Origin of the sequence: Prescottella equi, assembly GCF_020171745.1 — a bacterium.
GTDB classification, from domain to species: Bacteria; Actinomycetota; Actinomycetes; order Mycobacteriales; family Mycobacteriaceae; genus Prescottella; species Prescottella equi_A.
The window spans coordinates 229,921-275,320 of the sequence record NZ_JAIVAH010000022.1; the positions used below are offsets into that span (position 1 = coordinate 229,921).

General features: G+C 69.2%; 40 protein-coding genes (1 of these 40 cut by a window edge). 23 read left to right on the forward strand and 17 right to left on the reverse strand.

Going from position 1 to position 45,400, the window contains the following annotated elements; translation table 11 throughout:
- On the reverse strand, positions 1-663 hold the 5' portion of the coding sequence (locus LCL87_RS19130; protein WP_225022563.1) for a GNAT family N-acetyltransferase. Its footprint begins 615 nt before the window's first position; only the first 663 of its 1,278 coding nucleotides appear in the window; its start codon is at positions 661-663; the stop codon falls past the left edge of the window.
- A gap of 220 nt (positions 664-883) precedes the next feature.
- Between LCL87_RS19130 and LCL87_RS19135 the strand changes: the two genes are divergently transcribed.
- Positions 884-1,450, forward strand: coding sequence for a nucleoside deaminase (locus LCL87_RS19135; protein WP_510850806.1), 567 nt, complete (start codon positions 884-886; stop codon positions 1,448-1,450).
- Between the two features lies 1 nt (position 1,451).
- The gene (locus LCL87_RS19140) at positions 1,452-2,417 is read left to right on the forward strand and encodes an antibiotic biosynthesis monooxygenase (protein ID WP_225022572.1); all 966 of its coding nucleotides are present in this window, start codon (positions 1,452-1,454) and stop codon (positions 2,415-2,417) included.
- 16 nt (positions 2,418-2,433) lie between these two features.
- Here the strand turns inward: LCL87_RS19140 and LCL87_RS19145 are convergent, their stop codons facing one another.
- The 9 genes from LCL87_RS19145 to LCL87_RS19185 form a co-directional block, all read right to left on the reverse strand.
- Complete coding sequence (locus LCL87_RS19145) at positions 2,434-3,690, reverse strand: Nramp family divalent metal transporter (protein ID WP_225022574.1); 1,257 nt, start codon at positions 3,688-3,690, stop codon at positions 2,434-2,436.
- Positions 3,691-3,875: 185 nt separating this feature from the next.
- Positions 3,876-4,712 (reverse strand): glycoside hydrolase family 19 protein, encoded by an 837-nt coding sequence (locus LCL87_RS19150; protein ID WP_225022576.1) that lies wholly within the window; start codon positions 4,710-4,712, stop codon positions 3,876-3,878.
- Positions 4,713-5,149: 437 nt separating this feature from the next.
- A complete protein-coding gene (locus LCL87_RS19155) occupies positions 5,150-5,584 on the reverse strand; it encodes a hypothetical protein (RefSeq protein WP_225022578.1) in 435 nt (144 codons plus the stop codon).
- 11 nt (positions 5,585-5,595) lie between these two features.
- Complete coding sequence (locus LCL87_RS19160; RefSeq protein ID WP_225022580.1) at positions 5,596-9,768, reverse strand: TIGR02680 family protein; 4,173 nt, start codon at positions 9,766-9,768, stop codon at positions 5,596-5,598.
- A 21-nt stretch (positions 9,769-9,789) separates the two neighbouring features.
- The gene (locus LCL87_RS19165; RefSeq protein ID WP_225022582.1) at positions 9,790-11,187 is read right to left on the reverse strand and encodes a TIGR02678 family protein; all 1,398 of its coding nucleotides are present in this window, start codon (positions 11,185-11,187) and stop codon (positions 9,790-9,792) included.
- Positions 11,184-12,632 carry a TIGR02677 family protein gene (locus tag LCL87_RS19170; RefSeq protein ID WP_237692475.1) on the reverse strand — a complete coding sequence of 483 codons (1,449 nt, stop codon included), beginning with the start codon at positions 12,630-12,632 and terminating at the stop codon, positions 11,184-11,186. The genes LCL87_RS19165 and LCL87_RS19170 overlap by 4 nt, the downstream gene beginning before the upstream one ends.
- Before the next feature lie 115 nt (positions 12,633-12,747).
- Positions 12,748-13,818: a hypothetical protein gene (locus LCL87_RS19175; protein WP_225022591.1), complete on the reverse strand. Its 1,071-nt coding sequence runs from the start codon at positions 13,816-13,818 to the stop codon at positions 12,748-12,750.
- A 177-nt stretch (positions 13,819-13,995) separates the two neighbouring features.
- On the reverse strand, positions 13,996-15,147 hold the full coding sequence (locus LCL87_RS19180; protein ID WP_225022593.1) for an MFS transporter: 1,152 nt from the start codon (positions 15,145-15,147) through the stop codon (positions 13,996-13,998).
- Positions 15,144-16,052 (reverse strand): PAC2 family protein, encoded by a 909-nt coding sequence (locus LCL87_RS19185; RefSeq protein ID WP_225022595.1) that lies wholly within the window; start codon positions 16,050-16,052, stop codon positions 15,144-15,146. Before LCL87_RS19185 ends, LCL87_RS19180 begins: the two co-directional genes overlap by 4 nt.
- Positions 16,053-16,103: 51 nt before the next feature.
- Here LCL87_RS19185 and metH point away from each other — a divergent pair, with 51 nt between their 5' ends.
- The 6 genes from metH to hisG all read left to right on the forward strand — a co-directional run bounded on the left by metH (position 16,104) and on the right by hisG (position 23,331).
- Entirely contained in the window at positions 16,104-19,673 is a 3,570-nt protein-coding gene (gene metH, locus LCL87_RS19190) for a methionine synthase (RefSeq protein WP_225022597.1), read from the forward strand.
- Positions 19,666-20,361 carry an HAD family hydrolase gene (locus LCL87_RS19195; RefSeq protein WP_225022598.1) on the forward strand — a complete coding sequence of 232 codons (696 nt, stop codon included), beginning with the start codon at positions 19,666-19,668 and terminating at the stop codon, positions 20,359-20,361. Before metH ends, LCL87_RS19195 begins: the two co-directional genes overlap by 8 nt.
- Before the next feature lies 1 nt (position 20,362).
- Positions 20,363-21,214, forward strand: a complete 852-nt coding sequence (trhO, locus tag LCL87_RS19200; RefSeq protein ID WP_225022600.1) for an oxygen-dependent tRNA uridine(34) hydroxylase TrhO — start codon at positions 20,363-20,365, stop codon at positions 21,212-21,214.
- Between the two features lie 10 nt (positions 21,215-21,224).
- On the forward strand, positions 21,225-22,112 hold the full coding sequence (locus tag LCL87_RS19205; RefSeq protein ID WP_225022602.1) for a pseudouridine synthase: 888 nt from the start codon (positions 21,225-21,227) through the stop codon (positions 22,110-22,112).
- Between the two features lie 21 nt (positions 22,113-22,133).
- Positions 22,134-22,415 carry a phosphoribosyl-ATP diphosphatase gene (locus tag LCL87_RS19210; protein WP_172504527.1) on the forward strand — a complete coding sequence of 94 codons (282 nt, stop codon included), beginning with the start codon at positions 22,134-22,136 and terminating at the stop codon, positions 22,413-22,415.
- Positions 22,416-22,479: 64 nt separating this feature from the next.
- Positions 22,480-23,331, forward strand: coding sequence for an ATP phosphoribosyltransferase (hisG, locus tag LCL87_RS19215; protein ID WP_225022604.1), 852 nt, complete (start codon positions 22,480-22,482; stop codon positions 23,329-23,331).
- A 70-nt stretch (positions 23,332-23,401) separates the two neighbouring features.
- Here the strand turns inward: hisG and LCL87_RS19220 are convergent, their stop codons facing one another.
- Together LCL87_RS19220 and LCL87_RS19225 are read right to left on the reverse strand one after the other, a co-directional pair.
- A complete protein-coding gene (locus tag LCL87_RS19220; protein WP_225022606.1) occupies positions 23,402-24,211 on the reverse strand; it encodes a thioesterase family protein in 810 nt (269 codons plus the stop codon).
- Positions 24,208-25,107 carry a RecB family exonuclease gene (locus tag LCL87_RS19225; protein WP_225022675.1) on the reverse strand — a complete coding sequence of 300 codons (900 nt, stop codon included), beginning with the start codon at positions 25,105-25,107 and terminating at the stop codon, positions 24,208-24,210. Before LCL87_RS19225 ends, LCL87_RS19220 begins: the two co-directional genes overlap by 4 nt.
- Before the next feature lie 73 nt (positions 25,108-25,180).
- On the opposite strand from LCL87_RS19225, the gene LCL87_RS19230 reads away from it, so the two are divergent.
- The gene (locus LCL87_RS19230; protein ID WP_510850807.1) at positions 25,181-26,032 is read left to right on the forward strand and encodes a tRNA (adenine-N1)-methyltransferase; all 852 of its coding nucleotides are present in this window, start codon (positions 25,181-25,183) and stop codon (positions 26,030-26,032) included.
- Between the two features lie 74 nt (positions 26,033-26,106).
- On the opposite strand, the gene LCL87_RS19235 is transcribed toward LCL87_RS19230, so the two are convergent.
- Positions 26,107-26,586 carry a WKL family lipoprotein gene (locus tag LCL87_RS19235; protein WP_225022608.1) on the reverse strand — a complete coding sequence of 160 codons (480 nt, stop codon included), beginning with the start codon at positions 26,584-26,586 and terminating at the stop codon, positions 26,107-26,109.
- 197 nt (positions 26,587-26,783) lie between these two features.
- On the opposite strand from LCL87_RS19235, the gene arc reads away from it, so the two are divergent.
- Positions 26,784-28,547, forward strand: a complete 1,764-nt coding sequence (arc, locus tag LCL87_RS19240) for a proteasome ATPase (RefSeq protein ID WP_225022610.1) — start codon at positions 26,784-26,786, stop codon at positions 28,545-28,547.
- Here the strand turns inward: arc and LCL87_RS19245 are convergent.
- Genes LCL87_RS19245 through LCL87_RS19255 form a run of 3 tightly spaced genes read right to left on the reverse strand, consistent with a single transcriptional unit; the run spans position 28,544 to position 30,791 of the window.
- A complete protein-coding gene (locus LCL87_RS19245) occupies positions 28,544-29,062 on the reverse strand; it encodes an NUDIX domain-containing protein (protein WP_225022611.1) in 519 nt (172 codons plus the stop codon). The two genes, arc and LCL87_RS19245, sit on opposite strands and share 4 nt — an antisense overlap.
- Positions 29,063-29,096: 34 nt before the next feature.
- A complete protein-coding gene (locus LCL87_RS19250) occupies positions 29,097-30,119 on the reverse strand; it encodes a HEAT repeat domain-containing protein (RefSeq protein WP_225022613.1) in 1,023 nt (340 codons plus the stop codon).
- Between the two features lie 15 nt (positions 30,120-30,134).
- Positions 30,135-30,791 (reverse strand): HEAT repeat domain-containing protein, encoded by a 657-nt coding sequence (locus LCL87_RS19255; protein WP_225022615.1) that lies wholly within the window; start codon positions 30,789-30,791, stop codon positions 30,135-30,137.
- Positions 30,792-30,910: 119 nt separating this feature from the next.
- Here LCL87_RS19255 and LCL87_RS19260 point away from each other — a divergent pair, with 119 nt between their 5' ends.
- From LCL87_RS19260 to prcA, 5 genes are all read left to right on the forward strand, one after another.
- A complete protein-coding gene (locus LCL87_RS19260; RefSeq protein ID WP_225022617.1) occupies positions 30,911-31,297 on the forward strand; it encodes a nitroreductase family deazaflavin-dependent oxidoreductase in 387 nt (128 codons plus the stop codon).
- A 56-nt stretch (positions 31,298-31,353) separates the two neighbouring features.
- Positions 31,354-32,853 carry a depupylase/deamidase Dop gene (gene dop, locus LCL87_RS19265; protein ID WP_225022619.1) on the forward strand — a complete coding sequence of 500 codons (1,500 nt, stop codon included), beginning with the start codon at positions 31,354-31,356 and terminating at the stop codon, positions 32,851-32,853.
- Between the two features lie 132 nt (positions 32,854-32,985).
- Positions 32,986-33,180, forward strand: a complete 195-nt coding sequence (locus LCL87_RS19270; protein ID WP_005513229.1) for a ubiquitin-like protein Pup — start codon at positions 32,986-32,988, stop codon at positions 33,178-33,180.
- Positions 33,181-33,296: 116 nt separating this feature from the next.
- A complete protein-coding gene (gene prcB, locus LCL87_RS19275; protein ID WP_225022679.1) occupies positions 33,297-34,052 on the forward strand; it encodes a proteasome subunit beta in 756 nt (251 codons plus the stop codon).
- Positions 34,049-34,846 carry a proteasome subunit alpha gene (prcA, locus tag LCL87_RS19280; RefSeq protein WP_225022623.1) on the forward strand — a complete coding sequence of 266 codons (798 nt, stop codon included), beginning with the start codon at positions 34,049-34,051 and terminating at the stop codon, positions 34,844-34,846. The genes prcB and prcA overlap by 4 nt, the downstream gene beginning before the upstream one ends.
- Here the strand turns inward: prcA and LCL87_RS19285 are convergent.
- Complete coding sequence (locus tag LCL87_RS19285) at positions 34,843-36,261, reverse strand: bifunctional phosphatase PAP2/diacylglycerol kinase family protein (RefSeq protein WP_225022681.1); 1,419 nt, start codon at positions 36,259-36,261, stop codon at positions 34,843-34,845. The two genes, prcA and LCL87_RS19285, sit on opposite strands and share 4 nt — an antisense overlap.
- A gap of 117 nt (positions 36,262-36,378) precedes the next feature.
- Between LCL87_RS19285 and pafA the strand changes: the two genes are divergently transcribed.
- The 8 genes from pafA to LCL87_RS19325 all read left to right on the forward strand — a co-directional run bounded on the left by pafA (position 36,379) and on the right by LCL87_RS19325 (position 45,337).
- Entirely contained in the window at positions 36,379-37,737 is a 1,359-nt protein-coding gene (pafA, locus tag LCL87_RS19290; RefSeq protein WP_225022626.1) for a Pup--protein ligase, read from the forward strand.
- A gap of 91 nt (positions 37,738-37,828) precedes the next feature.
- Positions 37,829-38,842, forward strand: coding sequence for a WYL domain-containing protein (locus LCL87_RS19295; protein ID WP_225022628.1), 1,014 nt, complete (start codon positions 37,829-37,831; stop codon positions 38,840-38,842).
- Positions 38,839-39,822, forward strand: coding sequence for a helix-turn-helix transcriptional regulator (locus LCL87_RS19300; RefSeq protein ID WP_225022630.1), 984 nt, complete (start codon positions 38,839-38,841; stop codon positions 39,820-39,822). The genes LCL87_RS19295 and LCL87_RS19300 overlap by 4 nt, the downstream gene beginning before the upstream one ends.
- Before the next feature lie 226 nt (positions 39,823-40,048).
- Positions 40,049-40,321 (forward strand): Sec-independent protein translocase subunit TatA, encoded by a 273-nt coding sequence (gene tatA / locus LCL87_RS19305; RefSeq protein WP_225022639.1) that lies wholly within the window; start codon positions 40,049-40,051, stop codon positions 40,319-40,321.
- 69 nt (positions 40,322-40,390) lie between these two features.
- Entirely contained in the window at positions 40,391-41,344 is a 954-nt protein-coding gene (gene tatC / locus LCL87_RS19310) for a twin-arginine translocase subunit TatC (RefSeq protein ID WP_225022641.1), read from the forward strand.
- Positions 41,341-44,037 carry a DEAD/DEAH box helicase gene (locus tag LCL87_RS19315; RefSeq protein WP_225022643.1) on the forward strand — a complete coding sequence of 899 codons (2,697 nt, stop codon included), beginning with the start codon at positions 41,341-41,343 and terminating at the stop codon, positions 44,035-44,037. The genes tatC and LCL87_RS19315 overlap by 4 nt, the downstream gene beginning before the upstream one ends.
- 118 nt (positions 44,038-44,155) lie before the next feature.
- A complete protein-coding gene (locus LCL87_RS19320) occupies positions 44,156-44,419 on the forward strand; it encodes a DUF1876 domain-containing protein (RefSeq protein ID WP_225022645.1) in 264 nt (87 codons plus the stop codon).
- A gap of 195 nt (positions 44,420-44,614) precedes the next feature.
- On the forward strand, positions 44,615-45,337 hold the full coding sequence (locus tag LCL87_RS19325) for a DUF4333 domain-containing protein (RefSeq protein ID WP_225022647.1): 723 nt from the start codon (positions 44,615-44,617) through the stop codon (positions 45,335-45,337).
- Positions 45,338-45,400: the final 63 nt, after the last annotated feature.

The window sequence follows — 45,400 nt, forward strand, 5'->3', positions numbered from 1 at the left end:
GTCGAGTCGGGAGGCGATGGCCTTGGCGAAGCTGGTCTTGCCGGTTCCGGGTGGGCCGAACAGGATCACCGCCTTGGGCGGCTGCACGCCGTAGCGGTCGGCGAGATCGGGGTTCTCGAGCGGCGAGACGATGCGGCGCTCGATGACCTCCTTGACGCCCTCCATGCCGGACATGGTGTGCCAGAGGCCGTCCGGCATGACCCGGCCACCGAGTTCGCTGAGCAGTGTCTTGTCCGGGCCCAGCGGTTCGAGCATTTCGTAGTAGACGAGGCCGTCGCGGCGGTGGTAGCCGGAGTGCTCGAACGCCGCCGATCCGGTGGCGGCATCCGGGAGCACTGCCGAGATGCGGTGCGCGCCGGCGCTCCGCAGCCGCCGCTCGAGGTTGGCGAGCAGTGCGCTCCCGATACCGCGGTTGCGCCAGCGTGCTCCGAGCGCGACGAGCAGTATCCACGCGCGTTCACCGTGGACCTGCGCGACGGCCATGCCCACCAGTTCGTCACCGACGGTCGCCACCACCGCGGGCTGCCCGGCCCGCGCAGCGGCCATCACCTCCGCGAGCGTGAACACCGGTTCCGGGGAGCCAGGCACCCGGCTCTGATCCCAGATCTGGATGGCCTGGTCCAGATCGTCGTTCTGGAAGTCGCGCAATCGCCACACCGGCATCTGTGTTCACCTCGATCCGATCGGGTCTTTCACATCGTCGGGTCTCTCAAGTAGACACCGCGGCTTCGGCGCTGTCAGCCCGTATCGCCGACCTCGACGGCCACGGGATCTGGGCAAATCGGCTGGTCAACGACCTGTTCGCGGGCAATCCGCTGTGGTGCGCCTCACCCGGTCGTTAGATTGTGGGTGGGTCTACTGCGACGCGTGGAGGCGATCGGCCATGACACCGGACGAACTCATGAACGAGGCGTGCCGGCTCGCGATCGAGTCGGTCGAGAACAACTGGGGTGGTCCGTTCGGGGCGGTGATCGCCCGCGACGGGGAGATTGTCGCGCGGGGACAGAACCGGGTGCTGCTGACCGGTGACGTCACCGCGCACGGCGAGGTCGAGGCCATCCGCAAGGCGATCCAGGTGCTCAACGCCGAGGCGCCCAGCATCTCGCGTGCGTACGTCGACGAGTCCACGCTGAAACTGGTGCCGCGGCCGGAGGGATCGCCGGATCGGGTGCCGGAGCGGGCGCGCATGCTGATGGGGATGGAGATCTTCACCTGCGGCGCGCCGTGCCCGATGTGCATGAGTGCGATCTACTGGTCCCGGCTCGACGCGGTCTATTTCGCGAGCGATCTGCCGGCCACCAGCCGCATCGGTTTCGACGACGCATTCCAGTACGAGGACTTCACCCGGCCGCTCGCGGACCGCTCCATCAAGATCGAGCAACTTCGGGCCGACCTCGGCGCCGCGGCCTACGAGACGTGGGCCGAGAAGCCCGACAAGCACCCGTACTGACATGGCGGCGCCGGATCCGCGCGCACGGACTCCGCGGCCCGCGACGGTCGTCGTCACGCATCGGTTGCGCCCCGGGATGGACGCCGACTTCCGACGCTGGCAGAACGAAGTCGACTCTGCGGCAGCATCGTTCACCGGCTTTCTCGGCACGGAGGGCACGCCTCCGGTGAATGGTGGGTCCGAGTGGTCGGTGGTGTACCGCTTCGACTCGCTGGACCACCTGCGGGACTGGCTCGACAGCGACCGGCGGCGGGATCTGGTCGACGGCGCCGGCGCGCTGTTCGTCGCGCCGCCCACCCAGAACGTGTTGCTCGAGAACGGTTCGGATGCGGTGACCGTCGTGGTGTCGCACCCGCCGGTGCCCGGCCGGGAGTCCGAGTTCCTGGCATGGCAGCACCGAATCACCGACGCGGAGAGGAAGTTCCCCGGCTTCCGGGGATCCGAGTGGCACCCGCCGATTCCGGGGGTGCAGGACGACTGGACGATCCTGTTCACGTTCGACTCGCAGGAGCATCTCGACCGGTGGCTGGATTCACCCGAACGCGCGTCGCTGCTCGCCGAGGGATCGGCGTTCAAGGACTTCACCGTGCGGCCCATCCCGAGCCCGTACGGATCCTGGTTCCCCGCGACCGGGGCCGGGGACGCGCCGGTGCCGTCGTGGAAGACCGCGCTGTCGGTACTGGTGGGGCTGTACCCGCTGGTCGTGGTGCTCACGATCACCATCGACGAGTTGTGGCCGGGCGCGCCGCTGTGGGCGAGCCTGCTGATCGGCAACATCGCGTCGGTGTGCCTGCTGACCTGGGTGGTGATGCCGGTGGTGACCCGCGCCCTGCGGTTCTGGCTCGAGCCCGGCGATGCGGGGGATCGGCGCATCGACACGATCGGGCTGATGGTCTCGGTCGGCTTCCTGGCGGTCGCCGCGATCGTGTTCTGGCTCGCCACGACGGTGGTGTGGTCGTTGCCCTGACGGCCCGGTTCGCCGGCTAACCCGATCCGGTGACCGTGAGCCACAGCAGTGCGATGTTGAGCGCGATGATGAGGCCGACGCACAGCCAGGCGGCCGCGGTGGTGGCCGTGGCGTTGCGTTCGGGACCCATCAGGTCCGGGTCCGACGTCATCCGCACGAGCGGCACGAGGGCGAACGGGATGCACAGGCTCAGCACGACCTGACTGATCACGAGTGCGTACGTCGGATCGACGCCGATCCCGAGCACGATCAGCGCGGGAATGAGCGTGACGATCCGCCGGGTGAGCACCGGAATCCGCATGTTCAGCAGTCCGTGCATGATCTCGGATCCGGCGGCACACCCCACCGATGTCGACGCCAGACCGGACGCGAGCAGGCCCACGGCGAACACCACCGCGACGCCCGGGCCGAGCGACGCCTGGATGGCTGCGTGCGCGCCCTCGATGCTGTCGGTGTCCGGTACGCCGCGCAGCGCCGACGCGGCGAGCAGCAGCATGCCGATGTTCACGCCGCCCGCGACGATCAACGCCGAGGAGACGTCCCAACGCGTGACGCGCAGCAGTCGATGGAGGCGTGGGCCGTGCCCCGCCGCGCCGTGCCGATCGCGGGCGAGCGCGGAGTGCAGGTAGATCGCGTGCGGCATGACCGTGGCGCCCAGCATGCTGGCCGCGAGCAGCACGGTCTCGCTGCCCTCGAATCGGGGAACCAGTCCGGCGACGGCGTCGCCCGCCGAGACGTCGGTGAAGAGCAGTCCGGTGAGGAATCCGATCGTGATGATCGCCAGCAGTCCCATCACCACGAACTCGAAGGTCCGCTGTCCGCGTCGCGACTGGATCGACAGGATGATCATCGAGACGACGCCGGTGATGAGCCCGCCGACGAACAGTGGCAGACCGAACAGCAGGTGCAGGGCGATGGCGCCGCCGATGACCTCCGCGAGGTCGGTCGCGGCGGCCATCGCCTCCGCCTGCAACCAGAACGCACGGCGGTTGCCCGTGCGCAGGCGTCGGCCCAGCATCTCCGGCAGGGACCGTCCGGTGACCAGGCCCAGCTTCGCGGACAGGTACTGGATCAGCACCGCCATCGCGTTCGCGAGCACGAGCACCCAGATGAGCAGATAGCCGTACTTGGCGCCCGCGGTGAGATTGGCCGCCACGTTGCCGGGGTCGACGTACGCGATGGCGGCGACGAACGCGGGACCCATCAGGGCAGCGGAGCGCAGGCCGGCGCCTCGACGTCGTGGCGCCGAGGGGGCGTCGATCTCGGTGCTCACTGGACTCCGCTCGCTGAACTCTCCGGGGACGGGCAGCGAGTACCGCCCGAGCGGTGATTCGCTAGTACGGACTATAGAGTTCGGGTCGCCGAACTTTCAAGCCTGTGCCCTGACCACGTGAATCGCCCCCTGCCGGACGTGCTGTCCGGCAGGGGGCGATCGGGTCGTGCGTCAGAAGTCGGGCGTCAGTGGAAGACGGCGAGTGCGCGCTGGAAGCTGTCGATCCGCTGGACCAGGCCGTGCGTGCCGCCGTTGACGATGCGGGACACCGACTCGATGCTGCCGGAGTCCGACACGGCATTGAGGTTGCGGGACTGCCAGTACCACGCGGCGGTCTCGAAGGCGTTCTCCGGCGTCGCCATCAGCTCGGGGTTCGCGATGAAGTCGATGCCGAGGTACTGGCTGACGCTCTCGTAGTTGTGGCGTCCGGTCACCTGGATGGCGCCGCGGCCCTTGAAGCGCTCGCCGTCGCCGGGTGCGAAGTTGCCCAGATCCGAGCGCCCCTCGTAGGCGCGACCGGACGCGTACTCCTCGAACGTGCGGAACGAGTCGGACTCGACCACCAGCTGCGCGATGAACGCGGCCTTCCGCAGCGGGGTGTCGATGGCGGCCTTCGCCAGCGCCTCGTTCAGCGGCGCGACGTACTGCGCCAGGCGGTCGGGAGCCACCTGCGGGACGATGTTCACGAGCTCGTCGAGCGTGACCGACGCGGGAGCCGGCGGGGGCGGGGGTGCGGGCAGGGTCGGTTCCGGCATGACCCGCGCCTGCGGGACGGGCGCCGGTGCCGTGGAGGACAGGGGAAGGTCGAGTGCCTTCAGCAGTCCGGCGGTGTCGAGGAACTGCGCGGGAGCGGCGGGTAACGCCGGTGCGACGCTCGCGTTGGCGACCGGGCCGGTCGCAAGGTTGCCGGCACACAGCCCGGCGACGGTGGCGGTGGCGAGGACGGCGACACGGGCTCGCGACAGGAGTCCGCGCTGGGTGCCGCTCTTGCGATCGGTCGTGCAGTCAGGGGTGTTGTGCAAGGCTCATGCTCCGGCTTTGGGCTGCGGGGGCAGCCATGTCGGGCGTGAACACCGGTATCATCGGAAGCGGTCGTCGTGATCGAGACCGTTTGATCACCGGGTGGTCACGGCAATGTCACAACCAGATAACAGGCCGTTACCGAAGATCTTCAAGTCATCGAGACGAGTGCCACTCTGGGCATTTAAAGTGACTCAGATCACATATTCGACGGCGCGTCGTTACAGGGTTTGTTACCTCAGCCCTGGTAATTGGGTCTTTCCTGGGTGTTCGGACGGGGTCGTGAAACAGCCTGTCGTGACCTTTCAGCAGCCGGATCGGCTCCGACATCGAGGCGGATCAATCTCCCGATCGTCTCTAGGTGCGCGACGTGCATCCGTTCGTGACATTCGTTCGTGACCTCACCGACCCACACCGATACGTGTCCGCGACCGTGGACTCAATCCCAGAAATCGGCCTTGGTGTACTCGGAGAGCGGCGAGAACCCCATACCTCTCAGTTCCGCCGACTCGCACGTGTGCCCGAACTCGTCGGTGCAGACGAGTGATCGGCCGACGTCGGTGCAGACGAAGGCAGCCGCCTCGGGAACGCGTGACTCAGCGATCTCGAATCGGGCGACGGACTCGAGAACCGGCGCGTCCGGGAGGTTGCGATTGCGGGACGGCTGACCGCTGTGAGGGTCGAGCTCGAGCTCGACGTCGGAGGCTGCCAAGTCGATCACCGAGGCCCACTCGCCCCAGCGCAGGTAGTTGTACCGCTTCGCGGCAGGATCGGGATCGAACGGGTCCCAATCCCACGGCCGATCGAGCGTCCCCCTTCGATACGGGCGGGCAGCCCGGCTCCCCGACGACGTACTCGAGAACCAGAGCGTCACGCGGCGGTGTCCTAGGCGTCCGCGAACTCGAGTCCGCCGGTGGCCGTCGCCGGGACACGCCGACGCAGTGGCGAGCCGAGGGCGCGCGCGAGGTCGCTGCCGTCGTGCTCGGCCAGCAGGTCGCCACCGGACCACACGAGCAGCGCCGCGCTCACGCTCTGTTCGGCGGTCGAGTGCGCGAGGTCGTAGTGAGCACAGCCCGGGACTCCCGCGTAGGTGATCCAGAGGTCGTAGCCCGTCATGAACAGGTCGAGGTCGAACTGGACGCTCAGGCCCAGCAGTTCGCTGCGCCCGTTGTCGTCGACACCGGCGAACGCCTCGTCCAGACCGAGCAGGCGCGGGGAGTGCGGATCGGCCGACGAGAGCATCACGTGTGCGGCAGCGAACAGGGGAAGGTGCAGGGACACGGACTGCTCGCCACCGGAGAGGGCACTGTGCCGTGCCACGGTGAGCCGGTCCTCGCTGCCGTCCCCTCCGATCAGCGTGAACGAGAACACCCGCCACCGCCGGTAGTCGAGTGCCGCGGCCAGGATCTCGGGGTACGAACGCTCCGGGTGCGCGGCCCGGGCGATCCGGACCTGCGCGGCGAAGTGTGCCCGGATCGTGGCCATCTCGTCAGCGCTCAGCGCCGAGGTCGCGCGGTCCAACAGTTTGGAGACGGCCCGAGAGCTGTCGTCCAGGTTGTCGGCGAGCACCCAGTGCACGCCGATCGTGCTGCCCGAGGACATGCGGCGCTCGCGCATCTCGGCACCCATCTGTGCGATCAAGTCGCGGGCGTCGGCGGTGCGTTCGTGGATCTGCTGGGCGAGCCCGGTCAGCAGGGCGTCCTCGAGGATGCGTCGCTCGGAATCGGTGAGCAGGACCTCCTGGTCCTGACGTGCCGCCGCGATCCGGGTCGAGAACTCGCCGATCGACGAGTAACCCTGATCGTCCTGGACGCGGACGACGGTCAGCCCGTCCGGCGCGTCCCACTGCAGGCGGTAGTCCTGGCCGGCCGCGGCGAGCTGGGCGTCGAAGTCCTGCAGTGCCGCGGTGAGCGCCGACCGGGTCGACTTCTTCGCGTTCTCGCTGGTCCGGACCGACGCGGTCGCGGTGTCCATCGCCCGATAGAGCGCCGACACCTCGGGCGGCAGGATCGGGGCGTCCGGGTCGCCCTCGGTGACGATCCGGTAGACCAGCTGGTCCGGGGTGAGCCACGCCGCAGAACTCTGCGGCCACGCGTGCTCGCTGTCGACGCCGAGCAGGTCGAGCAGATCGCGCCGTGCGTACGGCGCGAGCCGGTCGGCGTCGGTGCGGGTCTCGGTGAGCGCGCTGCGCAGGCCCTCGACCGCGGCGTTGTGGGCGCCCTCGGCCTTGCCGATCTGTTCGACAGCGGCGTCGTAGGCCTTGCGCGCGCCGCGCTGCTCGGTCTTGCACACCTCGATCCGCGCGCGGGCCTCCTCGAGATCGGCGTCGATCTGCTCGGCGCTCGCGCCCAGGGCCTCACGCAGCGTCTCGAGCCGGGAGACTTGCTGGGCGTAGTTCTCCTCCGCGACCGCGGCCTCCTCGACGAACTCCTCGGTGTTACCGCGGGCCTCGTCGAGCCGGTCCTCGGCCTCGCGATGAAGCTCGAGTTCCTTCTCGTGTTCGCGGCGGCAGCGCAGAAGCTGCTCGCCCTGACTCTCGAAATGCCGGATCGAGGCGGCGAGCGCGTCGATCTCGCGGGCATGGTGCGACGCGCGGTGCGTGACCGCGACCGAACGAAGCTGCTTCTCCTTGGCCGTGTGGTCGGCGATGGCCTGGTCGAGTTCCTGCCCGGACGACGCGGTCGACTCCGACCGGGTCCGTAGCGCGCCGGCCGCCTCGGTCAGCTTCTTGATCGCGCCGTGGACGGCGGAGGTGCGCGGCAGCGCCTTCGCGGCGCCCGCGAGACTGTCGAGCAGCGCCTTCGTGTCCGCTTCACCGGCGCGGGCCGTGGCCCGGGCCTCCTCGGCTGCGGCGATCTCGGCGTCGAGTTCGGCGATGCGCTGGGCACGCCGCCGCTCGCGGGCCGTGGTGCCGATGTACTCGGCCTCGGCCTTGACGTGGCGACCGCGCGCGATGCCCTGCCAGAACCGGCCGTCCACTCCGATGCCGACGGTCGCGTCGTGCGCGGTGCCGTCGCGGTCCAGCGACACCGACTCGAGGATCGCGCGGACCCGCTCCTCGGGCACGCCGGCATCCGCTTCCACGGTGAGGACGTCGGCCAGGGTCGGACCGTGCGGGCGGCGCTCCTCGGGCAGCGGCTCGAGGAACTGCTCGGACTCGAGGTCGGACGGAGCATCGTCGCCGGCGAAGACCCAGCCGTCGAGCAGATTGGCGGCGGCGAGCGCCGACTCGACACCCGCGGCGACGGCGGGGTCGACGTCGTCGGCGAAGCGCACCAGACGCCACAGCGGGGCACCGTCGAGCCCGCTGCGGTCGCCGGTGCGGGACGCGAATCCCGCAGGGGCATCGTCCTTCTCGGCCACAACGTGCTTGCGGTCCGCCTGCAGTTCCGCGATCCGCGCGGTTGCGGCCGACTGTTCGGCGGCGGCCTCGCGGCGGCGGGCCCGCTGCTCGTCGAGCGCGGATTCCACTTGCTCGTGCAGCACCGTGCTCAGGCTGGGCGAGTCGTCGTCGCCGGCCTGGGCCAGCGCCTTGTCGAGCGCGGAGAAGAGGTCTGCCGTGACCCCGATCGCGGCGTAGTCCGCGGAATGGTCGGTCCACCAGGCACGCAGTGACGCCGCGCAGTCGGCGCGCGCCAGTTCCACGGACGCCTCGGCCTCGGCCACCGCGGCCTGGGCTGCGTCGAGCAGCTCTCGGCCCTTGTCGGCGGCCCGGTCGGCCCGCTCGCGTTCGGTGCTCGCCTTCTCGACGGTGCCCAGCGCGGCCCGCACGGCCCGGACGTCGCCGTCGCGTTCCTCGGCGTGTCCGCGGACGGCGGCGATGATCTGGTCCGGCCGCGAGCCGTCCGGCAGCGGTGTCCACGCGATGCCGGCCTGCTCCGCGGCCTCGGCCAGCTCGGTCTCCGCCCGCACGAGGGCCGCGGTGGCGGTCCGCACCGATTCGGTTGCGCGGGTTGCCTCGCCGGTGCGCTGCTCGAGTGTGGCTTGCGCCTTGCGGGCCTTGTCGGCCTGCTGCTCGGTCGACAGCTTGAGCTGCGCGACGGCGGCGGCGAGGTCGTCGAGCTGCTGCTTGCCCTCGTAGGCACCCGAACGCTGCAGGGTGTCGAGATCGGCTCGGGCCTGCTCGAGGGCGCGTTCGGCGGCGGTGAAACGGTCCTCGGCGAGCAGTCGCTCCTCCTGCCGCGACGACTGCAGCGCGACCGCGGCATCGAGCACCGACTGCGCGCGCTCGACGGATTCGAGGCGCCGGGCCACCTGCTCGACATCGGTGCGGGCCTGCTGCGCCAGGTACTTCGAGTACACGGTCACGAAGCTCTGCGCGGCCTGGTCCGCGGCGGCCAGACCCTCGAGCGCCCGGCCGACCTCCTCCATGTCGCTGAAGGAGCGCGCGGCCTCGAGTACGAGCTGCTCGTCGAGCGGGCGCAGGCCGTCGGTGAGGGCCTGCGACAGCCCCTTGGGGTCGAGGTTCTTCGCCAGCTGTGGTCGGCGCAGCGTCAGGATCAGGTTGATCAGCTGGTCGTACCGCTCGGCGCCCAGCCCGAACAGGCGCGCGTCGATGGCGCCGCGGTAGTCGACCGGACGGTCGGTGATGGCGTCACTGCCGAGCTGTTCCGCGAGTTGCTTCTTCGTCAGCGGCCGGTCGTCGTCGCCGAGCAGCGAGAAGTCCACGCCGACGCGGCCGTCGGCGACGAAGTACCAGCGGGTGACCTTGTCGTTCTGCCGGCTCGCGCGCATACCGATACCGACGGTGACGGCCTCGGGATCGTCCTGCGGTCCGCGGGCGAACTCCATCCACACGTACGAGTGCGCCGAATCCTGGCCCCGGTAGAGCAGGTTCGACTTCATCGTCCGTTCCTCGCCGGCGAACGGATTGAGCCGCCGGGGCTCGATGCGTCCGTCGAACACGAACGGGAACAGCACCTCGAGCGCCTTCGTCTTCCCGGATCCGTTCGGACCGCGGAGCACGAGCCGGCCGTCCGCGAACGAGAACTCCTGGTCGCGGTAATCCCAGAGATTGATGATCCCGGCGCGGGTCGGCTTGAAACGCGCAGATGCCATGCGAAAGGTGCCTCTACTTCTCTAGGAGTGCTGGTCGGCGGGAACCGGTTCGTGGAACAACTCGGACTGGGCCGTGCGGTCGCGGATGTTGACGACGACGCCGCGGAACCGGGCGATCGGCGGCAGCACCAGGACGCCACCGTCGACGCTGCGGATCAGCTGCAGCCGGTCGAGGAGCGCAATCGCGTTGCGGCGCAGGCCGTTGCGGTCGGCCTGCCACTGCGCGGCGAAGGTCCGTCCGAACCGGAGGACGAGTTCGTCGACGGCGGCGGTGACCCACTCGTCGTCGAGGAGCGCGTACCGAGCGGGTTCGACGGTGTCGTCGGCGTGCTCCGCCGGGTCCGTCGGCAGGGCCGGCTCGAACGCGTCGGCCAGCTGCTCGAAGATCCCGGCGCGCGGGATCGCGGAGTCCAGTCGCTCGATCAGCTCGGCCTGGTCGGTCGTCGGCAACGGGTGCCGGGGGAGCGGTGGGGCGTCGAGATCGAGGACGCGGTCGGCCATCTCGCCGGCGAGGAGCAGGGCCACCTGCGCGATGGTGCCGGTGCTCGGGAACCGCACGTCGGACATCCGGCCCGACGGATCGATCATCGCGATGCCCTCGGCGCGGCGTTCGGCGACCAGCCCGGTGAGGTCCTCGACGTCGGCCGCCGTGCGGGGCAGCGCCAACTGCAGCCGCTCGTCGTCGGTGAGACTGTCCGCGTACACGACGGGGCGTTCGACCAGCGCGCGCCGCATCCGACGGGCGGTCTCCCGGGCATCGGTGGGGCGGTGGGCGGTGATGTCGTCGACGGGCACTGCCTCGCCGGCCAGCAGGGAACGCGCCGACGTCACGTGCTGCAGGGCCCGCGGTGGACGGAACAGCGCCACGACGACGGACCGGTCGATGTCGTAGAGGGCCTCGCCCGCATCGGGATTCGACGCCCACCCGCCCGCGTCGCCGTCGGCGAGGACGATCGCGCCTCGCGCGGCGAGCCAGCCGACGGCGTCGACGAACGCGTCTCGGTCCGCGGCCCGGTCGGTGGACAGCGCCACGCCGGGGACCTGCGCGGCCTCGGTCGCGACGTGATCCGCCAGCTCCGACAGCGTGATCTGGTTGCCGGCGCGGCCCAGGGCGGCGAGCGCCAGCGCCAGGTACGCGTAACGGTGCCGGTCGAACGCGCGGTCGTTGCTCGTGCGCGCCGGGGCACCCGGCTCGAGCCGGTCCGCGACCGTGAACAGCCGCGCGGTGGTCTCGGTGACCTCCAGCCGGTACCCGAACAGCTCGAGCAGGTCGTCGCGGAGCTCGGTGGCCCACCGCCGCAGCAGCGGCAGCGCTAGCCGATCGGGATAGGTCTGCGTCACAAGGTGGTTCGAGAGAATGACGCGGGCCGCCCGCTGGTACGAATCGAGGTCGAGCGGGGAGACTGAACGGTTCCTCATCGGACGCTCACCCGCAATCCGTCCAGGTGAAGCTTGCCGCGCGCGGTCTGCACGACGGTCGATTCGCCGTACGGGCTGAGCGTCAGCTTGACGCCGTTCTCCGATCCGGTGGAGCTGGGAACGGATCCGGTGACCGGAACCCGTGCGGTGAGTGCCGCGTTGAGCAGGCTGAGCAGGACGTCGGTCTCCTGCTCGTCGAGTACGCGGTCGTAGGCGCCGGACGCGGCCAGCGACGACGCCGCGATCGCGCGGGCGCGCTGCGAGGCCAACTGTTCCTCACGAAGTCGGCGGATGCTGCCCTCGTTGCGCTGCATGCGCGACGGCATCCCGGGCTGCGCGGCGCGGCCGGTCTCGGCGAGCGTGCGGGAGATCTCCACCGGAGTCGCGTCCCACCACGACCGGGACTCGGGAATGATGTCCGCGTCCGGATGCACCATCGACAGGTGCCGCGGCCGGCCCAGATCGAAGACGAGTTGGAACAGGGCGTGCGCCGAATCCTCGTCGGGTGTCGCGGCGAACCAGCCGGCGAGGTGCCGCAACTGGCTCTCCCGGCTCACGCCGCCGCGGCGGGTCTCGGTGACCCGGCGCAGCAGCGACAGCACCGCCGCGATCGCGCTCATCGTGCCCTCCCGCAGCCGGTCGGATTCGCTCGGCCCCGCGGCCGCGACGAACCACTGCGCCAGTCCGGACCAGCGCGCCCGCCAATCGGATTCGCGCTCCTCACGGGACAGGAAGACCCGGTCGTCGCTGGCGGCGGCCCGGGCGATCAGCGATTCGATCCCGGTCGCCTCCACGTTCGCGATGGCCGCGCCCAGCTTCGGGGCGTACCGCGCGAGGTCGGAGCTGAACTCGCGCATGTGGCTGAGCAGCGCGTCCTTGTGGGAGAGGAAGGCCTCCGGCGTGATCTCCGTGGTGCGCACCAGATCGCCGAGCATCAGGTAGAACTGGGCGGCCCTCGCGGCCATGTCGGTGAGCGTCGAGTCCAGGCGGGCGAGCTTGCGGTAGATGAGGTCGCCGTCGCCGTGCCGGTTGGCCTGGGCGAGTTCCTCGAGGTCGGCGAGCAGATCGGGCAGCGCGAGGCGCGAGAGGGTCGCGTCCTCGAGGCGTGCGCCCAGCAGCTCCTCGACGGCTCGGAAGGCCAGGTAGCCGGCCTGGCTGAACTGGTACACGAAGTGCCGGTTCCGGTACTCGGCGAGCGTCGCGGCGCGGCTGCCGTCGTAGCTGCGTTCGAGCACGCCCCACGTGTGCAGCTGCTCGAGCAAGGGAGTGATGTCACCGGAGGTGAGCGCGCCCGAGGGATCGTCGCCGGTGATGCGGGTGAGGATGTCGGCGACCTCGCCGGCATGCAGCAGCACAACGTAGTTGGCGCGCGCATGGTCGAAGGCGCGCATCACCCACAGATAGTCGGTGCGCTTCTCCGCCGTGGTGAAGGAGAACAGCCGCAACCGGTCCTCGCGCACCGCGAAGTCGACGTCCGCGACGGACGCGCGCGGGTCACCTGAATCGCTCACCGTGACAGCCTAGGGCGTGGGCCGGTCCACGAGCGAACACGCCGGTCGGTCACCTGTGGCGGCGCATCTCGCGGCGCCAGGCGGACTCGTCCGCGCGCAGCATCGTCAGCTGGTAGTCGGCGGCATCGGGATGCCGGAACGGTCCGGCGACGAGATCCGCGTAGGCGTGGGACTGGGCGACGCAGCGCACTCCGGCACGGATCTGCATGCGCTCGAACACGACCGCAGACCAGGGTGTCGCGATCACGACGTCGCCGCCGCCGTCGACGGGACGTAGGTCGAACTCGGACGCGAAGGCGTCCACGTCGTCGGCATACATTTCGAGCACGTCGGCCTTCGCGTAGTCGGTAGCGCCGATACCGGTCACCGCGTAACCGAGGTCGCCGTTGCTCGCGGCGAGCCGCTCACGCAGGTCGTCGAGTCCGTCGGGCGACGCGAAACGCCGCGTGGGGCAGGGCTTGCGATCGGTCGCCCACGCCCGCAGCATGTGCTCCCAACGGACGCCGGTGACGGGGCCGCGCGGCATGCGGCTGAGCAGCTCGCGCTCGAACAGCACCTCGACCACGCGATAAGCGGCACCGGTCGAGGCACCCGACAGCTTGATCAGTTCGGGCACCGACACCTCGCCGACGTGGTCGGCGAGGGCGCGAACGATCCGCTCGGACGGCTCACCCGTGAGGACCCCGGACGGGCGGCCCGGTCCCCGCCACGGATCCGCGTCGGCGCCCCGGTTGCGCACCCAGATCGCGGGACGGTCCGCGACGAGCGTGAGGTTGCCGGTGGCGTCGGCGTACGAGATGCCGTGCGAGTCGAGTTGCCGGCGCACCGGGTCCGACAGGTAGTGCGCGCACACGAAACCCCGGTCGCTGTCGGTGAGCTCGTTCGCGATGCGGGCGATGTCGCCGCTCAGGACGCCCTTGGACGTGATGATCGAGTACGACACCGTGTCACCGTCGGGGGCGGTGACGAGCAGCCGGTTCGGAGCGGCGGGGGAGCGGGGACGGTCGGCCGACACGCTCCAGCCGTTGGGCAGCGCGACTTCGAGCCACGACACGGCGCGACGGTAGATGTCGATGCCGCGCTCGGGGCGAGGGTTCGGTGCAACGTCCGTGATGCTCACATTCGTCACAGTAGTCACTCTGTGCACTACGGAACCACCAGAAACTCCGAAATCGGCTCGGCGTGTCGCGTGGAGATCTGCCCGGGACGGAAACGCTGGAATTACCGAATCTGGCCGGTTACCGGACACCGTTCGGCTGCGGTTCTCGAGAACCGCCTTCGACGCCGAGGGCGCGAGTCAGTCGGCCCGTGGATTGCGGGGCATGAGCAGCGGCGGCACCACCGCGAGGAGCAGTGCGGGCAGCAGGAAGCTTGCGCTCGGATGGGCCGCGTACAGCGGGGTGAGGGTGAGCGGCGCGAGCGCCGATCCGGAGAAGCGGAAGGACTGCACCACCGAGACCGCGCCACCGCGGTTGCCGCCTGCGCCGCCGAGGACCGCGGCGTTGACGCCGACCAGGAGGAACTGGGACGCCACACCGGCCACGAACCAGGCAACCGCCGCGACCGCGACGTAGCCGACGGTGCCGGCGACGGCCACCAGGGCCGCGCCGGCGAGGGCGCCGAGCACGACGGTCCTGCGGGCGCCGATCCGGTCGATCAGCGTGCCGACCGGGCGGGCGGTGAGGATGCCCGCGACGCCGAAGCCGGTCAGGAGCAGCCCGCGGGCTGCCGGGCTCATGCCGAAGACATCCTCGGCGCGGAAGGCGAGCAGGAAGCCCAGACCACCGAGCGCGCCCCAGCCGAGCAGCGCGACGACGCCGACCCGGAGCACGTCCGGCCGGAGCGCATCACGAAGCCGGGCGCCGGTGTCCGCGGGGATGGTGCGCGCGGCGTCGGGCAGGCCGACGGCGCCGAGCAGGCCCGCCACCAGGGCGATCGCGAGGAAAGCGAGTCGCCAGTTGGCTTCTGCGGCCAGGCCTCCGATCAGCGGCGCACTGGTCTGGCCGGCCGCCTGGAGTGCGCCGAAAGCCCCGAGCGCCCGGCCGAGTTTGTGCTGCGGCGTCATCGCGGCCAGCGTCGCCAGCAGGAGGGGAGTGGTGAACGCGTTGGCGCAGCCCTGGAGCACGCGGGCGCCGAGGAACAGTTCGAGTGTCGGAGCGGCGAAACAGGCCAGCGACGCCGCGAGATACACGCCGTACGCGACGCGCACCGTCCGCATCCGGCCCCACCGTGCGCCGAGCGTGCCGGACACGAGCATCACGAGCGCGAACGGCAGCAGATAGGCCGTCAGCGAGGTCGCCGCGGCGGCCGCGTCGACGCCGAGTCCGTCACCGATCTCCGGGAGCATCGACGTGACGACGCCGCCACCGAACGGGCCCAGGAAACCGCCCGCGTACAGCGCCGAGCGTTGCAGCGCCGGGCGCAGGCCGGCGCTGCCGTCCGAACTCACGCCCCGAAGCGACCCGGTCCGCGCCGACGCAGGTAGCGCTCGAACTCGGCCGCCAGGGCGTCCCCGTCGATCTTCGAGATCGCCTCGGAGATGTCGGTCTCCGCGTCTCCCCGTTCCTCGAGCGAGCGCACGTACTCGGCGATCTCCTCGTCGTCCTGGGTCATCTCGGACACCGATTCCTCCCAGTCCTCGGCCTGGTTCGGGAGGTCGCCCAGCGGCACCTCGATGTCGAGGACCTCCTCGACGCGCTGGAGCAGGGCGACCGTCGCCTTGGGGTTGGGCGGCTGCGACACGTAGTGGGGGACCGCGGCCCAGAACGACACCGCCGGAACGCCGGCCTTGACGCACGCGTCCTGCAGCACGCCGGCGATGCCGGTCGGGCCCTCGTATCGGGACTTCTCGAGGCTGAACTGCTCGGCAGCCTCGATGCTGTGCGCCGTGCCGGTCACCGGTACCGGGCGGCTGTGCGGGGTGTCGGCGAGGAGGGCGCCCAGGATCACGACGGTGTGGACGCCGAGTTCCTCGACGAACTCGAGCAGCTCGTCGCAGTAGCTGCGCCACCGCATGTTCGGCTCGATGCCGCGCAACAGCAGCACGTCACGGTCACTGCCCGGAGGGGTGCACAGCGACAGCTGGGTAGTGGGCCACACGATCTCTCGCGTGACCCCGTCGACCTGCCGAATGATCGGCCGGTTGACCTGGTAGTCGTAGTAGTCCTCGGAGTCCAGCTCGGCGAGCGGCTTGGCGTCCCACGTCAACTCGAGGTGCTCGACGGCCCCGCTCGCGGCGTCGCCGGCGTCGTTCCAGCCTTCGAAAGCGGCGATCAACACGGGATCGCGCAGGGGTGGCACGTCCGCGTCGGTATCGTCCGTAGCGGAGGTGTCGGGGAACTCGGGTGAACTCACGCACCCAGCCTACGACCAGGGGCCGACGAGCCGCCCACTACTCTGGACGGCATGTCTGCACCATTCCACTCTGCCCTGCTCGATGCGCTGAAGCAGCGCGTTGTCATCGGCGACGGCGCCATGGGCACGATGTTGCAGGCCGCGGATCTGACTCTCGACGACTTCCTCGGCCTCGAAGGCTGCAACGAGATTCTCAACGAGACCCGTCCCGACGTGCTGCGCGACATCCACCGCGCGTACTTCGAGGCCGGCGCCGACGCGGTCGAAACCAACACTTTCGGTTGCAACCTCCCGAACCTCGCCGACTACGACATCTCCCACCGCATCCGGGATCTCTCCGAGCGCGGCACCCGGATCGCCCGCGAGGTCGCGGACGAGATGGGCCCCGGACGCGACGGCATGGGCCGCTTCGTCCTCGGCTCGATGGGCCCGGGCACGAAACTGCCCACCCTCGGCCACGCCCCGTTCGCGGTGCTGCGCGACGCCTACACCGAATCCGCACTCGGCATGATCGAGGGCGGCGCCGACGCGATCCTCGTCGAGACGTGCCAGGACCTGCTCCAGGTGAAGGCCGCGATCATCGGCAGCCAGAACGCGATGGAGAAGCTGGGCCGCCGCCTGCCGATCATCACGCACGTGACCGTCGAGACCACCGGCACGATGCTGCTCGGCAGCGAGATCGGCGCCGCGCTCACGGCACTCGAACCGCTCGGCATCGACATGATCGGCCTCAACTGCGCCACCGGCCCGGACGAGATGAGCGAGCACCTGCGGCACCTGTCGCGGCACTCGACGCTGCCGGTGTCGGTGATGCCGAACGCCGGTCTGCCACAGCTGGGTCCGAACGGGGCCGAGTACCCGCTGTCGGCCGAGGATCTCGCGATCGCGCTCTCGGGCTTCGTGAGCGAGTACGGCCTCGCGTTCGTCGGCGGTTGCTGTGGCACCACTCCCGAGCACATCCGTCAGGTCGCGGACGCCGTCCGCAAGGTCGAGCAGGCACAGCGCACTCCGCAGCCCGAGGACGGCACGTCCTCGCTGTACCAGGCGGTGCCGTTCGACCAGGACGCGTCGATCCTGATGATCGGCGAGCGCACGAACTCCAACGGCTCCAAGGCGTTCCGCGAGGCGATGATCGCCGAGGACTACCAGAAGTGCATCGACATCGCGAAGGACCAGACCCGCGACGGCGCGCACATGCTCGACCTCAACGTCGACTACGTCGGCCGCGACGGCGCCGCCGACATGGCCGCGCTCGCAAGCCGGTTCGCGACCGCGTCGACGTTGCCGATCATGCTCGACTCGACCGAGCCGGACGTGCTCCGTGCGGGTCTCGAGCACCTCGGCGGCCGCAGCGCGGTCAACTCGGTGAACTACGAGGACGGCGACGGCCCGACCTCCCGGTACCAGCGAATCATGAAGTTGGTCAAGGAACACGGTGCCGCCGTGGTGGCCCTGACCATCGACGAGGAGGGCCAGGCCCGCACCGCCGAGCACAAGGTGCGGATCGCCGAGCGGCTGATCCAGGACATCACCACGACGTGGGGGCTGTCGCAGTCGGACATCATCATCGACGCGCTCACCTTCCCGATCTCCACGGGTCAGGAGGAGGTGCGCCGCGACGGCATCGAGACGATCGAGGCGATCCGCGAGATCAAGCGCCGCTACCCGGACGTCCACTTCACGCTGGGTATCTCGAACATCTCGTTCGGCCTCAACCCGGCCGCGCGTCAGGTGCTGAACTCGGTGTTCCTGCACGAGTGCACCGCGGCCGGCCTCGACACCGCGATCGTGCACGCCTCGAAGATCCTGCCGATGGCGCGGATCCCGGACGAGCAGCGCGAGACGGCGCTCGACCTGGTCTACGACCGTCGCCGTGAGGGCTACGACCCGCTGCAGAAGCTCATGGAACTGTTCGAGGGCGTCTCGGCGGCCTCGGCGCGCGCGTCGCGTGCCGAGGAACTCGCGGCACTGCCGCTGTTCGAACGTCTTGCACGACGGATCGTCGACGGTGAACGGAACGGACTCGAGGCCGATCTGGATGCCGCGATGCTCGAGCGTCCGCCGCTCGAGATCATCAACGACACGCTGCTGTCGGGCATGAAGACCGTCGGCGAACTGTTCGGCTCCGGCCAGATGCAGTTGCCCTTCGTGTTGCAGTCCGCCGAGGTCATGAAGGCCGCGGTCGCGCACCTCGAGCCGCACATGGAATCGACCGGCGACGAGGGCAAGGGCCGGATCGTGCTCGCGACCGTCAAGGGCGACGTGCACGACATCGGCAAGAACCTGGTCGACATCATCCTGTCCAACAACGGGTACGAGGTCGTCAACATCGGCATCAAGCAGCCGATCGCGACCATCCTCGACGTCGCGGTCGACAAGAAGGCCGACGTCATCGGCATGTCGGGCCTGCTCGTGAAGTCGACGGTCGTGATGAAGGAGAATCTCGAGGAACTCAATGCGAAGGGTGTCGCGGAGCAGTTCCCGGTCCTCCTCGGTGGTGCGGCGCTCACCCGCTCGTACGTCGAGAACGACCTGTCCGACGTCTACCAGGGCGAGGTCTCCTACGCGCGGGACGCGTTCGAGGGCCTGAACCTGATGGACACGATCATGGCCACCAAGCGCGGCGAGGGCCCGGCGCCGGACAGCCCGGAAGCCGTCGCGGCCGCCGAGAAGGCCGCCGAGCGCAAGGCGCGGCACGAGCGTTCGAAGCGGATCGCGGAGAAGCGCAAGGCCGATGCGGCACCGGTCGATGTGCCGGAGCGGTCCGATGTCGCCGCCGACATCGTCGTGCCGAAGCCGCCGTTCTGGGGAACGCGCATCGTGAAGGGCATCGCACTGGCCGAGTACTCGGGCCTGCTCGACGAGCGTGCGCTGTTCCTCGGGCAGTGGGGTCTGCGCGGTCAGCGCGCCGGCGACGGCCCGACGTACGAGGAGCTGGTCGAGACCGAGGGGCGTCCGCGCCTGCGGTACTGGCTGGACCGGCTCAGCACCGAGGGCGTGCTGCACCATGCCGCCGTCGTCTACGGGTACTTCCCGGCCGTCTCCGAGGGCGACGACGTGATCGTGCTCGAGTCCCCGGAACCCGATGCACCCGAGCGGTTCCGGTTCACGTTCCCGCGTCAGCAGCGCGACCGGTTCCTGTGCATCGCGGACTTCGTGCGCTCCCGCGAGGACGCCCGCAAGGACGGTCAGGTCGACGTGCTGCCGATGAATCTCGTGACGATGGGGCAGCCCATCGCGGACTTCGCGAACGAACTGTTCGCCGCGAACGCCTACCGCGACTACCTCGAGGTGCACGGCATCGGCGTCCAGCTCACCGAGGCGCTGGCCGAGTACTGGCACCGCCGGGTCCGCGAGGAACTGGTGCTGCCCAGCGGCCACAACCTGGCCGAGCAGGACCCGTCGAACGTCGAGGACTTCTTCAAGCTCGAATACCGCGGCGCGCGTTACTCGTTCGGCTACGGCGCCTGCCCGGACCTCGAGGACCGGCGCAAGCTCGTCGCGCTGCTCGAGCCGGAGCGGATCGGCGTCGAGCTGTCCGAGGAGGTCCAGCTGCATCCCGAGCAGTCGACCGACGCGTTCGTGCTGCACCACCCGGAGGCCAAGTACTTCAATGTTTGATCGAACGTCGGTGGAGGTCGGCACCCTGCGTGCCGTCCTGTGGGACATGGACGGCACGCTGCTCGAGTCCGAGAACCTGTGGGACATCGGGGTCCGCGAGCTGTCGCTGCACCTCGGTGGTCCGATGTCGGAGGAGACCCGGCAGGCGACCATCGGGGCGTCCAGCTACAACGCGCTGATCACGGTGTTCGCAGCGCTCGACCTGGATCCGAATCCCGGTGCGCTCGCGGACGCCAAGCGCTGGCTGTACACCCGGATGGGGGCGTTGTTCGAAGCCGGTCTGCCGTGGCGGCCGGGTGCGCAGCAGGCGCTGCGCACCGTCCGCTCGGCGGGGCTGGGTTCGGCGCTCGTGACCAACACCGACCGGGAACTGTGCGAGTTCGCGCTCGACACCCTGGGTCGCGAGCACTTCGACCACTCGGTGTGCGGTGACGAGGTGCCCGAGGGCAAGCCCGACCCGGCGCCGTACCTGCGGGCCGCGCACCTGCTCGGCGTCGAACCCTCCGACTGTCTCGCCGTGGAGGATTCGCCCACCGGCGCCGCCGCGGCGGACGCGGCGGGCTGCACGGTACTGGTGATCCCGTCCATCACGACGGTGCCCGAGTCGCCGCGGCGGATCTTCCGCACGACGCTCGAGGGCCTGACCGCGCCGGACCTGTTCGCGCTGCATCGGCAGGAGGTGGCCTGACATGGCGACCCCGAAGATCGTGCTGTTCTACCGGTTCACGCCGCTCGCCGACCCCGAGGCGATCCGGCTGTGGCAGCAGACCCTCGCGGCGTCGAACAACCTGACCGGCCGAATCCTGATCTCCGAGCACGGGATCAACGCGACCGCCGGCGGCGATATCGCGGACGTCAAGCGGTACGTGCGCGGAACCCGCTCGTACGCACCGTTCAAGGACGCCGACATCAAGTGGTCCGACGGCACCGGGGACGACTTCCCGCGGCTGTCGGTGAAGGTCCGCCCGGAGATCGTCACGTTCGGTGCCCCGGACGAGCTGAAGGTCGACGCGGACGGAGTGGTCGGCGGTGGGGTCCACCTCTCGCCCAACGAACTCCACGAGCTCGTCGGGCAGCGCGGGGACGACGTCGTGTTCTTCGACGGCCGCAACAAGTTCGAGGCCGAGATCGGGCGCTTCCGGAACGCGGTCGTGCCCGACGTCGCGACCACTCGGGACTTCATCGCCGAGCTCGACAGCGGCCGGTACGACCACCTCAAGTCCAAGCCCGTCGTCACCTACTGCACCGGTGGCGTCCGGTGCGAGGTGCTGTCCGCGCTGATGCGCAACCGCGGGTTCGAGGAGGTCTACCAGATCGACGGGGGCATCGTCCGCTACGGCGAGGCCTTCGGCGACGAGGGCCTGTGGGACGGTTCGCTGTACGTCTTCGACAAGCGGATGAACCACCAGTTCACCGGCAACGCAGTCACTCTCGGCACCTGCACGCTGTGCCAGGCCCCGACGTCGCGGTACCGCAACTATCCGGACACGGGCGGACGCGAGCTCACGCTCGTGTGCGAGTCCTGCGTGCCCGACGCCTGATCGCCCGACGATGGCACGTGCGCCCCTGCCGGTGCGAGGCGGTCTCGGCCCCGACCGGATCCGGATGCCCGCCGGTCCGGTCTCACCGACCATCGTCGAGTTCCTGACGACCTACCATCCCGATGAGGACTGGGCAGGGCGGATCGCCGCCCGCGAGGTCGTCGACGAACACGGGCGGGCCGTCGACGACGGCACCGGCTACCAGCCGACCCGGTTCGTGTACTTCTACCGGGAGCCGGCGCCGGAGGTTCCGGTGCCGTTCGACATCGACGTCCTGCACCACGCGGGCGGGCTGGTCGTCGTCGACAAGCCGCACTTCCTGTCGACGATTCCGCGTGGGGCGCACATCCGGGAGACGGTCGTCGTGCGCCTGCGGCGGGACCTGGACCTGCCCGATCTGGTCCCGGTGCACCGTCTGGACCGGATGACGGCGGGGGTGCTGCTGTGCACGGCCGATCCCGCACTGCGCCGGCCGTACCAGGAGATGTTCGAACGTCAGCGGGTGCGCAAGGTGTACGAGGCGATCGCGCCGTTCCGCGGCGACGTCGAGTTCCCGCGGACCGTCCGCAGCCGGATCCGTAAGGTGCACGGCGAACTCACCGCGTACGAGGAAGCGGGAGAGCCGAATTCGGAGACACTCATCGAGGTCGTCGAGCAGTGTGGTGAACTCGCCCGCTACCGCCTGCACCCGCGGACCGGCCGAACCCACCAGCTGCGACTGCACCTGAACTCGCTCGGGGCCCCGATCGTGGGAGACAACTTCTACCCGCAGTTCCGGCGCCGCGAGCCCGGCGACTTCACCGACCCGCTGCGGCTGCTGGCCCGGAGCCTCGAGTTCGACGATCCGCTCACCGGTGAGACCAGGCGATTCGAGAGCCGACGCGTCCTGGAGTACTGAGTGCGGGCGGCTCACCGCCACGTGAGACAATCGATACCCGTGAAGACCTTCGAATCCCTGTTCGCCGAGCTGACCGAGCGCGCCGCCTCCCGCCCCGAGGGATCCGGCACCGTTGCCGCGCTGGACGCAGGTGTCCATGCGCAGGGCAAGAAGGTGCTCGAGGAGGCCGGCGAGGTCTGGATCGCCGCCGAACACGAGACCGACGAAGCGCTCGCCGAAGAAATCTCTCAGCTGCTCTACTGGGTCCAGGTTCTGATGGTGGGCAAGGGGCTCAAGCTCGAAGACGTGTACCGACATCTGTGATCGCCGCACCGAGCCACTGACACCCCTGGGTTCCTGATACCCATCCCCGGAAGGACCACCCCACATGCTGCGCGTCGCAGTACCCAACAAGGGATCGCTCTCCGAGTCCGCGAGCCAGATCCTGGCCGAGGCCGGCTACCGTCGCCGCACCGATTCGCGTGACCTGACGGTCCTCGATCCGACCAACAATGTCGAGTTCTTCTTCCTGCGGCCCAAGGACATTGCGATCTACGTCGGCTCGGGCGAGCTGGACCTCGGCATCACCGGCCGCGACCTCGCGCTCGACTCCGGTGCCCCCGTCGACGAGCGTCTCGCGCTCGGCTTCGGCGGCTCCTCGTTCCGCTACGCGGCACCCGCGGGCAAGGACTGGAGCGTCGAGGACCTCGGCGGCCTGCGCATCGCGACGTCGTACCCGAACCTGGTGCGCACCGACCTGGCGGCCCGCGGCCTCGAGGCCACCGTCATCCGGCTCGACGGCGCCGTGGAGATCTCCATCCAGCTGGGCGTCGCCGACGCCATCGCCGACGTCGTCGGCTCCGGCCGGACGCTGCGTCAGCACAACCTCGTCGCGTTCGGCGATTCGCTGTGCGACTCGGAGGGCGTGCTGATCGAGCGTCAGGGCTCGGACCGCACCGACAAGGCCCGCAACCAGCTGATCGCCCGTGTGCAGGGCGTCGTCTTCGCGCAGCAGTACCTGATGCTCGACTACGACTGCCCCAAGACGGCGCTCGACGAGGCCGTCAAGGTCACGCCGGGACTCGAGTCGCCCACGCTCTCGCCGCTCGCGGACGAGAGCTGGGTCGCGGTGCGGGCGATGGTGCCGCGCAAGGGGCACAACGCGGTCATGGACCGGCTGGCCGACCTGGGCGCGAAGGCGATCCTCGCCTCCGACATCCGGTCCTGCCGCGCGTTCTGACGCAACACTTCCGAGTACGCCGACGGCGGTGGCCCCTTCCCAGGGGTCACCGCCGTCGGCGTACTCGGGTCTAGCGGGCGCGAACCTGGACGGTCTGGTTGATCCGTCCCACCGCGCCGGTCTCGTCGTAGATCACGCCGGCGCACATACCGACGCCGTCCGGGCCGTACGACGTCTCGGACGAGAGTCCGATCCATTCGCCGTCCGGCTCCCGGAACAGATGGACGGTCAGATCGGTGTTCAGGAAGGTCCACTCGCGCGGGTGGATCTTGGCGCCGACGCCGTTGGAGACGTCGACGACGGTGAACAGTCGCTGAATCGGGCTCAGCGACTCACCCTCGACCAGAACGGGATTGGGGCGCGCCCACACCTGGCCGGGGCCCTCGCAGCCGATCTCAGCGAGCCAGCGCCAGTCCAGGCTCGTCACGAAACCGCTGCCCCAGAACGGTCCGCCCATCTCGATCTCGTGGGCCTCGGACAGCGGGCGCAGCGGCGCGTCGGCGGTGTGCGCGACGGCCTCGGTGTCGACGGTCTCCATCCGCCACGCGGTACCTCGGGCGACAGCACGGGCGGTGCCGTCAGGTCCCGCGGCCCACAGTTCGGCGACGACCAGCTCGACGCGCCGGCCCGGGCGCTCGACCCACGAGCGCACCTCGATGTCGCTGATCGGGATGGGGCCGAGGATCTCGATCACGACGCGGGTCAGGCGGGCGTCGGGCCGGGCGTTGCAGCGCTCGAGCGCACGGACCAGCAGTGCCGAGGGCGGGGCGCCGTGCTGCATCGTGTCGGCCCAAGTGCTGGCGGTCAGCGGTGTGGACGCGAACCTCTCGACGCCGTCATCCGCGCTTCCGAGCGGTACGTAGTAGGCCAGATCGCTCACTCGACTATCTCCTCGAACTCCGAACTCTCCTCCGAGGGGACGTCCGGCCAGCCCGGATACGGGGGCGGTGTCCCTCCGAAGGCCGGGCAACGGGTCTTATGGTCGCACCAGTCACACAACCGACCCGGATTGGGGCGGAAGTCACCTGCGGTGCCGGCGTCCGTGATCGCCTGCCAGATCGCCGACAGCGTGCGGCCGAACCGCAACAGCTCGGCCTCGTCCGGTTCGTACGTGAGCGTCTGCCCGTCCCCGAGATAGAGCAGCTGCAGGCGCGCCGGGACGACGCCGCGGGTCCGCAACAGCACGAGCGCGTAGAACTTCATCTGGAACAGCGCCTTGGACTCGCTCAGCTCCCACGGCGCCCGGCCCGTCTTGTAGTCGACGACGCGGATCAGGCCGGTGGGGGAGACATCGACGCGGTCGACGAACCCGCGCAGGAGCACCCCGTCGTCGAGTTCCGTCTCGACGCGCAGTTCGCAGGACTCCGGATCGAAGCGCGTCGGATCCTCGAGCCGGTAGTAGTTCGAGATCAGCCTCCGGGCGTCGGTCAGGAACTGCCCGCGGTCGCCGGGGCCGATCAGGTCGGCGAGTTCCGGCGCGTCGGCGAGCACTCGCTCCCAGGCCGGTTCGACGAGTTCCTTCGCCCGGTCGGACACCCGGTCACCGGCGGGCAGCGCGAACAGTGCCTCCAGCGCGGCATGCACGACAGTTCCCCTGACCTGCGCCTTCGACGGGGTCTCGGGGAGCCGGTCGATCGCTCGGAAGCGGTACAGCAGAGGGCATTGTTTGAAATCGCTCGCCCGCGACGGCGACAGCGCGAGCCGACGGGGACGCCCCCTGACATGCTCCTGATCGGCGCCTTCGCCGTCGGGGGCAGGGTGCATCGGAACGCTCACGGTCACACCTGGCAGGCTATGCGCTGGGTCCGACACGGCGTCGGGCACGGTTGACGACAGGAGTGGGCGCGAGATGGCATCAGGCGGACTGGGACGTAGCGGACCGTTTCAGGTCGGTGATCGCGTCCAACTCACCGATGCCAAGGGCAGGAAGTACACGGTGGTCCTGGAAGCCGGCAAGGAGTTCCACACGCACCGCGGCGGAATCCAGCACGACTCGCTGATCGGAACCGACGAGGGCAGCGTCGTCACTTCCACCAACGGCACCCCGTACCTGGCGCTGCGGCCGCTCCTGACCGACTACGTGCTCTCGATGCCGCGCGGCGCGCAGGTGATCTACCCCAAGGACGCCGCGCAGATCGTCCACGAGGGCGACGTCTTCCCCGGTGCCCGGGTCCTCGAGGCGGGCGCCGGTTCCGGTGCCCTGACGTGCTCGCTGCTGCGGGCCGTCGGACCGACCGGACGGGTCACGTCCTACGAGGTGCGTGAGGACCACGCCGAGCACGCCGTCCGCAACGTCGAGACGTTCTTCGGCGAACGCCCCGACAACTGGGATCTCACGATCGCCGACCTCGCCGAGTACGACGCCGACGTCGACGGCAAGGTCGACCGCGTCGTGCTGGACATGCTGGCGCCGTGGGACGTGCTGCCGGCGGTGTCGAAGGCTCTGGTTCCGGGTGGCGTCCTGGTGGTCTACGTCGCGACCACGACGCAGCTGTCCAAGGTCGTCGAGGCGATGCGCGAGCAGGAGTGCTGGACCGAACCCCGCTCGTGGGAGTCGATCGTGCGCGGCTGGCACGTCGTCGGTCTCGCGGTGCGCCCGGAGCACCGCATGCAGGGACACACGGCGTTCCTCGTCACGGCCCGACGGCTCGCCGAAGGCACCGTCACCCCCAAGCCGCAGCGTCGCCCCAGCAAGGGCTGACCGCTCACCCGAAGTACGAAGAGGGCCTGTCGCGCGGTTCGCGCGACAGGCCCTCTTCGTACTTGTTCAGTCGATCAGGAGCAGGACAGCTTGCCCATGCCGAAGATCTCGCACGTGCTCGCGTCGGAGATCACCCACTTGCCGTCCTTCTGGACGAAGGTGACGGGCACGGGGGCGCCGCCGTGCGGGCCGGCGATCTGCGCGGTCGCGACGACGGTGTCGCCGTCGACCTCGACCTCGTTGACCGTCGCGGTCAGCGGGTAGCCCGCGAGGACGCCGTTGAACTGTCCCACGACGGCCGCGCGCTGCTCGCCGTTCTCGATGACCGCAGTCTTCTGCTCGACGGTGGTCGCCGGATCGAAGAACGTGGTGAGCTCCTCCTGCAGCACTTCCTTCGCCGGCGCTGCCACGGTGGATCCCGAAGTCGTCGTGGCGGAGGCGGCCGCGGACGTCGTGGAGGAGGTCGTGTCCGACGAATCGTCCGAGCTGCACGCAGTCATTCCGAGGGCGGCGACCAGCACGCCGGCGGCGACGAGGGATTTGCGGATGAACACCGTGAGGCCTTTCGGTTCGGGGGCACGATCGGGCTCGACCGGCCTTTAGAAAGGCAAGGCTAACATGGGTACCTGAGTCGGCTTCGGGCGTCACGGTTCGTCGGCGGCTGTGTCTCGGATCAGTTCGAGCCCGTGTCACACCCCGCTTTGCTCGCGCTGCCGGTAGCGTTGATGGATCGGACTGGGAGGAGCTGCACATGAACCCGACAGAGAATCCGGACCCGGTTGCGGCGGCGCGTGAACTCGACGCGCTGCGGGCAGAGTCGGCGGCGCTCCGCAGGCAACTCGCGGAATCCCCCGAGCAGTTGCGCGAACTCGAGTCCCGAGTGGATTCGCTGACCATCCGCAACGGCAAACTGATGGACACCCTCAAAGAGGCCCGGCAGCAGCTCATCGCCCTCCGCGAGGAGGTCGACCGGCTCGGCCAGCCGCCCAGCGGCTACGGAGTCCTGCTCGCCGTCCACGAGGATCAGACCGTCGACGTGTTCACGTCCGGGCGCAAGATGCGCCTGACGTGCTCGCCGAACATCGAGACGGACACGCTCCGGATGGGCCAGACGGTCCGCCTCAACGAGGCGCTCACGATCGTAGAGGCCACGAGGTTCGAGAGCGTCGGCGAGATCTGCGCTCTGCGTGAGGTTCTCGACGACGGGCAGCGTGCGCTGGTCGTGGGTCACGCGGACGAGGAGCGGGTCGTGTGGCTCGCGGCCCCGCTCGCGGAGATCGCCGAGGAAGACGACGTCAAGGATCCGGATTCCCCGTCGCGCCGGCTGCGTCCCGGCGATTCGCTCCTGGTCGACACGAAGGCCGGTTACGCGTTCGAGCGCATTCCCAAGGCCGAGGTCGAGGACCTCGTGCTCGAGGAGGTCCCGGACGTCGGTTACAACGACATCGGCGGTCTGGGCCGGCAGATCGAACAGATCCGCGACGCGGTCGAGTTGCCGTTCCTCCACAAGGACCTGTTCCACGAGTACGCGCTGCGCCCGCCCAAGGGTGTGCTGCTCTACGGTCCGCCGGGCTGCGGCAAGACGCTCATCGCCAAGGCAGTGGCCAACTCGCTCGCCAAGAAGATCGCCGAGGCCCGCGGTGAGGACAGCAAGGAGGCAAAGTCCTACTTCCTCAACATCAAGGGCCCCGAGCTGCTCAACAAGTTCGTCGGCGAGACCGAGCGGCACATTCGGATGATCTTCCAGCGGGCCCGCGAGAAGGCGTCCGAGGGCACCCCGGTGATCGTGTTCTTCGACGAGATGGACTCGATCTTCCGCACCCGCGGGTCGGGCGTCTCGTCGGACGTCGAGACGACCGTCGTCCCGCAGCTGCTCAGCGAGATCGACGGCGTCGAGGGACTCGAGAACGTCATCGTGATCGGTGCGTCCAATCGTGAGGACATGATCGACCCCGCGATCCTGCGACCGGGACGACTCGACGTGAAGATCAAGATCGAACGGCCGGACGCCGAGTCCGCGCAAGACATCTTCTCGAAGTACCTCACCGAGACGCTGCCGCTGCACGCCGACGATCTCGCGGAGTTCAACGGCGATCGCGCGGCGTGCGTGAAGACGATGATCGAGCGGGTCGTGGACCGGATGTACGCGGAGAGCGACGACAACCGGTTCCTGGAGGTCACCTACGCCAACGGTGACAAGGAGGTCCTGTTCTTCAAGGACTTCAACTCCGGCGCCATGATCCAGAACATCGTGGACCGGTCGAAGAAGTACGCGATCAAGGCCGTGCTCGAGACCGGTTCGCCCGGCCTGCGGGTGCAGCACGTGTTCGATTCGATCGTCGACGAGTTCTCGGAGAACGAGGACCTGCCGAACACCACCAACCCGGACGACTGGGCCCGGATCTCCGGCAAGAAGGGCGAGCGGATCGTCTACATCCGCACGCTGGTCACCGGCAAGAACGCCAGCGCCAGCCGCGCCATCGACACCGAGTCGAACACGGGCCAGTACCTCTAGGTCCGGTCTCTGCCGAGGTAGTCGGCCAGCAGGGCCCGCGTGTCCGGTACGAACGGCCACGCCGGGTCCTGCAGGTGTGCCTGCAGGTCGTGTTCGGTCCACCACCAGCCGTCGGTGATTTCGCTGGGCTGGTGGTGGATCGGTCCGTCGTAGCGGGCCTCGAACGCGAAGAGGTGACAGCGCAGCGGGGCCCCGTTCCAGGTTCCGTCCCACGCGATCCGGGAGATCGGGGTCAGTTCGACGCCGGTGACGCCCAGTTCCTCCGCGAGCTCGCGTCGTGCGGTCTGCTCCGGCGTCTCGCCCGGATCGACGACACCGCCGGCCAGGCAGTCGTGCATGCTCGCGAACACTGCCTTCTGGGGTGTCCGGCGGTGGACGTAGATGCGGGAGCCGTCGAGCGAGCGCAGCAGCACGCCCGCACTGGCATGCCACAGCCCCTCGGCGTACACGCGCGAGCGTGGCGCCGTGCCGATCGGTTCACCCTGCGCGTCGTAGACGGCGACGACCTCGTCCATACGACCATCGTCGCACCGCGCGCGGGGAGTCCGATCATCGCTGTCGACGATGTGGTCCGTCGCCGCCCCGCAGACGCACGATCGCCGATGCGGTCCCGGCGACGGTCCGATCCCGGTCGCCGGTGAGCGTGGTGAGTACCTCGGCGGCCGCGGTTCCGGGAACCTCCGCGAGCGCCTGGGTGATTCGCAGGCGGGTGGGGGCGTCGTCGGTGGCGTCGAGGGCGTTCCGGATCATCCGGACGACGTCGTCGGGCTCCGGTGTGATCTCGGCCAGTTTCCCCAGCACCTCGGCGGCCTCGACATCCGACCGGCCCTCGACGATCATCGCAACGAGAGCGGGCATCGAATCGGTGCCGCCCCGCGCGCCCAGGGCCAGCGCGGCGCGGCCGCGGACCGTCGTGTCCGGATCGTCGAGCGCGTGTGTCAGCAGTGCGGTTGCCTCCGAGGTGCGGACGGACGCGATCGCGGCGATCGCGCGCCGGCGGACCTGGACCGACTCGGAGTCGAGACCGGCGGCCAGATCCGCGAGTCCGTGACCCGCGACCCGCGCCAGCGACCACTGCAGCGCCCCGGCCACATTCGGGTTGTCCTCCGCCAACGCTGCCTCGACCAGTGCCGAGACGGGCAGCGACGCCTCGGAGCCCTGGGACAGGACCGCCTGCTGACGGCGGCCCGCCGACTCGGACTCGAGGGCGTGCAGCAGGCCGACGATGCGCAGCACGTCGTCCCACTGCGCCGGTGCCGCGGCGTCGACGCGCTCGAGTTTGGCGAGCAGTTCCTCCTTGGCGGCGATCCGTCGGCGGGTGTGCCGGATGAGGTCGCCGACCAGATCGGCCGGCGCGAAATCGCGCTCGTCGAGTGCCCGTTTGGTGTCCTCCAGCGACAGGCCGAGGGTCCGCAGGCTCTCGACGTGGAAGAGCCGTCGGATGTCGTCGGCGGAGTACTCGCGGTACCCACCGGACGTCCGCCCGGTGGGTGTCACCAGCCCCAACGCGTCGTAGTGGCGCAGCATGCGAGCACTGACGCCGGAGCGCTGGGAGACCTCACCGATCAACATGCCTGCTCCTCGCCGCTAAGTGTCCCGGCCGGTGGCCGCGACGCGCCTGGCCAGCTCGACCGAGACGTCGAATCCGCTGTCCGGATCGCGATGGAGACGCAGCGTGGCCTCGGCGTGCCCACGCACGTACGGCTCGCGGTCCGCCGTTGCCACCTCGAGCACGGGTAGCGCGTCATCCCCGAGTGCCACGAGCGCTCGGCTGAGACTGAGCTGCCGGTCCCGGTCGCCGCGTCCGAGTTCGATCGCGAACTCCGCGGCGAGGGCGGCCTCGTCGCCGTCCGGCACGAGCGCGACGGCGGCCCGCCAGGCGCTGCGGGCTACGTCGTCGTGCTCGTCGTGCAGCAGGACGCGAACGGCGGGCCACGCGCTCCGGTCCCCGATCTTGGACAGCGTGTGCAGTGCCTGACTGCGCGCCTGTGTGGTGTCGGACCGGAGTTCGTGCACCAGGAGCGGGACCGTGACCTCCGCGGGCAGCCGGCACAACGCCCAGGTCAGCATGTCGCGGACGTAGAAATCCGGTTCGACGGCGCACCGGGCGACGAGGGACCCCACAGAGTGGGGATCGCCTTCGGTGCCGATGGTGAGCGCCGCCCGTAGCCGCTCCGACGGATCCGGCGCCCCGAGGGCATCGACGAGGCGGGCAGCAGACCCGCCGTGGTTCGTGGTGTTCACGACAACCACCTCCTTCGCCGACCATTCGAATCCTTGTCACTGTGTCAGGGTCAAGCGCCGATGTCAGGTAGGCGGTCCGAGGTGGCGATACGCTGACACGGACGAGAGGTGGTGACGCCGTGCCCCTTCCACGTTCACTCGCGCGGGCCAACCGGGTGGGACTCAATCGGGTCGTCGTCCACGTCGCGGGGCGAGTTCCCGGCTTCGCGCTGATGCACCACCGTGGTCGACGCTCCGGCCGGCAGTACACGACCCCGGTCAACGCGTTTCGGATCGGAAACGGCTACCGATTCGCCCTGACCTACGGCAACGACAGCGACTGGGCGCGCAACGTCCTCGCGGCGGGGGAGTGCGAGATCACCGTTCGGGGTCGAGCGGTGCACCTCGTCGATCCCCGTCTCGAGAAGGATCGGAGCGCGCGGTGGGCCCCGGGTCCGGTGGCGATGGTGCTGCGCCGAATCGGTGCGGACACGTACCTGCAGTGCCGGATCGACGAGCCCCGATGACGATCGCGACCGCCGTCGTGCGGTTGCGGACGCGTCGAACGATCTAGGCTCGTGCCATGCAGCGGATCATCGGTATCGAGGTCGAGTACGGCATCTCTTCGCCCGGAGAGCCTTCGGCGAACCCGATTCTGACCTCCACCCAGGCGGTCCTGGCGTATGCGGCGGCCGCCGGAGTTCCGCGCGCCAAGCGCACCCGCTGGGACTACGAGGTCGAGTCGCCGTTGCGGGACGCGCGTGGATTCGACCTCGGTCGGCTCAACGGCCCCGCGCCTGTGATCGACGCGGACGAGGTCGGCGCGGCCAACATGATCCTCACCAACGGTGCGCGCCTGTACGTCGATCACGCGCATCCCGAGTACTCGGCACCCGAGGTCACCGACCCGATCGACGCCGTCATCTGGGACAAGGCGGGAGAGCGGGTGATGGAGGCCGCGGCCCGGCACGCCTCGAGCGTTCCCGGTGCGCCCCGATTGCAGCTCTACAAGAACAACGTCGACGGCAAGGGTGCGTCGTACGGCACCCACGAGAACTACCTGATGTCCCGGGAGACGCCGTTCTCCGCGGTGATCGCGGGCCTCTCGCCGTTCTTCGCCTCCCGGCAGGTGATCTGCGGTTCGGGCCGCGTCGGTATCGGCCAGTCCGGGGACGAAGCCGGTTTCCAGCTCTCGCAGCGCGCCGACTACATCGAGGTGGAGGTCGGACTCGAGACGACGCTCAAGCGCGGCATCATCAATACCCGCGACGAGCCGCACGCGGACGCCGACAAGTACCGCCGGCTGCACGTCATCATCGGCGACGCCAACCTCGCGGAGATGTCCACCTACCTCAAGGTCGGTACGACGGCGCTGGTGCTCGACCTCATCGAGGCGGGCATCGATCTGACCGATCTGCAGCTCGCGCGCCCGGTCACGGCCGTCCACCGCATCAGCCACGACCCGACCCTGCGGGCAACCGTCGCGCTCGCGGACGGGCGCGAGCTGACGGGCCTTGCCCTGCAGCGGATCTACCTCGACCGCGTCGCGAAGTTCGTCGATCGTGAGGGCAACGACGATCCGCGGGTGGCCGACATCATCGACAAGTGGGCGATGGTGCTGGACCTGCTCGAACGCGACCCGATGGAATGCGCGCACCTGCTGGACTGGCCGGCCAAACTCCGCCTGCTCGAGGGATTCCGGAGTCGTGAGGGGCTGGCGTGGTCGGCGCCGCGCCTGCACATGATCGACCTGCAGTACTCCGACGTCCGGCTCGAGAAGGGCCTGTACAACCGACTGGTCGCGCGGGGATCCATGGAGCGCCTGGTCTCGGAGCAGCAGGTGCTCGATGCCGTGCACAATCCACCGACGGACACCCGTGCGTTCTTCCGGGGCGAGTGCCTGCGACGTTTCGGCGCCGACATCGCCGCGGCCAGCTGGGATTCGGTGATCTTCGATCTCGGTGGCGAATCGCTCGTCCGGATCCCGACGCTCGAGCCGCTCCGCGGCAGCCGCGCTCACGTCGGAAAGCTGCTCGACTCGGTGGATTCGGCCGCTGAGCTGGTGGCGCAGCTTACGAACTGATCACGCCGACAAATCGCGCTGCGCGCTTGCGGCCCCACGGTCACTGTCGGTCGGTAGGGTTAGGGTCCGAGCAGGACGGACCGCCGGAGGGATTGCTCCGGCGGCACCGCGGTGAAGAGGAGGTCGGTGGCTATGGCCCAGGAGCAGACCAAGCGCGCTGGTGGCGGCGACGACGACGATGCCCCGATCGGCGAGGGCGCAGCCGGGCAGGAACGGCGCGAGAAGCTCGCGGAGGACACCGACGATCTGCTCGACGAGATCGACGACGTGCTCGAGGAGAACGCCGAGGACTTCGTGCGCGCATACGTCCAGAAGGGCGGCCAGTGACGGCCGGTCGTGCAGGGGTGCCGTCGACTGCAGGCGGCCTCGGTGCTGGACTCGGAGCGGGGTTCGCCTCGAACCTGTCCTCCTTCACCGAGCACCTGCGCCTCCATGCGCCGGAGATGCTGCCGGGTAATCGAATCGACATGAGCCGCAACGGTTCGGACGGGGACATCGCGCCGCACGGCACCACGATCGTCGCGTTGACGTTCGCGGGTGGTGTCGTGATCGCCGGTGACCGGCGCGCGACGATGGGCAACCTGATCGCCAGCCGGGACGTCGAGAAGGTGTTCGTCACCGACGACTACTCGGCGGCGGGCATCGCCGGCACCGCGGGTGTGGCGATCGAACTGGTCCGGTTGTTCGCTGTCGAACTCGAGCATTACGAGAAGATCGAGGGCGTCCAACTCACGTTCGACGGCAAGGCCAACAGGCTGTCGTCGATGGTGCGCGGCAATCTCGGTGCGGCGATGCAGGGCCTCGCTGTGGTGCCGCTGCTCGTCGGCTACGACCTGGACGCGTCCGACTCGGAGCGGGCGGGCCGAATCGTGTCCTACGACGTCGTCGGTGGACGGTACGAGGAGCGGGCCGGGTACCACGCGGTCGGCTCCGGATCGTTGTTCGCGAAGTCCTCGCTCAAGAAGCTCTATCGCGAAGGCGTCGACGAGGACTCGGCGCTGCGGATGGCGATCGAGGCGCTGTACGACGCCGCCGATGACGATTCCGCCACCGGCGGGCCGGACCTGGTGCGCTCGATCTATCCGACGGCGGTGTCCATCACGTCGGCGGGCGCGGTGAGCGTGCCGGCGGATCGGACCGCAGAACTGGCTCGCGCGGTCGTCGCCGACCGCACAGAGGAAGGACGCACCCCGCGATGACGCTGCCGTATTACGCCTCCGCCGAGCAGATCATGCGCGATCGCTCGGAGTTGGCGCGCAAGGGAATCGCGCGCGGCCGCAGTGTCATCGTGCTCACGTTCGCCGACGGCGTCCTGTTCGTGGCGGAGAATCCGTCCACGGCGCTGCACAAGGTCAGCGAGCTGTACGACCGGCTGGGGTTCGCCGCGGTAGGCAAGTACAACGAGTTCGAGAACCTGCGTCGCGCGGGCATCGTGCACGCGGACATGCGTGGCTACTCCTACGACCGGCGCGACGTGACCGGTCGTTCGCTGGCCAACGGGTACGCCCAGACTCTCGGCACGATCTTCACGGAGCAGCCCAAGCCGTACGAGGTGGAGATCTGCGTCGCCGAGGTGGGCCCGCACGGTGCCCCGCCGCAGGCGCAGCTGTACCGGATCACGTACGACGGGTCGATCGTCGACGAACAGCAGTTCGTCGTGATGGGCGGCACCACCGAACCGATCGCGACGGCGCTGCGGGAGTCGTACCGCCCGGATATGGACCTGGCCGCGGCGGTCGCGGTGGCGGTCACAGCCCTCCGGGACGGAACCCCTTCAGGCAATGGCGATTCCGAAAGGCGGGCCATAGGCGTGTCGGGTCTCGAGGTGGCGGTCCTGGACCAGTCCCGTCCGCGTCGGGCCTTCCGGCGGATCACCGGTGCGGCGCTCGAGCCGTTGTTGCCGGCACCCGGCACTCCGAAGAAGTCCGAATCGAACGAAAGCGGCGAGCCCGGCGATACCCCCGAGTCCGGGGATACCGCCGGATCCGACTAGAGCTGCCGGTAGAGCACCACACGCTGGGGTTCACTGCGGAACTCGAAACGGCGACCGTCGGCGACCACCTCGCCGTCGGTCGCCAACGCGACTGGATCGCCGTCGATCTCGACCGACACCGACGGCGTATTGCGGTGCACGTAGGTACGTGACGTGCCGAGGGTTCCGGTAAGGGCTGCCGCGACCAGACGCGACCGCGAGAACCTGTGGTCTGCGAGCAGATATCGCACGTCGAGGGTGCCGCGGTGGATCTCCGGCCGCGACATAGGCACCTGGTCGGCGGGGGAGTAGCGGCCGTTTCCGACGAACAGCATCCAGATGGCGTGCTCGGCTCCGTCGATCGTGACCTTCAGGGGCTGCGCGGACTTCAGCACCCTGACCATCGCGAGTGCCGCAGCCGGCCACTTGCCGAGCCGCGGCTGCCAGCGGTCGCGCAGGCGCACGGAGTCCGGGTATCCGCCCAGGCTCGCGGTGTTCACGAAGGGCGCCTCCTGGCCGCCGTCCACTCGGATCCGGCCGAGATCGACCAACTCGGCGCTGCCGTCGGCGATCGCAGACGCCGTCGAGGCGACGTCGCCGACACCGGCGTCGCGGGCGAAATGGTTGAGCGTGCCGCCCGGAAAGACCGCGAGCGGAAGATCGTGCCGGACGGCGGCCTCGGCGACGGTCACGACCGTGCCGTCGCCCCCACACACCCCGAGCGCCTTGGGTGACTGTGAGGCCACGATCTCGTCGATCTGGGCACCGAAGTCCCGGTCGGCGTCGAACTCGACTGTCCGAGCCCTGGGGAGACTGTCCTCGACTTCGGCGCGGACGGCGTCGTCGTCGCTACCGGACCCAGGGTTGACGAACACGACCAGGCCGTCGCCTTCGACCAGCGCCTGCGTGGTGCGATCAGGGCCCAGCGTCGCCGGTTCCTCGTCCCGGACCGCCCACCACCGCCGCGTCGCCACTGCCACCGCGGCCCCGACGCCGACACCGACCACGATGTCGGACGGCCAGTGCACGCCGGTGTGCACCCGCGAGTACGCGACCGCCGCGGCGAGCGGTGCGAGCGCGGCGCCGACGGCGGGGTATTCGAGCCCGACCCCGGTGGCGAACGCCGCCGCGGAGGCGGAGTGGCCGGACGGGAACGACGACGAACGCGGTGCGGTCAATCCCCGGCGAACAGCGAATTCCGGTGTCCCGGCGGGCGGCCGACGTCGTGGGAACACGGGTTTGAGGACCGCATTCGACAGCGCGCTCGCGCCTGCCACTGCCAGGATTCCGCGGACGGCGGCCCGGCGGGCGCGACCTCCCGCGAGGCCCATGCCTGCCGCGACCCCCATCCAGAGGACGCTGTGGTTCGCGGTGTTGCTCAGTGCGCGCAGTCCGCCGTCGAGTCGCGAAGGGGGCAGATCGGTGCTGAGGCGCATGAGTATCCGGTCGGTACGTTCGGGGAAACATCTCACTTCGGCCACGTTCCCACCCTAGGGCCGCGAGGCTGTTCGCGAACGGCAAGGCAAACGCGTTCGGCGCTGTACTGTCGAAGTGTGCAGCGACGAATCATGGGAATTGAGACCGAGTTCGGTGTCACCTGCACCTTTCACGGTCATCGACGGCTGAGTCCGGACGAGGTTGCCCGCTACCTCTTCCGGCGGGTGGTCTCGTGGGGCCGCAGTTCCAATGTCTTCCTCCGCAACGGAGCGCGTCTGTATCTCGATGTCGGTTCGCATCCCGAGTACGCGACCGCTGAGTGCGACAGCCTGCTCCAACTCGTCAACCACGATCGGGCAGGCGAACGCGTGCTCGAGGACCTCCTCGTCGACGCCGAACAGCGGCTGGCCGAGGAAGGCATCGGCGGAGACATCTATCTGTTCAAGAACAACACCGATTCGGCCGGCAACTCGTACGGATGCCACGAGAACTTCCTCGTGGTCCGGGCGGGCGAGTTCTCCCGGATCTCGGACGTGTTGCTGCCGTTCCTCGTGACCCGGCAGTTGATCTGCGGTGCGGGCAAGATCCTGCAGACGCCCAAGGCGGCGACGTTCTGCCTGTCTCAGCGTGCCGAACACATCTGGGAGGGCGTGTCGTCCGCGACCACGCGTTCGCGGCCGATCATCAACACCCGCGACGAGCCGCACGCGGATGCCGAGAAGTACCGGCGGCTCCACGTCATCGTCGGCGACTCGAACATGTCCGAGACCAGCACGATGCTCAAGGTCGGCACCGCGGCACTCGTCCTCGAGATGATCGAGGCAGGCGTTCCGTTCCGTGACTTCGCGCTGGACAACCCGATTCGGGCGATCCGCGAGGTGAGCCACGACCTGACGGGCCGGCGGCCGGTTCGGTTGGCCGGCGGCCGGCAGGCCAGTGCACTCGACATCCAGCGGGAGTACTACTCCCGGGCGGTCGATCATCTGCGGACCCGGGAGCGGGATCCGCAAGTCGACCAGGTGGTCGATCTGTGGGGCCGCACGCTCGACGCCGTCGAGAACCAGGATTTCGCGAAGGTCGACACCGAGATCGACTGGGTGATCAAGCGCAAGCTGTTCCAGCGCTACCAGGACAAGTACGGGATGGATCTGGCGGATCCGAAGATCGCTCAGCTGGACCTGGCGTACCACGACATCAAGCGTGGCCGCGGCGTGTTCGATCTGCTGCAGCGCAAGGGCCTGGCCAAGCGGGTGACCGAGGACGAGACGATCGAGGCGGCTGTGCAGACACCGCCGCAGACGACCCGCGCGAAGCTGCGAGGCGAGTTCATCGCCGCGGCCCAGGATGCCGGTCGCGATTTCACCGTCGACTGGGTGCATCTCAAGCTGAACGATCAGGCGCAGCGGACCGTGCTCTGCAAGGATCCCTTCCGATCGGTCGACGAGCGGGTCGAGAGGCTCATCGCGTCGATGTGAACGAAGCTGTCGTTTCGCCCTGGTAGGAATCCGGGCGAAACGACTGTTTTGTTACCGCCCGGTCGGCTTCGCGGCCGCTACTCTTCTCCGAGTGGCGACCACCAAAGTCGAGCGGCTGATGAATCTCGTCATCTGCCTGTTGTCGACGCGACAGTTCCTGACCGCCGAGAAGATTCGCGAAAGCGTCGTGGGGTACCACGAGTCGCCCAGCGACGAGGCGTTCAACCGGATGTTCGAACGGGACAAGAGCGAACTCCGGGATCTCGGCATTCCGCTCGAGACGGGTCCGGCAAACCGCTTCTCCACAGTCGAGGGCTATCGCATCAACCGCACGGCTTACGAACTGCCCGATGTGGACCTCGACAGCGGTGAGGCCGCGGCGGTGGCGGTTGCGGCCCGGCTGTGGGGCTCACCCGAACTGATGTCGACGTCCCAGAGCGCGATGATGAAGCTGCGAGCCGCGGGCGTCCAGGTCGACGCGGATGTCGACTCCGTTCCTGTCGCCGCGGTGCCCGCCCGAACCCGCGGGTCGGAATCGGCGTTGCGGCAGTTGCTCGAGGCGATCGATGCCGGCCGCAAGGTCACGTTCCGGCACCGGAGCGCGCCCACCGACCCGTACATCGACCGGACCGTCGAGCCCTGGGGCGTCGTGACCCTGCACGGTCGGTGGTACCTCGTGGGCCACGACGTCGACCGTGACGCGACCCGCACGTTCCGGCTGTCCAGGATCAGTGAACCGGTCGTTGCGGTGGGTCCGGCGAATGCGGTCCACAAGCCGGCCGACGCGGATCTGCGCGGCATCGTCGATGCCGTCACCGGCGCCGGTTCGGCGACCGGCACCGCGACGGTGTGGGTGGCTGCCGGCCACGCGTACGAACTGCGCCGGCTCGGAACCGTGCGGGCGGAGCGCGAACTCGGCGGCCGTGCCGGGGTGGTGCTCGACATCCCCGTCCGGTCCTGGGGCTGGACGGCCCGGCTCATCGCCGGCCACGGTCTGGACGCGCTGGTCCTCGCGCCGGACTCACTGCGCGCGCACGTCAAGGAGAAGCTGCGGTTCGCGGCGGGCGAGACGCCGGCAACCGACGAAGGGGGAGACGTCCGATGACAGCCGGACTGTCGCGGCTGGCGCGACTGCTGAACATGGTTCCGTACTTCATCGCGAATCCGGGGATCAGCAAGGAGGAGGCAGCGCGGGACCTCGGCCTGAGCGTCTCGAATCTGACGAAGGATCTGCAGCAGCTGTTCGTGTGCGGGTTGCCGGGCTACGGCCCCGGCGATCTGATCGACCTGTCCTTCGAGGGCGAGACCGTGTCGGTGATCTTCTCCGCGGGCATCGATCGGCCGTTGCGGCTGACGTCGACCGAGGCGACGGTCCTGCTGATCGCACTGCGCTCGCTGGCCGAGATGCCGGGGATGGTCGATCCGTCTGCGGCGCAGAGCGCCATCGCGAAGATCGAATCGGCCGCCGGCAGCGCGGCGCGACGAGAGGTCACCGGCGCCGACGACGACACGGCGGACAACGGAGATCGGACGGCTCGGGAGAACCCGGTGGCCGCGACCGTCCGCGACGCGCTGCAGCACGACCGCGCGCTCCGCCTGACGTACTACTCCGCGTCGCGGGACGCGCTCACCGAACGCGTAGTCGATCCGATCCGCTCGCTGCTCCTGGACGACCACACGTACCTGCAGGCGTGGTGCCGGCAGGCCGAGGGCGTGCGTCTGTTCCGGTTCGACCGGATCGACGCCGCGGTCGAGTTGGACGACCCGTCGGAGCCGCCCGCGCAGGCACTCGGCACCGACGAGCACCTCGAGTTGTTCAGTCCGGACGGTGATCTGCCCCAGGCGGTGCTGCAGGTCTCGGCCGACCACGGATGGATTCTCGAGAACTATCCGCTCGATCCCGTGCGGACGCTGCCGGACAGATCTGTCGAGGCGACCATGCGGTACGGCTCGCAGGAATGGATGGCGCGCCTCGTGCTGGGATTCGGGTCGGGCGCGCGCGTGGTCGGGCCCCCGGAATTGGTCGAGGCGGTTCGGCAGCGCGCGCGTGCGGCGCTGGAGGCGTACGACGCTCTCGACGCATGACATCCGCCACTCCGGTGGCGGTATTTCCGCGTCGTCCGATCGGCCGTTCGGCCACCGCGCAGGCGTCGGAAAGTGTAATTTCGGGTTGCTGCTTCGTTAACGGCATTGCCGGTTCTGCAGCAGTGGCTCCGGTTGGTTGTTACGTCACGGTGAACTGGACATTTACCGCAAGATCGACGCACACACGTCCGGTAGCATCGTTGGCATCTGATACCTGGAGGTAATTATGGGAGCCATGAGCCCCTGGCACTGGGCCATTGTGGCGCTGGTCGTCATCATCCTGTTCGGCTCGAAGAAGCTGCCCGATGCAGCTCGCGGACTCGGACGCTCGCTGCGCATCTTCAAGAGCGAGGTCAAGGAGATGCAGAACGAGGGCAACCAGACTCCGAACGCCGCGCCGCAGTCGCCCGCCGCACCCACCGGCCAGCTTCCGTCGGCGCCGGTCGACGCGACGGTCGTGGAGACGCCGCAGTCGCACACCGAGCCGAAGTCGGCCTAGTTCACGTACCACACACACCGGGGTGAGCAGCTCACCCCGGTGTCCGGCTGATCAAGGCTAGGGCCCACTGTGCGAATTCCGTTCGACCCGCGTCGCAGCAGGCGCAGGACAAATCCAGACGGCACGATGTCGCTCGTCGATCACCTGTACGAGCTTCGGACACGACTGCTGATCGCGGTCGCCGCGATCATCGTGACGACGATCATCGGCTTCGTCTGGTACTCGACCCGCATTCTCGGGATCGAGAGCCTCGGCGAACTCCTGCGGGGCCCGTACTGTTCCCTGCCCTCGTCGAGTCGGGCGGATCTCAGCACAGACGGCGCGTGCCGGTTGCTGGCAACCGGTCCGTTCGACCAGTTCATGTTGCGCTTCAAGGTCGCCATGACTGCCGGCATCGTCCTGGCGTGCCCGGTCTGGCTCTATCAGATCTGGCGTTTCGTCACCCCCGGCCTGTACTCCAAGGAACGCAAGTACGCGATCAGTTTCGTCATCGGCGCTTCGGTGCTGTTCATGGCCGGCGCGGTCCTCGCCTACGTGATCGTCGCCAAGGCGCTGCACTTCCTGATGACGATCGGCGACAACGTCCAGATCACCGCGCTGAGCGGTAACCAGTACTTCGGCTTCGTGATCAATCTGCTGATCATCTTCGGCGTCAGCTTCGAGATTCCGCTGCTCATCGTCGCGCTCAACGTCGTCGGTGTGCTGCCGTACGCCAAGCTCAAGGCGTGGCGCCGCGGCCTGATCATGGCGCTGTTCGTATTCGCCGCGGTCGCGACGCCGGGCCAGGATCCGTTCTCGATGCTGGCACTCGCCCTGGCGCTGACGGTTCTGTTCGAGATGGCCGTGCAGATCGCCAGGCTCAACGACAAGCGGAAGGCGCGCCGCGAAACCGAGAACTGGGGAGACCTGGACGACGAGGACGCCTCGTCGATCACGTCGCCGTCGCCGATCGACGGCACCGCCCCGGTCGAGGCGTCCGCCGCTCCGAAGACCGGCGCACAGGACTACTCGGACACGCTGTGACCACGAGTGATCGACTCGGCACCTTCACCTCCCAGCTGAGCTTCCCGCTCGACCCGTTCCAGCTCGAGGCGTGTGCCGCACTGGAGGCGGGGCACGGCGTGCTGGTGTGTGCGCCGACGGGTGCCGGCAAGACGGTCGTCGGCGAGTTCGCGGTGCACCTGGCGCTGGAGTCGGGCCGCAAGTGCTTCTACACGACGCCGATCAAGGCGCTAAGCAACCAGAAGTTCAACGAGCTCGCCGCGCGCTACGGCAGCGACGCGGTGGGCCTGCTGACCGGTGACACGAGCATCAACTCCGACGCTCCCGTGGTGGTCATGACCACCGAGGTGCTGCGGAACATGCTCTATGCGGATTCGCCGACGCTGCGTGGTCTGTCCCATGTGGTGATGGACGAGGTGCACTACCTCGCCGATCGGTTCCGCGGCGCGGTGTGGGAGGAAGTGATCCTGCACCTTCCCGAGGACGTCCGGCTGGTCAGTCTGTCCGCCACCGTGAGCAACGCCGAGGAGTTCGGCGCCTGGATGGAGACCGTCCGCGGCGACACGACGATCGTCGTCGACGAAACCCGGCCGATTCCGCTGTCGCAGCACATCCTCGTGGGGCGTCGGCTGTTCGATCTGTTCGACGCGAAGGCCGCCGCGGGCGCGAGTCACAAGGTGGTGGTGGACCCCGACCTGGCTCGGCACGTCAAACAGCGCCTCGCGCTCGACCGGATGAACTCGTGGGAGCCGCGTGGCCGTGGTGGCTACCGCTCGAGCGACTTCCGTCCACTGCCACGGCCCGAGGTGATCGCCCGCCTCGACGAGGAAGGCCTGCTGCCGGCGATCACCTTCATCTTCAGCCGCGCCGGTTGCGAGGCCGCTCTCGCACAGTGCGTCCGGTCGAAGCTGCGCCTGACGACACCGGAGCAGACCGAGCGGATCCGCGAGATCGTCGACAAGCACACGCGGCACCTGCCGCGCCCGGATCTCGAGGTGCTCGGCTACTGGGGTTGGCGGGAAGCACTCGAGCGTGGTTTCGCCGCCCATCACGCGGGAATGCTGCCGGCCTTCAAGGAGACCGTCGAGGAGTTGTTCGTCAACGGCCTGGTGCGAGCGGTGTTCGCCACCGAGACGTTGGCGCTGGGCATCAACATGCCCGCGCGGTCCGTCGTGCTCGAGCGGCTCGTCAAGTACAACGGCGACACCCACGCCGAGCTCACCCCCGGTGAGTACACGCAGCTGACGGGCCGGGCAGGTCGGCGCGGCATCGACGTCGAGGGACATGCTGTCGTGCTGTGGCAGCCCGGCATCGAGCCCACCGACGTCGCGGGCCTCGCATCGACCCGCACGTTCCCGCTGCGCAGTTCGTTCCGGCCGGGCTACAACATGTCGATCAATCTGGTCGACCGGATGGGCGCCGTGGAGTCCCGTGCGCTGCTCGAGCGTTCCTTCGCCCAGTTCCAGGCCGACAGGTCCGTGGTGGGCCTGACACGGGGGATCGAACGCAACGAGGCCGCTCTCACGGAACTGCGGGACAAGCTCGGTGGGGCAGACGGCGAGTACTTCGAGTACTTCCGGATCCGGGAACAGTTGCGCAGCCGCGAACGCATGCTCGAGCGGCAGGGCCGTGCCGATCGCCGTGGTGCGTCGGTGTCATCGTTGGTCGGCCTCCGGCGTGGCGACGTCGTCGCGATCCCCGTCGGCAAGCGTTCGGGACTCGCGGTCGTTCTCGAGCCCGATCAGAACCCGAACGACCCGCGACCCCTCGTGCTCACGGAGGACAAGTGGGCGGGCCGGGTCAGTGCCGCCGACTTCCCGGTGCCGGCGCGCTCCCTCGGACAGCTGCGCCTGCCGCGGCACGTCGATCACCGCACCGCGCGGGTGCGACGAGATCTGGCCTCGGCGCTCCGATCCACCGGCATCGTCCCGCCCCGCAAGCCCAAACGACTCAAGGGCGGGCGTGAGGACGGCGAGGTCGTGGCGCTCCGAAAGGCACTGCGGGATCATCCGTGCCACACGCGGCCGGACCGCGAGCAGCTGAGCCGGATCGGTGAGCGGTACAACCGCCTTGCACGCGAGACCGACACGATGCGGCAGAAGGCAGCCGCCACCACGAATTCGCTGGCCCGCACCTTCGACCGGATCGTCGCGCTTCTCACCGAGCGGGGCTTCATCGCAGGCGGCGCCGAACCGAAGGCGACGGAGGAGGGGCAGCGGCTCGCCCGGATCTACAGCGAGAGTGATCTGCTGGTGGCCGAGTGCCTGCGACGCGGTGCCTGGAACGGGCTGTCGCCCGCCGAGCTCGCCGGTGTCGTGTCCGCCGTTGTGTACGAGTCCCGCCAGGATGCGGAAGCTCCCGATCGTGGCCCGACCGTGCCGCTGCGGCAGGCACTCGCCGAGACCATGCGAGTGTGGGGTTCGCTGCAGGCCGACGAGATCCGGCACAAGCTTCCGGTCACCCGCGAACCGGATTCGGGCTTCGTCTCTGCCATCTACCGGTGGGCCAACGACGAACCGCTGGTCGACGTCCTCGTGGCCGCCGGTTCGGGCGGCAAGGAACTGGCTGCGGGTGACTTCGTGCGGTGGTGTCGTCAGGTGATCGACCTTCTGGACCAGGTCCACGCGACAGCGCCGGACCCTGCCGTCGCCAAGGCGGCCGCGCGCGCGATCGGGTCGATCCGCCGCGGAGTCGTCGCGATCTCCGCAGCCTGACTGCGTCCGTGTCCGTTCGGGCACTGGTGTTTCTCGGGTGTCCGTCGTTGACTGGTTCGTAGGGGCGCATCTCGCGCGTGCGCGTGAGTGGCGCCGGTGTCGGCGAGAGGAGAAGACGATGGACGGGAAGAACTGGTCGGTGGACATCGCCATCGACGAGCACGAGGCGCAGACCCGATCGACGGCCCGCCTGCACATGGTGGAGTCCACGATCGTGGGTGTCGGTCTGGCGCGACGGAATCCGGTCGATCGGAACGTGCCGTCGATCGGCGACGAGTTGGCGACCGCGCGTGCCCTGGCCGATCTTGCGCACCAATTGATCGACAGCACGGTCGGGGACATCGAGGCGGTGACCCACGCGAAGGCGCACCTGACGCAGTGAACCGGGCTGGATGGGCTCGGCAGCTCGACACGGACGGCGTGGGGCAATGTTCCGCGTCGTTCCCCGTAATGCGTAGTGTGGCAGTCGTCTCGCGCCTGGGGAGGGATTCGATCGGGGGATCGAGGAACGAGTTCCGGAGCTGGCGAGGCCTTCAGTGCGGCACAGATGGCCGCGGACCGGACACGAGGAGACGACATGAGCGGCCCGCACGGACCGAACGAATCGACCACGGGCTGGACACCTGACCGCGGTGCCGCCGAGGGCTCGGGCGCACCGGGGCCCACCGAGCAGTTCCCCAACTATGCGTACCCTGCCGACGTCCACGGCGCCGGCGCCTACCGTGGTCCCGAGCAGGGACAGTGGCAGCAGGGCCAGACCTGGGGACAGCCGCACCAGGGCGCGCCGAACCCCGTGCCGGGCCAGCAGTGGGGGCCGACACCGCAGGGCTGGCCGCAGCAGAATCCCGGCCAGCAGCAGTGGGGCGCTCCCGCCCCCGGCCAGCAGCAGTGGGGTCCCGGGAACCAGGGCATGCCTCCGGGATACCCGCAGCAGTTCGGCCAGCCGGGCAACCAGTGGGCACCGCAGCAGCCGGACCGGCAGCAGGGTGGCAAGAAGACGATGCTGTGGGTCGGGATCGGGGTCGGGGCGGTCGTCGTCGTGGGTCTGGTCGGATGGTTGCTGGCGTCCGCGCTCGGCGGGAAGACGCTCGACCAGCAGGCGGCGCAGCGCGGTGTCGAGCAGATCGTCACCGAGTCCTACGGCGCGCGTTCGGTGACCGGCGTCAGTTGCCCGTCGGGCCAGAAGGTCGAGAAGGGTGCGTCGTTCGAGTGCACCCTGACCGTCGACGGCTCGCCGAAGTCGGTGAAGGTCACCTTCACCGACGACGCGGGTACGTACGAGGTCAGCCGGCCCAGCTGACCCCGTACGGCGGGACTCAGGAGCGTTCGGTCGCCATCGCTGCGAGCAGGCGGGCGACCGAAC

Excerpts from the sequence above, each read along its gene's own strand:
- LCL87_RS19205 (WP_225022602.1), top strand. The coding sequence starts at position 21,225 with ATGGCACGTGCGCCCCTGCCGGTGCGAGGCGGTCTCGGCCCCGACCGG.
- LCL87_RS19245 (WP_225022611.1), bottom strand. The coding sequence starts at position 29,062 with ATGGACGAGGTCGTCGCCGTCTACGACGCGCAGGGTGAACCGATCGGC.
- LCL87_RS19270 (WP_005513229.1), top strand. The coding sequence starts at position 32,986 with ATGGCCCAGGAGCAGACCAAGCGCGCTGGTGGCGGCGACGACGACGAT.
- LCL87_RS19300 (WP_225022630.1), top strand. The coding sequence starts at position 38,839 with ATGACAGCCGGACTGTCGCGGCTGGCGCGACTGCTGAACATGGTTCCG.
- LCL87_RS19140 (WP_225022572.1), top strand. The coding sequence starts at position 1,452 with ATGGCGGCGCCGGATCCGCGCGCACGGACTCCGCGGCCCGCGACGGTC.
- LCL87_RS19320 (WP_225022645.1), top strand. The coding sequence starts at position 44,156 with ATGGACGGGAAGAACTGGTCGGTGGACATCGCCATCGACGAGCACGAG.
- LCL87_RS19195 (WP_225022598.1), top strand. The coding sequence starts at position 19,666 with ATGTTTGATCGAACGTCGGTGGAGGTCGGCACCCTGCGTGCCGTCCTG.
- tatA (WP_225022639.1), top strand. The coding sequence starts at position 40,049 with ATGGGAGCCATGAGCCCCTGGCACTGGGCCATTGTGGCGCTGGTCGTC.
- metH (WP_225022597.1), top strand. The coding sequence starts at position 16,104 with ATGTCTGCACCATTCCACTCTGCCCTGCTCGATGCGCTGAAGCAGCGC.
- prcA (WP_225022623.1), top strand. The coding sequence starts at position 34,049 with ATGACGCTGCCGTATTACGCCTCCGCCGAGCAGATCATGCGCGATCGC.
- LCL87_RS19160 (WP_225022580.1), bottom strand. The coding sequence starts at position 9,768 with ATGGCATCTGCGCGTTTCAAGCCGACCCGCGCCGGGATCATCAATCTC.
- trhO (WP_225022600.1), top strand. The coding sequence starts at position 20,363 with ATGGCGACCCCGAAGATCGTGCTGTTCTACCGGTTCACGCCGCTCGCC.
- LCL87_RS19165 (WP_225022582.1), bottom strand. The coding sequence starts at position 11,187 with ATGAGGAACCGTTCAGTCTCCCCGCTCGACCTCGATTCGTACCAGCGG.
- prcB (WP_225022679.1), top strand. The coding sequence starts at position 33,297 with ATGCTGCCGGGTAATCGAATCGACATGAGCCGCAACGGTTCGGACGGG.
- LCL87_RS19250 (WP_225022613.1), bottom strand. The coding sequence starts at position 30,119 with ATGTTGATCGGTGAGGTCTCCCAGCGCTCCGGCGTCAGTGCTCGCATG.
- hisG (WP_225022604.1), top strand. The coding sequence starts at position 22,480 with ATGCTGCGCGTCGCAGTACCCAACAAGGGATCGCTCTCCGAGTCCGCG.
- LCL87_RS19325 (WP_225022647.1), top strand. The coding sequence starts at position 44,615 with ATGAGCGGCCCGCACGGACCGAACGAATCGACCACGGGCTGGACACCT.
- LCL87_RS19135 (WP_510850806.1), top strand. The coding sequence starts at position 884 with ATGACACCGGACGAACTCATGAACGAGGCGTGCCGGCTCGCGATCGAG.
- LCL87_RS19285 (WP_225022681.1), bottom strand. The coding sequence starts at position 36,261 with ATGCGCCTCAGCACCGATCTGCCCCCTTCGCGACTCGACGGCGGACTG.
- arc (WP_225022610.1), top strand. The coding sequence starts at position 26,784 with ATGAACCCGACAGAGAATCCGGACCCGGTTGCGGCGGCGCGTGAACTC.
- dop (WP_225022619.1), top strand. The coding sequence starts at position 31,354 with ATGCAGCGGATCATCGGTATCGAGGTCGAGTACGGCATCTCTTCGCCC.
- LCL87_RS19230 (WP_510850807.1), top strand. The coding sequence starts at position 25,181 with ATGGCATCAGGCGGACTGGGACGTAGCGGACCGTTTCAGGTCGGTGAT.